This window comes from Rhizobium sp. BK602 (assembly GCF_014195095.1).
In the GTDB taxonomy this organism is placed as follows: Bacteria; Pseudomonadota; Alphaproteobacteria; order Rhizobiales; family Rhizobiaceae; genus Rhizobium.
On the sequence record NZ_JACIBC010000001.1, the window covers coordinates 111868 to 167950 of the forward strand.

General features: G+C 62.1%; 54 protein-coding genes (2 of these 54 running past the window's edge). 21 read left to right on the plus strand and 33 right to left on the minus strand.

Going from position 1 to position 56083, the window contains the following annotated elements; genetic code table 11:
- A protein-coding gene (locus tag FHX11_RS00540) for an ATP-dependent Clp protease proteolytic subunit (RefSeq protein ID WP_184353988.1) crosses the window boundary here: on the plus strand, nucleotides 1-273 show its final stretch. Its footprint begins 315 nt before the window's first position; the window shows 273 of its 588 coding nt (coding positions 316-588); its start codon lies beyond the left edge, outside the window; the stop codon is at nucleotides 271-273.
- Nucleotides 274-488: 215 nt separating this feature from the next.
- On the opposite strand, the gene FHX11_RS00545 is transcribed toward FHX11_RS00540, so the two are convergent.
- Genes FHX11_RS00545 through FHX11_RS00555 form a run of 3 tightly spaced genes read right to left on the minus strand, consistent with a single transcriptional unit; the run spans nucleotide 489 to nucleotide 2832 of the window.
- Nucleotides 489-872 carry a VOC family protein gene (locus FHX11_RS00545; RefSeq protein WP_184353990.1) on the minus strand — a complete coding sequence of 128 codons (384 nt, stop codon included), beginning with the start codon at nucleotides 870-872 and terminating at the stop codon, nucleotides 489-491.
- Nucleotides 838-2022: an MFS transporter gene (locus FHX11_RS00550; RefSeq protein WP_184353992.1), complete on the minus strand. Its 1185-nt coding sequence runs from the start codon at nucleotides 2020-2022 to the stop codon at nucleotides 838-840. Before FHX11_RS00550 ends, FHX11_RS00545 begins: the two co-directional genes overlap by 35 nt.
- 24 nt (nucleotides 2023-2046) lie before the next feature.
- On the minus strand, nucleotides 2047-2832 hold the full coding sequence (locus FHX11_RS00555) for a DeoR/GlpR family DNA-binding transcription regulator (protein WP_184353994.1): 786 nt from the start codon (nucleotides 2830-2832) through the stop codon (nucleotides 2047-2049).
- Nucleotides 2833-3059: 227 nt separating this feature from the next.
- Here FHX11_RS00555 and FHX11_RS00560 point away from each other — a divergent pair, with 227 nt between their 5' ends.
- Nucleotides 3060-4244, plus strand: a complete 1185-nt coding sequence (locus FHX11_RS00560) for a benzoate/H(+) symporter BenE family transporter (protein ID WP_184353995.1) — start codon at nucleotides 3060-3062, stop codon at nucleotides 4242-4244.
- A gap of 350 nt (nucleotides 4245-4594) precedes the next feature.
- The gene (gene leuA / locus FHX11_RS00565; RefSeq protein ID WP_184353997.1) at nucleotides 4595-6304 is read left to right on the plus strand and encodes a 2-isopropylmalate synthase; all 1710 of its coding nucleotides are present in this window, start codon (nucleotides 4595-4597) and stop codon (nucleotides 6302-6304) included.
- A gap of 64 nt (nucleotides 6305-6368) precedes the next feature.
- Here leuA and FHX11_RS00570 read toward each other — a convergent pair whose 3' ends face one another.
- Nucleotides 6369-8216 carry an ABC transporter ATP-binding protein gene (locus tag FHX11_RS00570; RefSeq protein WP_184353999.1) on the minus strand — a complete coding sequence of 616 codons (1848 nt, stop codon included), beginning with the start codon at nucleotides 8214-8216 and terminating at the stop codon, nucleotides 6369-6371.
- A gap of 364 nt (nucleotides 8217-8580) precedes the next feature.
- Between FHX11_RS00570 and FHX11_RS00575 the strand changes: the two genes are divergently transcribed.
- Nucleotides 8581-8985: a hypothetical protein gene (locus FHX11_RS00575; protein WP_184355735.1), complete on the plus strand. Its 405-nt coding sequence runs from the start codon at nucleotides 8581-8583 to the stop codon at nucleotides 8983-8985.
- A gap of 61 nt (nucleotides 8986-9046) precedes the next feature.
- Here FHX11_RS00575 and FHX11_RS00580 read toward each other — a convergent pair whose 3' ends face one another.
- The 5 genes from FHX11_RS00580 to FHX11_RS00600 form a co-directional block, all read right to left on the minus strand.
- A complete protein-coding gene (locus FHX11_RS00580; protein WP_184354001.1) occupies nucleotides 9047-9250 on the minus strand; it encodes a hypothetical protein in 204 nt (67 codons plus the stop codon).
- Nucleotides 9251-9451: 201 nt separating this feature from the next.
- Nucleotides 9452-10276 (minus strand): anti-sigma factor, encoded by an 825-nt coding sequence (locus tag FHX11_RS00585; RefSeq protein ID WP_184354003.1) that lies wholly within the window; start codon nucleotides 10274-10276, stop codon nucleotides 9452-9454.
- 20 nt (nucleotides 10277-10296) lie between these two features.
- The gene (locus tag FHX11_RS00590) at nucleotides 10297-10812 is read right to left on the minus strand and encodes an RNA polymerase sigma factor (RefSeq protein ID WP_184354005.1); all 516 of its coding nucleotides are present in this window, start codon (nucleotides 10810-10812) and stop codon (nucleotides 10297-10299) included.
- A 210-nt stretch (nucleotides 10813-11022) separates the two neighbouring features.
- The gene (locus tag FHX11_RS00595; protein ID WP_246780862.1) at nucleotides 11023-11571 is read right to left on the minus strand and encodes a tetratricopeptide repeat protein; all 549 of its coding nucleotides are present in this window, start codon (nucleotides 11569-11571) and stop codon (nucleotides 11023-11025) included.
- A 104-nt stretch (nucleotides 11572-11675) separates the two neighbouring features.
- Entirely contained in the window at nucleotides 11676-12614 is a 939-nt protein-coding gene (locus tag FHX11_RS00600; RefSeq protein ID WP_184354009.1) for a metallophosphoesterase, read from the minus strand.
- Nucleotides 12615-12664: 50 nt separating this feature from the next.
- Between FHX11_RS00600 and FHX11_RS00605 the strand changes: the two genes are divergently transcribed.
- A complete protein-coding gene (locus FHX11_RS00605) occupies nucleotides 12665-13156 on the plus strand; it encodes an NUDIX domain-containing protein (protein ID WP_184354011.1) in 492 nt (163 codons plus the stop codon).
- Here FHX11_RS00605 and FHX11_RS00610 read toward each other — a convergent pair whose 3' ends face one another.
- A complete protein-coding gene (locus tag FHX11_RS00610) occupies nucleotides 13157-14149 on the minus strand; it encodes a glutathione S-transferase family protein (RefSeq protein WP_184354013.1) in 993 nt (330 codons plus the stop codon).
- 351 nt (nucleotides 14150-14500) lie between these two features.
- On the opposite strand from FHX11_RS00610, the gene FHX11_RS00615 reads away from it, so the two are divergent.
- Together FHX11_RS00615 and FHX11_RS00620 are read left to right on the plus strand one after the other, a co-directional pair.
- Nucleotides 14501-15070: an N-acetyltransferase gene (locus FHX11_RS00615; RefSeq protein WP_184354015.1), complete on the plus strand. Its 570-nt coding sequence runs from the start codon at nucleotides 14501-14503 to the stop codon at nucleotides 15068-15070.
- Between the two features lie 139 nt (nucleotides 15071-15209).
- A complete protein-coding gene (locus FHX11_RS00620) occupies nucleotides 15210-17201 on the plus strand; it encodes a PhoX family phosphatase (RefSeq protein WP_184354017.1) in 1992 nt (663 codons plus the stop codon).
- A 35-nt stretch (nucleotides 17202-17236) separates the two neighbouring features.
- Here the strand turns inward: FHX11_RS00620 and FHX11_RS00625 are convergent, their stop codons facing one another.
- Genes FHX11_RS00625 through FHX11_RS00645 form a run of 5 tightly spaced genes read right to left on the minus strand, consistent with a single transcriptional unit; the run spans nucleotide 17237 to nucleotide 24524 of the window.
- Nucleotides 17237-17662: a GNAT family N-acetyltransferase gene (locus FHX11_RS00625; protein ID WP_184354019.1), complete on the minus strand. Its 426-nt coding sequence runs from the start codon at nucleotides 17660-17662 to the stop codon at nucleotides 17237-17239.
- A gap of 4 nt (nucleotides 17663-17666) precedes the next feature.
- Nucleotides 17667-19739, minus strand: coding sequence for a hypothetical protein (locus tag FHX11_RS00630; protein ID WP_184354021.1), 2073 nt, complete (start codon nucleotides 19737-19739; stop codon nucleotides 17667-17669).
- A 1-nt stretch (nucleotide 19740) separates the two neighbouring features.
- Nucleotides 19741-22566: a DUF4159 domain-containing protein gene (locus tag FHX11_RS00635; protein WP_184354024.1), complete on the minus strand. Its 2826-nt coding sequence runs from the start codon at nucleotides 22564-22566 to the stop codon at nucleotides 19741-19743.
- On the minus strand, nucleotides 22563-23483 hold the full coding sequence (locus FHX11_RS00640) for a DUF58 domain-containing protein (protein ID WP_184354026.1): 921 nt from the start codon (nucleotides 23481-23483) through the stop codon (nucleotides 22563-22565). Before FHX11_RS00640 ends, FHX11_RS00635 begins: the two co-directional genes overlap by 4 nt.
- 27 nt (nucleotides 23484-23510) lie before the next feature.
- Nucleotides 23511-24524: a MoxR family ATPase gene (locus FHX11_RS00645; protein ID WP_184354028.1), complete on the minus strand. Its 1014-nt coding sequence runs from the start codon at nucleotides 24522-24524 to the stop codon at nucleotides 23511-23513.
- A gap of 168 nt (nucleotides 24525-24692) precedes the next feature.
- Between FHX11_RS00645 and FHX11_RS00650 the strand changes: the two genes are divergently transcribed.
- Genes FHX11_RS00650 through FHX11_RS00660 form a run of 3 tightly spaced genes read left to right on the plus strand, consistent with a single transcriptional unit; the run spans nucleotide 24693 to nucleotide 27195 of the window.
- Nucleotides 24693-25316, plus strand: coding sequence for a DUF1285 domain-containing protein (locus FHX11_RS00650; RefSeq protein WP_184354031.1), 624 nt, complete (start codon nucleotides 24693-24695; stop codon nucleotides 25314-25316).
- On the plus strand, nucleotides 25313-25948 hold the full coding sequence (locus tag FHX11_RS00655) for a CoA pyrophosphatase (protein ID WP_184354033.1): 636 nt from the start codon (nucleotides 25313-25315) through the stop codon (nucleotides 25946-25948). The genes FHX11_RS00650 and FHX11_RS00655 overlap by 4 nt, the downstream gene beginning before the upstream one ends.
- Nucleotides 25945-27195, plus strand: coding sequence for a CCA tRNA nucleotidyltransferase (locus FHX11_RS00660; RefSeq protein WP_184354035.1), 1251 nt, complete (start codon nucleotides 25945-25947; stop codon nucleotides 27193-27195). Before FHX11_RS00655 ends, FHX11_RS00660 begins: the two co-directional genes overlap by 4 nt.
- 21 nt (nucleotides 27196-27216) lie before the next feature.
- On the opposite strand, the gene FHX11_RS00665 is transcribed toward FHX11_RS00660, so the two are convergent.
- From FHX11_RS00665 to hemF, 3 genes are all read right to left on the minus strand, one after another.
- The gene (locus FHX11_RS00665; RefSeq protein ID WP_184354037.1) at nucleotides 27217-27402 is read right to left on the minus strand and encodes a DUF1059 domain-containing protein; all 186 of its coding nucleotides are present in this window, start codon (nucleotides 27400-27402) and stop codon (nucleotides 27217-27219) included.
- A 133-nt stretch (nucleotides 27403-27535) separates the two neighbouring features.
- Entirely contained in the window at nucleotides 27536-27814 is a 279-nt protein-coding gene (locus FHX11_RS00670; protein WP_184354039.1) for a hypothetical protein, read from the minus strand.
- A gap of 85 nt (nucleotides 27815-27899) precedes the next feature.
- Nucleotides 27900-28811, minus strand: coding sequence for an oxygen-dependent coproporphyrinogen oxidase (gene hemF, locus FHX11_RS00675; protein ID WP_184354041.1), 912 nt, complete (start codon nucleotides 28809-28811; stop codon nucleotides 27900-27902).
- Between the two features lie 158 nt (nucleotides 28812-28969).
- Here hemF and FHX11_RS00680 point away from each other — a divergent pair, with 158 nt between their 5' ends.
- Nucleotides 28970-29230, plus strand: coding sequence for a hypothetical protein (locus tag FHX11_RS00680; protein ID WP_184354043.1), 261 nt, complete (start codon nucleotides 28970-28972; stop codon nucleotides 29228-29230).
- A gap of 44 nt (nucleotides 29231-29274) precedes the next feature.
- Here FHX11_RS00680 and FHX11_RS00685 read toward each other — a convergent pair whose 3' ends face one another.
- The 3 genes from FHX11_RS00685 to FHX11_RS00695 form a co-directional block, all read right to left on the minus strand.
- Nucleotides 29275-30918, minus strand: coding sequence for a Na/Pi cotransporter family protein (locus tag FHX11_RS00685; RefSeq protein ID WP_184354045.1), 1644 nt, complete (start codon nucleotides 30916-30918; stop codon nucleotides 29275-29277).
- A gap of 210 nt (nucleotides 30919-31128) precedes the next feature.
- On the minus strand, nucleotides 31129-32274 hold the full coding sequence (locus FHX11_RS00690; RefSeq protein ID WP_184354047.1) for a hypothetical protein: 1146 nt from the start codon (nucleotides 32272-32274) through the stop codon (nucleotides 31129-31131).
- A gap of 114 nt (nucleotides 32275-32388) precedes the next feature.
- Nucleotides 32389-32850, minus strand: coding sequence for a tRNA (cytidine(34)-2'-O)-methyltransferase (locus FHX11_RS00695; RefSeq protein WP_184354049.1), 462 nt, complete (start codon nucleotides 32848-32850; stop codon nucleotides 32389-32391).
- A gap of 395 nt (nucleotides 32851-33245) precedes the next feature.
- Between FHX11_RS00695 and FHX11_RS00700 the strand changes: the two genes are divergently transcribed.
- A complete protein-coding gene (locus tag FHX11_RS00700; protein ID WP_184354051.1) occupies nucleotides 33246-35099 on the plus strand; it encodes an ABC transporter ATP-binding protein in 1854 nt (617 codons plus the stop codon).
- A 42-nt stretch (nucleotides 35100-35141) separates the two neighbouring features.
- Here the strand turns inward: FHX11_RS00700 and FHX11_RS00705 are convergent, their stop codons facing one another.
- Together FHX11_RS00705 and FHX11_RS00710 are read right to left on the minus strand one after the other, a co-directional pair.
- The gene (locus FHX11_RS00705) at nucleotides 35142-35417 is read right to left on the minus strand and encodes a type II toxin-antitoxin system RelE/ParE family toxin (RefSeq protein WP_184354053.1); all 276 of its coding nucleotides are present in this window, start codon (nucleotides 35415-35417) and stop codon (nucleotides 35142-35144) included.
- Nucleotides 35417-35692 (minus strand): ribbon-helix-helix domain-containing protein, encoded by a 276-nt coding sequence (locus tag FHX11_RS00710; RefSeq protein ID WP_210292295.1) that lies wholly within the window; start codon nucleotides 35690-35692, stop codon nucleotides 35417-35419. Before FHX11_RS00710 ends, FHX11_RS00705 begins: the two co-directional genes overlap by 1 nt.
- Before the next feature lie 210 nt (nucleotides 35693-35902).
- Between FHX11_RS00710 and FHX11_RS00715 the strand changes: the two genes are divergently transcribed.
- Complete coding sequence (locus FHX11_RS00715) at nucleotides 35903-37765, plus strand: ABC transporter ATP-binding protein (RefSeq protein ID WP_184354057.1); 1863 nt, start codon at nucleotides 35903-35905, stop codon at nucleotides 37763-37765.
- A gap of 42 nt (nucleotides 37766-37807) precedes the next feature.
- Here FHX11_RS00715 and FHX11_RS00720 read toward each other — a convergent pair whose 3' ends face one another.
- Nucleotides 37808-38743 carry an endonuclease/exonuclease/phosphatase family protein gene (locus FHX11_RS00720; protein ID WP_184354059.1) on the minus strand — a complete coding sequence of 312 codons (936 nt, stop codon included), beginning with the start codon at nucleotides 38741-38743 and terminating at the stop codon, nucleotides 37808-37810.
- Between the two features lie 472 nt (nucleotides 38744-39215).
- Between FHX11_RS00720 and petA the strand changes: the two genes are divergently transcribed.
- From petA to FHX11_RS00740, 4 genes are all read left to right on the plus strand, one after another.
- Nucleotides 39216-39794: a ubiquinol-cytochrome c reductase iron-sulfur subunit gene (petA, locus tag FHX11_RS00725; RefSeq protein WP_184354061.1), complete on the plus strand. Its 579-nt coding sequence runs from the start codon at nucleotides 39216-39218 to the stop codon at nucleotides 39792-39794.
- Between the two features lie 14 nt (nucleotides 39795-39808).
- Nucleotides 39809-41083: a cytochrome b N-terminal domain-containing protein gene (locus FHX11_RS00730; RefSeq protein WP_184354063.1), complete on the plus strand. Its 1275-nt coding sequence runs from the start codon at nucleotides 39809-39811 to the stop codon at nucleotides 41081-41083.
- 22 nt (nucleotides 41084-41105) lie between these two features.
- A complete protein-coding gene (locus FHX11_RS00735) occupies nucleotides 41106-41972 on the plus strand; it encodes a cytochrome c1 (protein ID WP_184354065.1) in 867 nt (288 codons plus the stop codon).
- A 120-nt stretch (nucleotides 41973-42092) separates the two neighbouring features.
- The gene (locus FHX11_RS00740; protein WP_184354067.1) at nucleotides 42093-42635 is read left to right on the plus strand and encodes an adenine phosphoribosyltransferase; all 543 of its coding nucleotides are present in this window, start codon (nucleotides 42093-42095) and stop codon (nucleotides 42633-42635) included.
- Between the two features lie 154 nt (nucleotides 42636-42789).
- Here FHX11_RS00740 and FHX11_RS00745 read toward each other — a convergent pair whose 3' ends face one another.
- The 3 genes from FHX11_RS00745 to ychF all read right to left on the minus strand — a co-directional run bounded on the left by FHX11_RS00745 (nucleotide 42790) and on the right by ychF (nucleotide 45010).
- Complete coding sequence (locus FHX11_RS00745; protein WP_184354069.1) at nucleotides 42790-43257, minus strand: MaoC family dehydratase; 468 nt, start codon at nucleotides 43255-43257, stop codon at nucleotides 42790-42792.
- On the minus strand, nucleotides 43254-43718 hold the full coding sequence (locus FHX11_RS00750) for a MaoC family dehydratase (RefSeq protein ID WP_184355737.1): 465 nt from the start codon (nucleotides 43716-43718) through the stop codon (nucleotides 43254-43256). Before FHX11_RS00750 ends, FHX11_RS00745 begins: the two co-directional genes overlap by 4 nt.
- Before the next feature lie 188 nt (nucleotides 43719-43906).
- Nucleotides 43907-45010 (minus strand): redox-regulated ATPase YchF, encoded by a 1104-nt coding sequence (gene ychF / locus FHX11_RS00755; RefSeq protein ID WP_184354071.1) that lies wholly within the window; start codon nucleotides 45008-45010, stop codon nucleotides 43907-43909.
- Between the two features lie 257 nt (nucleotides 45011-45267).
- Between ychF and clpS the strand changes: the two genes are divergently transcribed.
- Nucleotides 45268-45579, plus strand: a complete 312-nt coding sequence (clpS, locus tag FHX11_RS00760; RefSeq protein WP_184354072.1) for an ATP-dependent Clp protease adapter ClpS — start codon at nucleotides 45268-45270, stop codon at nucleotides 45577-45579.
- Between the two features lie 15 nt (nucleotides 45580-45594).
- Here clpS and FHX11_RS00765 read toward each other — a convergent pair whose 3' ends face one another.
- The 5 genes from FHX11_RS00765 to FHX11_RS00785 form a co-directional block, all read right to left on the minus strand.
- Entirely contained in the window at nucleotides 45595-46074 is a 480-nt protein-coding gene (locus FHX11_RS00765; protein WP_184354074.1) for a GNAT family N-acetyltransferase, read from the minus strand.
- A gap of 1 nt (nucleotide 46075) precedes the next feature.
- Nucleotides 46076-46792: an aminoacyl-tRNA hydrolase gene (gene pth / locus FHX11_RS00770; protein ID WP_184354076.1), complete on the minus strand. Its 717-nt coding sequence runs from the start codon at nucleotides 46790-46792 to the stop codon at nucleotides 46076-46078.
- Between the two features lie 73 nt (nucleotides 46793-46865).
- Nucleotides 46866-47597, minus strand: a complete 732-nt coding sequence (locus tag FHX11_RS00775) for a transporter substrate-binding domain-containing protein (protein ID WP_184354078.1) — start codon at nucleotides 47595-47597, stop codon at nucleotides 46866-46868.
- Between the two features lie 14 nt (nucleotides 47598-47611).
- A complete protein-coding gene (locus FHX11_RS00780; RefSeq protein ID WP_184354080.1) occupies nucleotides 47612-49978 on the minus strand; it encodes an EAL domain-containing protein in 2367 nt (788 codons plus the stop codon).
- Between the two features lie 243 nt (nucleotides 49979-50221).
- Complete coding sequence (locus FHX11_RS00785; RefSeq protein ID WP_184354082.1) at nucleotides 50222-50830, minus strand: 50S ribosomal protein L25/general stress protein Ctc; 609 nt, start codon at nucleotides 50828-50830, stop codon at nucleotides 50222-50224.
- Nucleotides 50831-51132: 302 nt separating this feature from the next.
- Here FHX11_RS00785 and FHX11_RS00790 point away from each other — a divergent pair, with 302 nt between their 5' ends.
- The 3 genes from FHX11_RS00790 (at nucleotide 51133) to FHX11_RS00800 (ending at nucleotide 55412) form a co-directional block, all read left to right on the plus strand.
- Nucleotides 51133-52584: a hypothetical protein gene (locus FHX11_RS00790; protein ID WP_184354084.1), complete on the plus strand. Its 1452-nt coding sequence runs from the start codon at nucleotides 51133-51135 to the stop codon at nucleotides 52582-52584.
- A 103-nt stretch (nucleotides 52585-52687) separates the two neighbouring features.
- Complete coding sequence (locus tag FHX11_RS00795; protein WP_184354086.1) at nucleotides 52688-54148, plus strand: hypothetical protein; 1461 nt, start codon at nucleotides 52688-52690, stop codon at nucleotides 54146-54148.
- A 25-nt stretch (nucleotides 54149-54173) separates the two neighbouring features.
- A complete protein-coding gene (locus FHX11_RS00800; protein WP_184354088.1) occupies nucleotides 54174-55412 on the plus strand; it encodes an MFS transporter in 1239 nt (412 codons plus the stop codon).
- A gap of 27 nt (nucleotides 55413-55439) precedes the next feature.
- Here FHX11_RS00800 and FHX11_RS00805 read toward each other — a convergent pair whose 3' ends face one another.
- Nucleotides 55440-56083, minus strand: partial view of a ribose-phosphate pyrophosphokinase gene (locus tag FHX11_RS00805; RefSeq protein WP_184354090.1) — the 3' portion only. Its footprint extends 289 nt past the window's final position; the window shows 644 of its 933 coding nt (coding positions 290-933); its start codon lies beyond the right edge, outside the window; the stop codon is at nucleotides 55440-55442.

The following is a 56083-nucleotide window of genomic DNA, read 5'->3' on the forward strand; positions in this document are numbered from 1 at the left end:
GCTCCGAAGGAGCGCCGCATTTGCCTGCCCAACACCCGCTTCCTGCTGCACCAACCGTCCGGCGGCACGCGCGGCATGGCCTCCGACATCGAAATTCAGGCTCGCGAGATCATCAAGATGAACGAGCGCCTGAACAAGATCTTCTCGGAAGCCACCGGCCAGCCGGTCGAGCGCATCGCCAAGGATACGGACCGCGACTACTGGCTCTCCGCCGAGGAAGCCAAGGCCTACGGACTGGTCTCGCGGATCGTGACCTCGCAGGCGGATATCTGATCCGCTGGGTTTTGCCGTTGACATGAAAGCGCCCTCGCTTGCCGGACGGTAGGCGAGGGCGTTTTGCTGCAAGGCGAAGAGATTCAGCCCATTGCATCTTGAGGAAGGCGCTGGCGGCGGTTCCGCCGCCAGCTTTCGCCGCTCGGGAGGGTGCAACGTTTCCTGAAGCGGCGGATTTGGAAGAGGCTGACGTGCGGTCTCGTGCGCGCCTCCTCCTATGGAGTGATCTCGACCGGGGTTCCGTCCGGCATGGCGATGACGGCCTCGTAAAAGCCGTCGCCGGTCGTTCGCGGCCCGGATATCAGGCAGCCATCCGTTTGGCATCGTTCCGCAAGCCTGTCGACGGCGGCCCGGTCTCCCAGCGACACCGCGATATGATCCCAGCCGACGCGCTCGCCTTGCGCGTCGGCCGCAAGCCATGGCCCGGTCATCAGTTCGATCTGGTCGGCGCTTTCCGGCAGAGAGACGAAGCGGGATATGAAGCCGTGGCGGCGCCGGCTGTGATAGGGTTCGCCGACCGTCGCCCCGAAATATTTCATCCAGAATGCCGCTGCGGCATCGAGATCACGCGTCCATAGAGCGGTATGGGCGATGCGCATCTTCCTCCTCCCGATCCTGATTGCGGGTGACGATGCCGGCGCAAAGGGGCGCTGCGCAAAGCAGTATGGCGAGCGCCCAGAAGGAGCCGGGCAGGCCGATGTGATCGGCCACGAAGCCCATGCCTGCGGGACCGACGAGGACGCCGGCATAGCCGGTCATGGTGATCGCGGCGATGGCAAGCCCCGATGGCATGGCCGTCTGTGCTCCGCCCTTGCGGAACAGCACCGGCACGATATTGGACGCGCCGAGCCCGATGAACAGGAATCCGCTCATGGCGAGGATCGTGACCGGGCTCAGCAGGAGAATGGCGAAACCAGCGACCGCGATGATCCCGCCCCACAGCAATATCGCCCGGTCGCCGATTTTTGCGGTGATCGCATCGCCGCCCAGGCGGCCGACCGTCATGGCGATGGCAAACAGCATATAGCCGAGGCCGCCATGGCTTGCATCGAGCCGGCCCTCGGTCGTCAGGAGCAGGGCGCTCCAATCGAGAATGGCACCTTCGACAAGGAAGGTGATGGCGGCAAGGAATGCAAGCAGCAGGACGAAGCCGCGCGGAATGACGAAGAGCGGCGCGTCCTCCGACTGCGCGGTCTTCAGCAGCCGGGGCCAGGCGATGGCCATGGCGAGCACCATCAGCGCCGAGCAGAGCAATGTTGCAACGAGAGGGCCGGCCTGAATGGAGAGCAGCAGCGTCACCAGCAGCGAACCGACGAAGCCGCCGATGCTGAAAAGCGCATGGAAGCCGGACATCAGCGGTCGGTCCGCACCCTTCTCGACTTCGACGGCGTGGATATTCATCGCGACGTCGATCGAGCCTAGAGATGCGCCGAAGGCGGCGAGGGCGAGACCCAGCGTGAACGGTGTACTGGCTACCGTCAGAAACGGCAGTATGATTGCGAGCCCGAGCCCGGCGGCGATGATGATCGGCTTGCTGCCGTATCGCGCGCTCAACATGCCGGTGACGAGCATTGCGGCCACGGAGCCGAGGCCGAGGCAGAGCAGCAGCATGCCGAGCACGCCGTCATCGACCCCGAGCCGGTTCTTGGCGAAGGGCACCAGCGGAGCCCAGCAGGCGAGGCCGAAGCCCGCAACCAAGAAGGCAAGCCGTGTTGCGAGCCGGGTCTCCGGCCGATCGGTGGATTGCATGATGTTTCCCTGTCTTTCCAAAAATCAGGAGGATGAAGCGACGCCATCCGGCTTCAGAAGCGTGAAGCCGGCGGCTAGGGCTGCTTCCTCATCCTCGGCCGGCAGGTCGTTCTCGACGATCAGCCAATCGATATCCGCCGCGCCGCCGATGCGATGCGGCGCGCGTTCGTGAAATTTCTCGGATGTGATCATCGCGATGCGCAGCGCGCTGCGCTTGAGGAGCGTCCGCTTGAAGATCGCGTCCGCATGTTCGTACACGCTGATGCCGTTTCGCGCCGAGATCGCGCAGACGCCGACGAAGCAGCGATCGATGTTCATGGTTTCGATCGCCGCCACAGCACCGGCATCGACGCTGCCGCCCACCACGGGATCGACCGCTCCGCCGATCAGCACGAGCGGAATGTCGCCACGTTTCATGACGGCGCTGGCTATATCGATGGAATTCGTCGCGATCGTCACTTCGCTGTTCTTCGGCAGCAACTCCACCATCGCGAGATTCGTGCTGCCGCTATCGAAAAACAGGAATTCGCCCGGCTGGATCATTCCGACCGCTACCCGCGCCAGCACTCTTTTTCGATCGGATGCCTGCCCGATCCGGGCGGAGATGGGCTGAGACAGCGTCAAAAGCGGAAGCGCGCCGCCATAGACACGCCGGCATTTGCCCTCGGCGGCTAGCGCCCGCAGATCGCGGCGCACGGCATCCTCGGACACGTTGAACTCCGCCGCCAGCGCCGCGGCCACGATCTCGCGCCCCTCCGCAAGCCGTGATTCGATGACATCTCTTCGGGATAATGGAAGTGAACTGCTCATGATCATGCATTAACGTGTAATAACGAGAGAGTCAATTTGCATGTTATTGCATGATTTGTGAGGGGTAGAGCTACCTCAACCCTGCGGCTGGCACGGACTGCATAATTCCGGTCGCGGACTGATAGCTCTTGCTGCCTCTTGTTACTCATTCTCAAAACAAAGCTTGCACGTCCCAGGCTTGTAATGCTCCATGCGCGCTTCGCTTTCACGAGTCGCGTGCCTCTGCCATGTTCAAGGATTTTTCGGTTCAAAGCCTGTTCATGGGCTGTCTCACCGCCGTCGTCGGTTTCTGCAGTTCCTTTGCGGTCGTGCTGCATGGGCTGCAGGCTGTGGGGGCAACGGGTGGGGAGGCGGCGTCGGGTCTAATGGCGCTGTCGGTATCGATGGGGCTTTGCGCTGTCATCTTGAGCGCCGTGACGAGGCTGCCGGTCAGCATCGCATGGTCGACGCCGGGGGCTGCGCTGCTCGCCAGTGCCGGCGCGATCGAGGGCGGTTTTCCGGCGGCGGTCGGCGCTTTTCTCGTCTGTGCGGTGCTGATCGTCGTTGCCGGCCTGTTCCGGCCGCTCGGGCGGGCCGTTGCCGCCATTCCGGCGACGCTCGCCAATGCGATGCTTGCCGGCGTGCTGCTGGGGCTCTGTTTCGCGCCGGTCAAGGCGATCGCCTTCAATCCGCTGTTCGGCCTGCCGATCATGGTCGCCTGGATCGTGGTCGGGGCGTTCAAGCGGCTGTGGGCGGTGCCGGCGGCGCTCGGCGCCTTCGTGCTAGTGCTGGCCTTCGGCGTGAAGATCCCCGCGGGGGCTTTCGCGTCGCTGGCGCATTCGCTGGTGCCGAGCGTCGAGTTGGTCACGCCGGTCTTCACCGTCGCCGGACTGGTCTCCATCGCGCTGCCGCTGTTCATCGTCACCATGGCGTCGCAGAATATTCCCGGGATCGCAGTGCTGAAGGTTCATCACTACGATCCGAAGCCGGGTCCGCTCTTTGTCATGACCGGCCTGTTTTCGCTGCTTGCCGCGCCTTTCGGCGGCCATGCCGTCAATCTCGCCGCCGTCACCGCTGCCATGTGCGCCGGACAGGACGCGCATGCCGATCCCCGGCGGCGCTATTGGGCGGCGATCGTCGCGGGCGTTGTCTATATTATTCTCGGCCTGCTTGCCGGCGCGGTGACGGCCTTCGTCGCTCTCGCGCCGCCGGTCCTGATCGAGGCGGTTGCCGGACTGGCGCTGGTCGGCGCGCTCTCCAATTCGGCTCTGAATGCCTTTCAGAGGGCCGAATCGCGCGAGGCGGCGGCCGTCACCTTTCTGGTCACGGCCTCCGGCGTCTCGCTGGCGGGGATCTCCGGTGCCTTCTGGGGGCTGATTGCCGGCGGGCTGATGATGGCGCTGTCGCATGCGGTACAAAAGCTGAAGCGATAAGTGGCAATTGCCGAAGAGATGGGCAGGGGGTTGCTTCTTTTTCGCCGCGCGGCTATAAGCGCGGCCATGAAGACGACTGGCGCAAAGATTTCCGAACAGATTGCACGTGGGCGCGTTGCCCTGCGTGACAATACGCGCGCCCTCACTTCGCTTCTCCTCCTCGGCCTTACGCGCGGTTGCCGGGTCCTTTGAGGAGCGCCCGGCGGCCGAAAAGCCCGCTGGCCATCGCTCCTCGCGACTTACCCTAAAATCGACAGCATACCCTCCAAAGGGTCCGCATTTGTCATCGCCAAACCGTCTGTGATCGGTTAAGACGCGGGGCAAATGACGGGAAAGGAAGAGACGAGACCATGGACGCGAACAGCCATTCCCCCAAAGGCATGCCCGAAGCAGCGGTGAAGTACCGCGCCTATCCGCAAATCAACATTCCCGACCGTACCTGGCCTTCGAAGACCATCACCAAGGCGCCGATCTGGTGTTCCGTCGACCTGCGCGACGGCAACCAGGCGCTGGTCGACCCGATGGGTCATGACCGCAAGGCCCGCATGTTCCAGCTGCTGCTGGACATGGGCTTCAAGGAAATCGAGATCGGTTTCCCCTCGGCCTCGCAGACCGACTTCGATTTCGCCCGCTGGTGCATCGAGCAGGGCAATGTGCCCGACGACGTGTCGCTGCAGGTTCTCGTTCAATGCCGGCCCGAGCTGATCACCCGCACCTTCGAGGCTCTGGAAGGCGCCAAGAAGCCGATCGTGCACTTCTACAATTCCACCAGCGAATTGCAGCGCCGTGTCGTGTTCGCCAAGGATGTGAAGGGGATCAAGGAAATCGCCGTCGATGCGGCGAAGATGATCACCGATATGGCCGCCAAGGCCGGCGGCGGCTATCGTTTCGAATATTCGCCGGAAAGCTTCACCGGCACCGAGCTGGATGTGGCGCTGGAAATCTGCAATGCCGTCATCGAGGTGGTGAAGCCGACGCCGGACAACAAGCTGATCATCAATCTGCCGTCTACGGTCGAAATGGCGACGCCGAACGTCTATGCCGACCAGATCGAATGGATGTGCCGCAATCTCGACAACCGCGAGAACCTGCTGATCTCCCTGCATCCGCACAACGACCGCGGCACCGGCATCGCCGCCGCCGAGCTGGCCCTGATGGCCGGCGCCGACCGCGTCGAAGGCACGCTGTTCGGCAATGGCGAGCGTACCGGCAATGTCGACGTCGTCACCATGGCGCTCAACATGTTCACGCAGGGCATCGATCCGGAGCTGGATTGCTCCAACATCGAGCGCATGAAGGACGTCTTCGAATATTCCAACCAGATGGCGATCGGCGAGCGTCACCCCTATGTCGGCGAGCTGGTCTATACCGCCTTCTCCGGTTCGCATCAGGACGCGATCAACAAGGGCATGAAGGCGGCGAAGGTCGCCAATCATCCGGTCTGGGAAGTGCCCTATCTGCCGATCGATCCGCAGGATGTCGGCCGCACCTACGAGGCGATCATCCGCATCAACTCGCAGTCGGGCAAGGGTGGCATCGCCTATATCATGCAGCAGGATTACGGCATCAACCTGCCGCGCAATCTGCAGGTGGAGTATCGTGAGGAGATCCAGCGCATTACCGACGAGGAAGGCAAGGAGCTGCCTGCGAAGCGGATCTACGAGCACTTCATCGAGCGCTACGTGACGCAGCCGAATGCCCGCCTGCGCTTCGTCGACCATCACACTTTCGCCGATCCCGAGCATAAGGGCCAGCGCATCGTCGCCGCCGAGATCACCGACAATGGCGAGGTGAAGCGCATCGAAGGCCGCGGCAACGGACCGATCGACGGCTTCATCAATGCGCTGTCGATCTATCTCGGCATTCCGATGACGGTCGAGGACTATTCCGAGCACTCGCTGCAGCATGGCTCCAACGCCGCGGCGATCTCCTATGTCGAGACCTCCTATCCGGGCGGCAAGCTCTTCGGCGCCGGCATCAACACCAATATCGTCGCCGCATCGCTCGAGGCGATCGTCTCGGCGGCGAACCGCGTGCTCGATCTCCAGAAGAAGAGCTGAGTTCAGTCTCGATCGTTTGATGCATGGAAAATCCCTCGGCATCGTCGAGGGGTTTTCTTTTCGCCTATTTGGTCTCGGCGCTCTCGTCCTTGCCGATGAAGCCGCCGGATTGCCGTGACCAGAGAGCGGCATAGATACCATCGCGGGCGAGCAGCTCCGTATGCGTACCATCTTCGGCGATCCGCCCTTGGTCGAGCACCACGATGCGGTCCATACGGGCGATGGTCGACAGGCGGTGGGCGATGGCGATGACCGCCTTTCCCTCCATGACGCCATAGAGCGTCTCCTGGATGGCGGCTTCCACCTCCGAATCCAGCGCCGAGGTCGCCTCGTCGAGCACCAGGATCGGTGCGTCCTTGAGGATGGCGCGGGCAAGGGCGATGCGCTGCCGCTGTCCACCCGACAGGTGGACGCCGCGTTCGCCGACATGGGCATCGTAGCCGGTGCGGTCATCGCGATCCACGAGGGTCGCGATGAGGCCGGCGGCTTCCGCCTTGTTCGCTGCTTGGGCGATTGCGGGTTCCGGGAAACGGGGATCGCGATGGGCGATGTTGTCGCGGACGGAGCGATGCAGCAGGGCGGCATCCTGGCTCACCATACCGATCTGCTGGCGCAGGCTTTCCTGCGCCACGGCGCGGATATCCTGCCCGTCGATCTCGATAATACCCGCTTCCGGATCGAAGAAGCGCAGCAGCAGATGGACGAGCGTCGACTTGCCGTTGCCGGAGCGACCGACGAGACCGACCTTTTCGCCGGGCGCGATCCTTAGCGAAACGCCGTCGAGGCCGCCGTTTCCCTTGCCGTAGTGATGGCTTACGTCCCGGAAGGTGATCGCTCCCTTGCGGACCACAAGCGCAGGCGCGGCGGGCCTGTCGGCGATGGCGAGCGGTTGCGCGACGGTCAGCAGCGATTGCCGCAGGGCGCCGAGGTGGCCGAACAACGATGATACCGCATCGAGCATCCATTCGGCCATGCCGGCGATGCGGAAGCTCAAGGCGAGCGAGGCTGCAATCAACCCGAGCGGCGCGCTGCCGGCCTGCCACAGGAAGACGGCATAGCCGACCAGCCCGACGATCAGAAAGCTGCCGAGGAACAACATGCTCGAATTGACCATGACCTCGAGCTTCTGCACGCGCACGAATGTGGCGCGGGCGGCGGCGAAGCGCTCCCGTGCCTCGCGGTCTTCTTCCTCCGCATTGGCGAAGAGCTTGATGATATCGATATTGGCATAGGTATCGACCAGCATGCCCGTCAGCGCGGAGTAGGCGCCCTGATAATCCTCGGATGCCTTACGAAGTCGTGGAATGACGACGGCCATCAGCCCGAGATAGCAGCAGACCCAGATCAGCAACGGCCAGATGAGGCGCGGATCGATCGCGGCCATCAGCCAGAAGGAGCCCGCGACATAAATGGTGACAAAGGACAGGGTGTGCAGCACGGCATAGGCGGCACCCGTCGCCGAACTGCCGATATCGCGCACCTGCGCGGCGATCCGTCCGGAAAAATCCTGGCGGAACCAGCCGACGGATTGGCGGAGCACATGGCGGTGCGCCCGCCAGCGGACCAGGGTTTCGGCATTCGGGCGGAAGGCGATATCGTCCAGGCTTTCGCGGAGATAGCCGGCAAGCGGCCGTCCGATCAGGACGAGCGCGGCGGCGGTGAGCAATGCGACGCCGTGCGAGGCCCAGAGCCGATCCGGTCGCACTGTCGCCAGAATATCCACGAGATGGCTGGTATAGCCGATCAGCCAGACCTCGATCGCCGCGCCGATCACGGTCAAGCCAAGGCTCATGGCCATGACAAGGCGAAACGGGCGCAGATTGCTTTTGAGGTAGCGCCAGCTATCCGGCGGCAGGGTCGGGTCGTCATAATTCTGGAATGGATCGACGAGCTTTTCGAAGCGACGAAACATGGGTGCCCTCCAGGGGCGAGAATGGCAATTTGATGGATGGGCCGAACCAGCAGCCCGTCACGGCACTGCTTTTCAGCGGTGGTTTCCTGTGCCGTGGGTTCTCATCAAAGTGCTCTCCTCTGAAAGTCGCTTGGGTGGATCTATAGCGCATGACGCCTTCGATGTCAGCGGCAATCACCGGTTTAGCGCGAAGGCCATGCGCGCTGTGATGGCGCGATGTTGCCGGGGCGACACACTTGCCTGTCGGCGAGGTAAGGCGAAGGATTGTATCAAGATGATTTCCGGATTATTCCCGAATGCCATATATTTTTCTAAGGTTAAATTATATGATATTCTTCTGGTTCAGAATGCGGAGGAGGGGAAAATGCCGCGCATTGCCAAATTATACTTCAAGACGGCAATCATATTCCTGATCGTCGGAATCGGGATAGGCCTCAATATGGCGATCACCAGGGATCACAGTGTTATCGGTGCGCATGCGCACGCCAATCTTCTTGGCTGGGTGACCATGGCGATCTTCGGTGGCTATCATGCCCTGAACCCACGCAAGGCGGAAAGGCGCCTGGCGATGGTTCAATATGTCGTTTACACGGTGGGTGTGGCGGTCTTGGTGCCGGCCCTCTACCTCATGCTTCTCGGCAATATGGCCATGGAGCCGGTCGTCGCGGCCGCATCGATCGTCACCTTTATCGGCGTGCTGCTATTCGCGGTGATCATCTTTACCGGCGAGCAGGCGGCGACAACGATTTCGCCGGCACCGTTTCGTTAAACGCCGTTTCATCGAGCCACTGACGGGAACGGAAGCGGCGGACGCTTGTCCGCCCTTCGGCTCAGGATTGATTGCGGGAAAGCTCGTCGCGGAGTTTGGTCAAGCGTTCGAGTTCTTCCTCCTGCTCGGCGATGCGCTCCGATGCCCGCTCCTCGTCCGCGGCGCCGGAATAGGCGGTTGCCTGTTCGATCAATTCCCGCAGGTTTTCCCGGATGATGGCCATGCGTCTGTCAAGTTCCGGAATGGTAAGCAGAATCTCGGACATATTCGATCTCCACGGCGAACGCCCGCCAAGCGCTCTCAGCGGCTGCGATCGATGGAATATAGTATCCTCCGGTCGAGCCAAAGCCGCAAGCACAAGCTCGTTCGGCGACATGCGCAGGATCGAGGATCTAATAAAGGGCGAGACGTAAATCCGAAAGATCGCGATGCGGTTTAGAGCGTCGCAGCGTTTCCTCGAATTGCTCTAGATTTCCGTTGCGACCCTGTTGGCGATCTCGTCGAGCATCGCGTCGGAGGAGGGGCCGACGACCGCATAGGTCGTACCATTGCGATGCCAGGAGACGATGCTGATATCGTCCTTGATGATCTCGTCGAAATTGCCGTCGCCGGGCGCGCCGTCTCTTTTCGTGAAGCAGACGGCGATGACGTCGCCGTCGAGATTCTTGTAGATCAATTGCCCGGCAGGCCTGCCATCGGCGACGAACATGCGCGCGCCCTGGAAAACCAGCCCGTCGGCGGCAAGATCCGGCAGGTTGAACGTCACGCCCACCGTACTCGTCAGCCATTTGGTGATTTCGTCGACTTCGCTTGCCTGCACCTCGACCATATGGCGTGGTTGGCGCGAATAGATGCGGTGATAGGCAGCGATCTCGTCCAGCCAGGTGCGGCTCGGCGTCGTTGCCGCGGGGACGGGGGCGGGCGCGGGGGAGCTGGTCGGAAGGACGCCGAGAAGATAGCCCATGCCGCCGCCGACAACGAAGAGGATAAGGGCTGCGGCCAGCGCCTGGCGGCCGGTGGGAGCAAGCTTGAAGGCGGGCCTGGACAGGCGAGGAGCCGGCTCTCGCGCCTTGGGCGCCTGCGCACTCTTGATCGAGCGCACCAGCGCCAGCGGCACCGGTTCCTTCAGCACTTCGTCGAAGGCTTTGCGGCCGACATCGGAGCCATGCTTCAGCTCATCGAAAATCCGCCGTGCTTCCGGATCGGAAGCGATCAGGCGCTCCAGCTCTTCCTTCTCCTCGCGGCTCGTCTCGCCGTCCATGAAGGCGGACAGGCGGGCTTCGAGCGGCATTTTCTTCATATCCTGCAATGTCAGAACCTTCGCGGCGTGCGGCTGTGGCCCTGGGCGGCGAGGCGAAGACGGGCGCTGGAAAGCCGCGTCGTCACCGCCGACAGGGGGATGCCGAGAATATCGGCCGTTTGCTTGTAACTATGACCTTCGACGTCCACCAGCAGGAAGACGCTGGCCAGTCCCTCGGGCAGGGACGTGACCATGCGATGCGCTTCGCTCGCCTCGACCGGATTGGAATGAACGCCGGGTGCTGCCAGTTCTCCCTGTTCCAGCGCGGCTCCCTTCGCGGCAGACCGCAGACGGTGGCGGCGGGTCTCGTCGAACCATTGATGGCGGGCCATCGTGTAGAGCCAGCTCTCCAGCCGGCCGTCATTGCTCCAGAGATGAAACTTGGCAATGCCGCGCTGACAGATGCTTTGAACGAGGTCGTCCGCCTCGGTGAGGTCGCCGGTCAGCGTCACCGCGAAGCGCCGGAGCTTCGGGAGAAGGCCGACCAGATCGCGTCTGATATCAGTGGCTGCTACCGGCGTAGGCATTGTCTTTCCAGGCAGAGGTTCGGGTCTGTTGTGCTGCGGATATCTTCCGGCGGAAGACGGCTTTTCTCCGGGGAAAAGCGGTGAGAGCCGGAGGATTGTTCCATTATGGTATGAACCATTTTCGTGCCGTTTCGCAAGTCTTCAAAGAGGGCCGCATGCTTCCTTTCAACGCCTCACGCGAAGTTGAGACGGGCGCTTCCCGCACAGGTCTCAATAGGTGATCTGACCGTTCAGCGATTGCAGCAGCGAGCGATAGGCCCAACTGTTTTCGCCGCCGCGATCGCGGATTTCGACAAGCTGCACGCGCGCGCCCTGGACATCGCCCTGTTCGAGCAGCGCCTGGCCCATATAGGAGCGGGCTAGGATGTAATTCTCATCGCGCTGCAGGGCCTTGCGATAGTAGCTCATGCCGAGTTCCATGCGGCCGGCCTTGCGGTTGGAATAGCCGAGATAGTTCAGGATGCGGGGATCGTCCTGGTTCCTGGCAAGCTTCAGGACGGTGATGGCATTGTCATATTGGCCGGCATAGGCGAATTCGCGCGCCGCCTGGAAAAGCTGATCGTCGTTGAAGCCGCTCTTTTGCGGTTTCACGCACTTTTTCTTGTCCTTGTCCCAGACTTCGCCGTTCTTGCATTCGGTGGTCGTCTTGCTCTTCGGCGGCGGCGCGGTTTCATCGCTTTCGGAGCCGGCGGCGAAGACATGGAGATTGGCGCCGAGCAGGAAGCCGGCGGCAAGCGCGATCGTGACCGAATTCTTCATCCCGACACCCATGATATCCTCTCGAAATCACATGCTGCGATTGTAGCTCCGGATAGGCGAAAACGCTACCGAAACGATGGGATAGGGCGGATAAAAAGCCGGGATTACGAAGCCAGAATGTCGACGCCCGCGGCCTGTATTTCGTCGCCGCGCGCATTGAGGCTGAAGCGTTCCGCCTTGAGCTCCCACGCGCCGGGATGGCCGTCGATGGTGAAGAGATTGTAGGCGGCGGCCGGTTTCAGGCCGCCGGGACCCTGCGAGGCCGAGGCGATGCCGACGACCGGCACCGGGCCGGTCTGGCCCTTGAGCCAATGCAGCGTGTTGAGGTGAGTATGACCATGCAGCACCAGTTCGGCGCCGCCGGTCGAGATGACGGCGGCGAAGCGGCGGATGCCGATCATGCGCTTGTAGAAGCTGGTGGCGCCGCGAATCGGCGGGTGGTGGATCATGACGATACGGAAGAGGCCGGCCTCGCCGGCAGCGCGCAGCATGTTCACCGTTTCGCGTGCCTGCCGGGCGGAGAAAAAGCCGCTGGCGGCGAAAGGCGGCGTGGCGACCGCCGTGGAGCAGCCGATCAGCGCGACGCGATCGCGGATGCGCAGATAGGGGAAGATGTGCCGATCTTCCCGCCATTCGGGCGGCGCATGGTCGCCTTGAACATAGGGATACCAGGCTCGCATCGCCTTTTCATAGGCGCCCGGCACATAGGCATCGTGATTGCCGGGAACCACGGAGGTGAAGGCGGGATCGCCCACGGTTTTCAGCCATTCGGCCGCCGTCTGGATCTCGATGCCGCTCGCCAGGTTGACGAGATCGCCGGTGACCGCGAGATGGTCGGCCTGCTTTGCCTTGATATCGTCGAGAAGAAGATCGAGCGTATCGCCGAAAAGATGCTTGCGCCGGTTCCGGTGCCAGTTCACAAAACCGGTAATCCGCTTGGAAGCAAGTTCCCTGATGGAAAGGCGTGGCAAAGGACCCAGATGAACGTCGGAGATATGCGCGAGCTTGAACATGGGATGAGACATAACCCAGTCCATCGTCAAAACAAATACATCCGTTGCCGGTCGATGGATCGTGACGGCGGAGCGGCGGCATGAGCGGTCCCGAGCGCCTCGACGAACCGCGCCGGTGGTGGGAGAAACTGCTGGGCCGGATGCTGCACGCCTATTTCGCGCTGACCCGCAGCATGACCATGGGCGTGCGCGCGGCCTGCTTCGACGGAGAAGGTCGCATTTTCCTGGTCCGGCATTCCTATACGCCCGGCTGGCATATGCCCGGCGGCGGCGTCGAGCGCCATGAGACGGTGGAGCAGGCGCTGGCGAAGGAATTGCGGGAGGAGGGCAATCTGGTGATTTCGGGGCGGCCGCAGCTCTTCCATGTCTATTTCAACAACCGGACCAGCAAGCGCGATCACGTCGTTTTCTTCCGCGCGCAGGTGGAGCAGACCGCACCGCGCCGGCCGGATAGCGAGATCGTCGAAAGCGGCTTCTTCGCGCTCGATGCCCTGCCGCCGGGGACGACCAAGGCGACCTACCGGCGGCTGAAAGAGCTGGAGGGCGGCGAGCCGCCGGCGAGCTATTGGTGACTATTCCGCCGCCTTCGTCAACCGCTCCCGCCCGTGTGGACGCGTGAGGTCCAGCTCGGGGCCGACCGGGACGATGCCGGTGGGATTGATCGTCCGGTGGCTGCGGTAATAATGATCCTTGATATGCCTGAAGTTGGTCGTCTCGGCGACACCGGGGACCTGATAGAGATCCCGCAGATATCCCGAAAGGTTCGGATAGTCCTCGATGCGGCGGATGTTGCATTTGAAATGGCCGACATAGACGGCGTCGAAGCGGGCAAGCGTCGTGAATAGCCGCCAGTCGGCCTCGGTCAGGCGATCGCCTAGGAGGTAACGGCTCTTTTCCAGCCGCTGGTCGAGCCTGTCCAGGGTTTCGAACAGGCGCAGTACGCTCTGCTCATAGGCATCCTGCGCGGTGGCGAAGCCGGCCTTGTAGACGCCGTTGTTGACCGTGTCGTAGATGGTCTCGTTCAGCGCATCGATCTCTGCGCGAAGCTCCGAAAGGTAGAAATCATCCTTTGAGCCGGTCAGTCCGTCGAAGGCGCTGTTGAACATGCGGATGATCTCGGCGGATTCGTTGCTGACGATCGTACCGGTCTGCCTGTCCCAGAGGACTGGGACGGTGACGCGGCCGGAATAATGCGGATCGGCCTTGACGTAGATTTCCCATAGCGCCTTGGCGCCGAAGAGATGATCGACCGTGCCGCCGTCCTTGTCTTTGAATTCCCAGCCGTTTTCCAGCATCAGCGGATCGACGATGGAAACGGAGATCAGCTCTTCGAGCTTCTTCAGCTTGCGGAAGATCAGGGTACGGTGCGCCCAGGGGCAGGCGAGCGAGACATAGAGATGATAGCGTCCGGCCTCCGCCTTGAAGCCGCCTGTGCCGCTCGGCCCGGCTGCGCCGTCGGCCGTGATCCAGTTGCGGAATTGCGATGCGGCGCGCTTGAAATGGCCTTTGGTTTCCTTCGTGTCGTACCAGACATCCTGCCAGACGCCATCAACCAACATGCCCATTGTTCGATCCTTTCGGAATGCTGCGAATAACCCGGTTTCAAGATACGATATGATTCCGCAATTTCGAGGCGACAAACGCTGAACAGTGTGTCGCGGGTAAGATCTCGGGCTGCGTGGGGGCGATCTTAAGGGATGGGCTATGCCCGAATCCCGACATGATCATGCATCAAGACATGGGCGCTTGAATTTTGCATTGGACGCGCCGGATATTTCCTGCTATCGGGCTTGTCACACTTTGAGGACCACTTGTCATGAAAGCAATCAGAAGCCTGCGACGACGCCGATGATCCCGAACGCTCCACGAGCGCTTTCGAGAACCATCCCGTATGTCTATCTGGTTTCTGTGGTCTAATGTACAAGCACGATCTGGTCTACCTCACCGAGGATGCGTCGCACGACGCCGTTATCGAACTCATCAACGAAGAAGCATTTGGTCCCGGCCGGTTTACGCGCGCCGCGGCGCGGATTCGCGAGCAGGGCTCGCATGACCGTTCGTTGTCCTTCATCTGCGCCGATGACGGCGAGACGATCGCCTCCGTGCGGATGACGCCGGTGCTGGCCGGTTCGGTCAAGGGTCATCTGCTCGGCCCGCTTGCCGTGCGTCCCTCGCACAAGAACAAAGGCATCGGCCGTGAGCTGGTGCGGATCGCCATCGAGGCGGCCAGGCGCAAGGGGTCGGAAGCCGTCATCCTGGTGGGCGATCCGCCTTATTACTGTCCGCTTGGTTTCGAGAAGGTCGCCTATAACGCGCTGACCTTTCCGGGGCCGGTCGATCCCAACCGGGTGCTTGTCGTGCCGATTGCCGCCGACACGCATGAGCGGCTGCAAGGCACGATCGCGTGGCGGGACGATGCCGCATCGGCCGCTGCCGATGAAGAGGTTTACGACGATGATCTGCCGCCGGTGGCGATCGCAGTCTAGTTTCCGCAATTTCCACAGGCTTGGCCGAATGCCGCCCGCGTGTTCCCCACGCGGGCGTTTTTCATCTACCTGTCATATGGCGAACCTAGAGTTTTGCTCGTTCTGATGAAGAGCAATTGCGAAACTTGGGGGTAATGCAATGACCGGAAATCTCACGCAAAAGGATATATTCCCGACCAGTCAGCTCGAGGATGCCGACAGGGAAGGCCACAACTGTACCGACAATCCGACCATGGGGGAAATCATCGGACGCCGCTTTTCGCGGCGGGGTTTCCTGCAGGGCTCGCTTGCCGTTTCCGCCATCGCCGCAACGGTGGGGCCTGTTGCATTGCTGAGCGCGGAAAAGGCACGCGCTGCCGGCGGTTCGGCCTTCGTCTTCAAGGAAGTCGAAGCCGGGGTCGATGCCGATCATCATGTCGCCGAAGGCTACGACGCCAATGTGCTGCTGCGCTGGGGCGACGCGCTCTTTGCCGATTCACCGGCTTTCGATCCGAAGAACCAGACCGCCGAGGCGCAGCGCCGCCAGTTCGGCTACAACAACGACTATGTCGGCTATATTCCGCTGGAGGGCTCCTCCGAACACGGTCTGCTGGTGGTCAACCACGAATATACCAATCCGCACCTGATGTTTCCGGGCCTGGTGACGATTGCCGACGGCAAGATCAAGCAGGCGCCACTGAGCAAGGAACAGGTGGATATCGAAATGGCCGCGCATGGCGGCACCATCGTCGAAATCCGTAAGGTGGACGGCCGTTGGCAGGTCGTGCCCGACGGCAAGTATAATCGCCGCATCACCGCGACGACTGAGATGCGGTTGACCGGTCCGGCGGCCGGAAATGACCGGCTGAAGACCGCGGCCGACGCGACCGGCGCCAAGGTTTTCGGCACGCTGAACAATTGCGCCGGCGGCGTCACGCCCTGGGGCACCTACATCATGGCCGAGGAGAACTTCCATGGCTATTTCTCCGGCAAGCTGCCGGAAGGCCATAAGGAAGCCGCCAACTACAAGCGTTACGGCGTGCCGGAGGGCAGCTACGAATGGGCGAACTTCTACGATCGCTTCGATCTGTCGAAGGAGCCGCACGAGCCGAACCGCTATGGCTGGGTGGTCGAGGTGGACGTGCTCGATCCGCAGTCAGTGCCGAAGAAGCGCACGGCGCTCGGCCGGGTGAAGCATGAAGGTGCTGCCAATATCGTCTCCAAGGATGGCCGCGTGGTCCTCTATCTCGGTGACGACGAGCGCTTCGATTATGTCTACAAGTTCGTGACCGCCGGCGCCTATAATGCCGCCGACCGCGCCGCCAATCTCGAGTTGCTCGACAACGGCACGCTCTACGTCGCCAAGTTCGCCGAGGACGGCACGCTCGCCTGGCTGCCGCTGACCTTCGGCCAGGGGCCGCTGACAGCGGAAAACGGCTTTGCCAGCCAGGCCGACGTGCTGATCGAGACGCGCCGCGCGGCAGACCTGCTCGGCGCGACCAAGATGGACCGGCCGGAAGACATCGAACCCAATGCGGTCAACGGCAAGGTCTATGTGATGCTGACCAACAACAGCAAGCGCAAGGCCGATCAGGTCGATCCCGCCAATCCGCGCGCCGACAATGCCTTCGGTCACATCATCGAGATCAGCGAGGATGACGGTGTCTTCTCCGCGACCAAGGGCAAGTGGGAAGTGCTGCTGAAGTGCGGCGATCCTTCCGTTGCCAATGTCGGCGCCTCCTTCTCGACCGAGACGACGAAGAACGGCTGGTTCGGCATGCCGGACAACTGTTCGATCGACGCCGCCGGCCGTCTCTGGGTGGCGACCGACGGCAACAGCAACAAGGCGACCGGCCGCACCGACGGCCTCTGGGCTGTCGATACGGAAGGTGCCGCGCGGGCAACCTCGAAGCTGTTCTACCGGGTGCCGGTCGGCGCCGAACTATGCGGCCCGCTGTTCCTGCCCGACGACCGGACGGCCTTCGTCGCCGTGCAGCATCCGGGTGACGGCGGCGACGACTGGTCGGGTCATGGCCGTCCGTCCTACTACGAGGACTTGTCGACGCGCTGGCCGGACTTCAAGCCGGACATGCCGGTGCGTCCCGCCGTGGTGGCCATCACCAAGACCGGCGGCGGCAAGATCGCCGTCTAAGATATTGTAAGGAGTAGATTATCGCCCCGTCGGCATCAGCGGGGCGATAGTTTTTTCTGCAGGAAATAGCGGCTGCGGCCGGCGGGAAATTCCGGGAGTTCGCCGAAGATGGCGTAACCCTGCCGCTGATAGGCGCGCAAAGCCTGCGGGTTGAAAGTATCGATCCAGGCGCCGTGGCAGCCGCGCGCGATCGCCTCGGTTTCGGCCGCGTCCAGCAGCTTGCCGGCCATGCCCTGGCCGCGAAGCGTCTCCGGTACGAACAGCCACGCGGTGAACAGCCAGCCCCAGGCCGTATAGCCCGAGATGCCGCCGATGGCATTGCCGCCTTCATCGCGGATCAGCACGGCAAGCGCGCGCCGGGCCGAGGGGCCGACATCGGCCGCGTTGAAGGCGGTCAGGCCGTCGCTGATCGCCGCGAGATCGCTTTCGCAAGGGGTGTCCGTTACATCGAGCCGTGTCATGGGTTCACCGTCCCTCGCGCCACCACATGGCCGAGAAGGCGAAGAGGAGGGCGGCAAGACCGGCAAAGCCCGCAAAGAGCGGCAGGTTGTTGATACCCTTCAAGATGGTCTCGTCGGTCATGCGGATGGTCAGGCGCTGATTATCGGCTATACGCACGGCGCCGCGCACCGGCAGGATCGGCGGGACGGTGACGCCGCCATTCGAAGCGGCGACGCGCGTGACGAGCCCCTTGGTCTTCTCCGCGAGTGGCTTCAGCGTCTCCGTCGTCGAGATCATCGCCTTGAATTCGAGCGCGTCGACGGCACCGACATGCACCAGCGTCGAGAGAGTGCCGTTGCTGATCTGATAGAGCCCGATCTCATCCATGTGTTTCTCGGCCTGATAGAGGCCCGGCTGGGCTTGGTGCAATGCCAGGGTCTGCGTCTTGCCGGAGGGCGAGCGGATGGTGGCGGGGCCGGGATCGTCGCCGATGGTCTGACGGGTCACTTCCAGGGTGCGGCCGGCGGCGCGCGCGGTCAGCGCCTCTTCCTCCAGCGCCGGCTCCTTCAGCAGCCAATGGGCGATGCGGCGATAGAGCGATACGTGCGGTCCGCCGCCTTCGAAGCCGCGCGCCCACAGCCAGCCTTCGTCGGAGAGCAGCATGGCGACGCGGCCCTGGCCGACGCGGTTCAGCACCAGCAGCGGATTGTTGTCGGCGCCGACCATCACCGTCTGGCCCCGCGGTTTCTCGACATCGACGCTGCGGAACCAGCGGCCCCAATGCGGCGGCTCGGTCTCCGATCCGTCGAGGCCGCGCGTGACCGGATGCTTGCGGCCCTGATCCGACAGGCGCGGATAGAAGGGTTTCTCGATCATCTGCCCGGTCGGCTCGGCCGGCAGCACCGACGAAAGCGGCGTCAACGCGATCGAATTGCCGGCCGCGTGTTCGGGCCCGGCGGCCACCAGCAGGGCGCCGCCATTTTCGACATATTGGGCCATGTAATCATAATAGATCGTCGGCAGGACGTTCGGACGGTCCTGATAGCGATCGAAAATGATCAGGTCGAAGGAGTTGATCTTGTCGACGAAGAGTTCGCGTGTCGGGAAAGCGATCAGCGACAACTCATTGATCGGCGTGCCGTCCTGCTTGTCTGGCGGCCGCAGGATGGTGAAGTGCACGAGGTCGACGGAGGCGTCCGATTTCAGCAGGTTGCGCCAGGCGCGCTCACCGGCATGCGGCTCGCCGGAGACCAGCAGCACGCGCATGTTCTGGCGGATCCCTTCGATCAGCTGGACGGTGCGGTTGTTGACGGGGGTGACCTCGCCGGGCACTTCGGCAACGGCGAATTCGAGCACGTTGTTGCCGGCGCGCGGCACCTTGAAGCTGAAGGGCGTGTCCTGGCCGGGTGTGGCCTGCAGCGTGGCGATCTCGTCGCCATTCATCTTGACGGTGACGGCCGCTGTGCCGCCGGGGCTCTTGCCGTCATCCACGACGCGCAGCACGAGCTGTTGCTCGTCATTGACGATGCCGAAGCGCGGCGCGCGCGCCACCTCGATACGCCGGTCGAACTCGTCCGGCTTGCCGGTGATCAGCCCGTGGATCGGCGCGTCGAAGCCGAGCGCCTGGTTGACGCCGGGAATATCGTGGATCTGGCCGTCGGTCAGGAAGATCGCACCGCCGACGCGGGCGGGCGGGACATCGGCGATCGCCGAGGAGAGGGCGGCAAAAAGCCGTGTCGAGGGAGACTCGGATTCGGCCGGTTCGCGCACCTCGACGATACGCGGCTCGATGCGGGGGAACTGCGCCAGACGATCCTTCAACTCCTCCAGGGCCTCGTCGGTCATCTTGATGCGCTCGGGCGTCTGCTGGCTCAGGCTGCGATCGACGATGACGGGAACGATGGTCGACAGCTGGTCGCGGTCCTCCTGCATCAGCACGGGATTGGCGAGCGCTGCCAGGAGGGCGAAGGCTGCGGCCATGCGTATCCAGCCGCCGCGCATGCGCCGGAAGATCGCCAGCGCCGCAATGGCAAGCGTCAGCACTGCAAGTGCGGCGAGAACGGGCCAGGGCAGGAAGGGGGCGAAACCGATATTCATCCTATTGCCCCAACCGTTCCAGAATGTCCGAGATATGCACCTGGTCGGATTTATAGTTGCCGGTCAGCATATACATCATGATGTTGACGCCGCTGCGGTAGGCATATTCGCGCTGTGCCTCGTCGGGCGGCACGGTCGGCAGCAGCGGTGCGCCGTTTTCGTCGATCGCCCAGGCACCGGCAAAATCATTGCCGGTGATCATGATCGGCGTCACGCCATCGGCGGAGGCAACGGCATTGCCGTCGCCGCGCGTGTCCTGACGCGCCTCGATCCAGAGCGGACTGTCGGCATAGCGGCCGGGAAAGCTCGATAGCAGATAGAAGGATTTCGTCAGCACATGGCCCTTCGGTACAGGTTCCAGCGCCGGTATATCGAGATTGGCGAGGATCGCCTGCAGGCGCTGGCCGTTGGGGCTTGGCGTGGTGTTGTCGCCCATCGTGTCGATGGCGTCGCGCGTGTCGAACAGCACAGTGCCGCCGTTGCGCATATAGGCGTCGATGCGGTTGATCGCATCGTTCGACGGCATGGGCGCGGTGGCGGAAATCGGCCAGTAGATGATGGGATAGAAGGCGAGATCATCTTTGGCGGGATCGAGCCCGACGGGCGCGCCCGGCTCCAGCGTCGTGCGATAGGTGAGGAAGTCGGAAAGACCCGCGAGACCGCGCTCGGAAAGACGATCGACCTCGGATTCACCGGTCACGACATAGGCGAGATGCGTCTTGTCGAGCCGCGAATAGATGGTGTCGTCACCCGGCTTGGAATCGTCCGCCCAGGAGTTTGCCGGATGCAGGAAGGCGGCAACGGCGATCGCCAGCAGCAGCACCGCCGCGCCGCTGGCCGCCGTCTTCGCCGATCTGCGCAGGCGCGGGAAGGCGCCGTTCATGACCAGCACGATCAGGCTGTCGGCCAACAGGACCAGGAAGGCGAGGGTGAAGAGGATCGGCTTGGCCGACCAGGCCTCGCCGCCGATGAGGCCCTCGCGGGTGACCGAAAGGTCCGCTCCGGAGGCGCTCAACGGCTTCAGCTCGGTGCCATCGGGCAATATGTTGAGCGCCACGAAACCTTCCTCGGCACCGTAGAGGCCGGGGGGATTGTCAAAATTGGCGGTGATCGCGCCCTTGCTGCCCGTATCGAGCGGGCGGGCATTGCCAGTTTCGCTGGTCAGCGCGCCCTTGGCGGTCAGGAGCCGGAACGGCGGCAGCGCCTCGCGGGTCTTCGGCGCATTCTCCCCGGAGGTCACCCCGCCGGAGCGTGAGAGCTGCACGATACGGCGCAGCATCTCGACGAAATCGCCTGAGATCGGCAGGTCGGACCATTGCGGCTCGGCACTGACATGGAACAGCACGACACGGCCGGCCTGCATCTGCTTTTCCGTCACCAGCGGCGTACCATCCGCAAGGCTTGCCCAGGTGCGTTCCGCCAGATCCGGCGTCGGTTCGGCAAGCACCTGGCGTTTGACGAGCACGTTGGTCGGCTTCGGCATGCCGGCGAAGGGGCCGAAGGCGGGGAAATCGGCGAGCGGCTGCGGCTCGGCCCAGGAGAGCGCGCCGCCGAAGGTGCGTTCCCCCTGACGCAGGGTCACCGGCACAAGCGGGTCGTCGGTCGGCGCGGCGGCGAGGCGCGGCCCGGCGAAGCGGATCAGCGTGCCGCCGTTCTGAAGCCATTGCTGCAGCGGCGCATAGCTTTCCTGCGGCAGGCGGCCGACATCGGCCATGATGATGACGGAGGGATTGCCGGCCAGCAGCTCGGGGATCGATTTGGCGAGATCGGCGCTGTTCGGCTGGATCAGGTCGGCATAGGGCTGCAGGGCGCGCTGGATGTAATAAAGCGGCGACAGGATCGGTTGGAATTCGTCGGCCGCCTGCCCGGACAAGAGCGCCACGCGGCGGCGCTTGAAGCCGTCATCGAGCAGGTGCACGCTGCCGGCGCTGGCTTGCCGGTCGATGCTGATACGGGCGAAATCGTTGCGCATCTCGAAGGGTGCCGCGATCGAGCCGGTCGCCACCGTCTGGCCGCCGGCGAAGTTCAGGGAGCCCGCCGCGATCGGCCGTCCCTGATTGTCCTGCGCGGTCAGCCCCAGCCGCATCGGGGTGGTGCCGTTCAGTCGCGTTGCCGTAACCGTCATGTCATTGGCGGCGTTGGTGGCGCCGGTGATTGCGACCACATTGTCGCCGTCGCCTTCGATCAGACGCAAATCGTTGGGCCGCAGGGCGGCGAGCTGGCTGACGACATCATCCTTGTCGCTGCTTGCGACACCGTCGGACAGGAAGGCGACGGTGCCGGGCTCGGTGCCGCTGAGGGCGGCCTTGACGGTCTGGACGGCACGCGCGCGGTCGGGGACCAGCGGCCTCGGATTGATCGCATGCAGCCTGTCGCGGGCGGCGGTCGCCGCACCCGGCGTCGCATCGTTGCTCTGCTCGGCGGTAAAGGCGATCGAGACCGGGAGGCCCTTGGCATCGGCATCGTCGATCAGCGCGTCGGCGGTTTGTACGCGGCGCTCCCAGTCGGAGGCGCTGGCCCAGCTATTGTCGATGATGAGCACCAGCGGGCCGCCGCTCGACAGCGTGTTGCTGCGCGGATTGACCATTGGATTGGCGATGGCGAGGATGACGAGGGTGGCGAGCGCCATCCTCAGCAGTGTCAGCCACCAGGGGCTGCGCGCCGGCGTTTCCTCGCGCTTCAGGATCGCGGCGAGGATGCGCAGCGGCGGAAAGACCTCCGCCTTCGGCTGCGGCGGCGTCAGGCGCAACAGCCACCAGATCGCCGGCAGCAGGATCAGGGCGCCGAGGATGGCGGGCGAGGCGAAAGCGAAGGAGAGGCCGCTCATGGCTGCCCTCCCGAGGCCACCCTTGCGGGCATGCCGGAGAGATACATGTGCACCGCCACCAGCGCTTCCGACGCCAGGCGGTCGGTGCGGTGGCTGACGAAGGTCCAGCCGAGATGCCGCAGCGATTGGCCGAGATTGTCGCGGCGGGCGAGATAGGCGCGCTGATAATCGTCGCGCAGGTTTTCGGCACGGCCGGCCATCAGTTTCGAGCCGGTCTCAGGGTCGGTGAATTCGGTTCGGCCATTATAGGGGAAGATTTCCTCGGCCGGATCGGCGATCTCGACCACATGGCCGCGCAATCCGCGCCGGGCAAGCGGCCCGATCCTGCCCATGACGCTGTCGGCGTTGTCGAGGAAATCGCCGATCAGGACGATATCGCTCCAGCCGCGGATCATCGAGGTCTGCGGCAAGCCGCCTTCCAGCGGCGTATGCATCAGCGCCGCCGCGAGCCGCTCGGCGGCATTGCGGGTGGACACCGGTTCCATGATGCCGGGGCAGCCGATGCGCTCGCCGGAGCGCGCGAGGATTTCGGCCAGCGCCAGCATCAATACCAGCGCGCGGCTCTCCTTGGACACATGGCCATAGGTCGATTTGTACATCATCGACGGCGACATGTCGGCCCAGAGCCAGATCGTGTGGGCGGCTTCCCATTCATGGTCGCGGATATAGGTGTGGTCGTCGCGGGCCGAGCGGCGCCAGTCGATGCGCGACAGGCTTTCGCCTTCGGTATAGGGACGGAACTGCCAGAAATTCTCGCCGATGCCGCGCTTGCGCCGGCCGTGCCAGCCGGCAATGACGGTATTGGCGATGCGCTTGGCCTCGACAAGGCAATCCGGCACGAGAGCGGCACGGCTGCGAGCGCGGGAGAGGGCATCATTGCCTGAAGTCGGGCTGACGATCTGTCCGATGGATGCCACGCGCTTATACTCTCCTCGAAATCCGCGTTACGTTGCCGATTGCTTGATCAGTCCTGCGATCACGTCCCGTACCGACATGCCTTCGGCGCGGGCGGAAAAGGTCAGCGCCATGCGGTGCTGCAGCACCGGCTCGGCCAGTGCGTGCACATCGTCGAGCGACGGCGCAAGCCGGCCTTCATAGAGCGCGCGGGCGCGGGCGCAGAGCATCATCGCCTGGCCGGCGCGCGGACCGGGACCCCAGGCCACATGCTTGTCGGTCGAGGCATTGCCCTGGCCGGGACGGGCGGAGCGCACCAGCGACAGGATGGCATCGACGACGCCGTCGCTGACGGGCATCTGGCGGATCAGCCTCTGGATTTCCATCAGGCGCTCGGCATCGATGACGGCCTGCGGCGTCGCTTCGCTGAGGCCGGTGGTTTCGAGCAGGATTCGGCGCTCGTCGGCAAGCTCCGGATAGTCGACGTCGACCTGCAGCAGGAAACGGTCGAGCTGGGCTTCCGGCAGCGGATAGGTGCCTTCCTGCTCCAGCGGATTCTGGGTCGCCAGGACATGGAACGGCGCCGGCAGGTCGTAGCGCTGGCCGGCGATGGTGACGTGATATTCCTGCATCGACTGCAGCAGCGCCGATTGCGTGCGCGGCGAGGCGCGGTTGATTTCGTCGGCCATCAGAAGCTGCGCGAAGACCGGGCCTTTGACGAAGCGGAAGGAGCGGCGGCCGCTTTCATCCTGGTCCATGACTTCGGAGCCGAGAATATCCGAAGGCATCAGGTCCGGCGTGAACTGGACGCGGCTGGAGCCGAGGCCGAGGACGGCGCCGAGCGTGGTGACGAGCTTGGTCTTGGCGAGGCCCGGGACGCCCACGAGCAGCGCATGGCCGCCGGCCAGCACCGCCAGCAGCGTATTTTCCACAACGCTTTCCTGGCCGAAAATGACCTTCGAAACCTCTTGGCGAATGGCGGCGATATCGCTCAACGCCTGCTCGGCGGATGCGATGATGGCCTGGTCGTCGAGGCTCGTTTCAGTCGATTTGATCATGCCCATTTGCGTCTCCAATGGCCGAAAAACAGTACGCGCGAATCGCAGACCTTACACATTTGCCCCATACCCAGTACAACTTATCGCCATGAAGACGGCTGACAAGCACGTTTCGAATGACTATCTCGTGAGAAACGGCTCTATTCAGGACTAAGAGCAAACCGGGACGGAAGAATGGCAAGCGAAGAGATCAGGACGACCGGCGACGCGGCAAGCCTGGCTGCGCTGATTTCCCGCGCCGCCGGCGACAGCGGCGGCGGCAAGAAGGGCCTGCCGCCCGTGGAACGCTGGAATCCTCCGTTCTGCGGCGATATCGACATGGAAATCAGGGCCGACGGCACATGGTTCTACCTGGGAACACCGATCGGGCGCGCGCCGCTGGTGCGGCTGTTCTCCACCGTCCTGCGTAAGGATGACGACGAAAAGACCTATCTCGTCACGCCTGTGGAAAAGGTCGGCATCCGGGTCGTCGACGCGCCTTTCGTCGCCGTCGAGATGAGCGTGACGGAACGGGACGGCAAAAGGGTGCTGACGTTCCGCACCAATGTCGGCGATGTCGTGGAGGCCGGTAAGGAGCATCCGATCCGCTTCGTCATCCGCGGCGACAATGACGAGCTGAAACCCTATCTGCATGTCCGCGGCCGGCTGGAAGCGCTGGTGACGCGCGCCGTGATGTACGATCTCGTCGAGCTTGGCGAGCCGGTGACGATCGCCGGACACGAGATGTTCTGCGTGCGCTCCGGCGGCACGATCTTCCCGGTCATGCCGGTCGCCGAACTGGATGCCCTGACGCGATGAGCGAATTCCCCCTTTATTCCGCCGATGAATTTCGGCGCCGCGCGCTCAATCAGAGCGGCAGCCCGGTCGAGCTCGCCTGGCGCGACCATGGCGATCATGTCCTCAATCCGGAAACCATCCTGCAGGTGGAAGGCCAGTCGCTGCGCGATGCGGCGGTACTGGTGCCGGTGGTGGACGATGGCGACGACGCCAAGGTCATCTTCACGCTGCGTACCTCGACCTTGCGCAAGCATTCCGGTCAGATCGCCTTTCCCGGCGGCACCATCGATCCGGAAGACGCTTCGCCGGAAATGGCGGCCATGCGCGAGGCGGGCGAAGAGATCGGGCTGGCAAATATCTTCATCGAGCCGGTGGCGCGCTTGCCGCATTACCTCGCGGCGACCGGTTTCCGCATCACGCCGATCCTTGCGGTGGTCAAGCCGGGTTTCGAGCTGGCGCTTAACCCGACCGAGGTGGAGGACGCCTTCGAAGTGCCGCTCTCCTTCCTGATGAACCCGGAGCATCACGTCACCGACAGCATGGTATGGCAGGGAATCCAGCGGCGTTTCTACCGTGTTCCCTACGGATCGCGCATGATCTGGGGCATTACCGCCGGCATCGTCCGCACAGTATATGAAAGGCTCTATTCATGACCTCCGTTGCCGGTGAAAGCTGGTTCAAGGACGAGGCCCTGCGGCGCGTTCTCTCCCTCCTGAATGCGGATGGCGGCGAGGGTCGTGTCGTCGGCGGTGCGGTGCGCAACAGCCTGATGGGATTGCCTGTCGCCGATATCGATATCGCCACGACGCTGCTGCCGCAGGCGGTCGTCGAAAGGGCTGCCGCCGCCGGGATCAAGGCGGTGCCGACGGGGATCGCGCATGGAACGGTGACTCTGGTGGTCGAGGGAAAACCCTTCGAGATCACGACATTGCGGCGCGACGTCGAGACGGATGGCCGCCATGCGCAGGTCGCCTTCAGCGATGACTGGCAGGCCGATGCCGAGCGGCGCGATCTCACGGTCAACGCGCTTTACGCCAGGGACGATGGCGAGGTGGTGGATATGGTCGGCGGGCTTGCCGATCTGGAGGTTCGCAATATCCGCTTCATCGGTGATGCGGCGACGCGGATTGCCGAGGATTACCTGCGTATTCTGCGGTTCTTCCGTTTCTTTGCCCATTACGGCAGCGGCCGGCCGGATGCCGGCGGGCTGCGCGCCTGCGCGGCCGCGCGCTCGAAGATCGCGACGCTTTCGGCCGAGCGCGTCTGGTCGGAGATGAAGAAACTGCTTTCGGCCAAGGATCCCGGCCGGGCGCTACTCTGGATGCGGCAGGTCGGAATTCTGACCGAGGTGCTGCCGGAAACGGAAAAATGGGGCATCGACGCCATTCCGGCGCTGATCTCAACGGAACAGGCGCTCGGCTGGGCGCCCGATCCGATGCTGCGGCTTGCGGCCATCGTGCCGCCGGATGCCGCAAGGCTGGCAAAACTCGCCGAGCGCCTGCGACTGTCGAAGGTGGAGGCGGCCTATCTGCAAGCCTGGGCGAATGCGCCCGGGATCAAGGACGATATGTCCGATGCGCCCTTCGACCGGCTGCTGTATCGCTATGACAGTCCGGGCGTTATCGCCCGGTTGAAGCTGGCGCTTGCCGTCGCACGCGGCAAGGCGGAGGGCGATTTCGAGGAGATGGCGCGCGCCGCCCGGATCGGCAAGCTGTTGGAGCGGGCGGTCCACTGGAAGAAGCCGGTGTTTCCGATCACCGGCGCGGATGCGCTGGCTGCCGGCGTTGCCGCAGGTCCCAAGGTAGGCGAAATCCTTGGCAAGCTCGAGCAACAATGGCTCGACGGCAATTTCAGCATGGACCGGGCAGCGCTGCTTGCCCGGCTCAAGGAGCTGATTTAGCCCGGCTGCGATGAAGGCGGGTCAGGCGGCGTTCGCTTCGTCGCGAATGCGAGCCTTGATGTTGTCGACCATGTTTTCACGGATGACCGTCTCGCCATGCGCGGTACGCATATGCTCGACGGCGCGACGAACCACCTCGGCGTCGTCGTTTGCACGGGTGTGCCAGTCGCAGCCAGGCACAAGCGTTCCACATTCGAACAGTCGCATATCTGCCTCCTGATATTTGGACGTCCCATCCATGCCGGATGCCATGAACGGCATGTGGATCAAAACGCAAAAGATGCGCAATGGTTTCGCGTGCCCGGCAAGGCTTTTGCCCTGCCGAACCGCTTTCTGCCGCTCAGTCCGGCATGGCCCAGGCCCTGAAGCAATCCGAAGTTTGATTTGTCGGGAGCGGTGTCTGCCTTGTCGGCCGTTCCGTGGTCATCCGGGCGACATCGCCCGGCGACATGCCGGAGAGTTTCATCCTGACCTGCTGGACGAAGCAGGAGAGGGGCAGATCCGAGCCGCTTTTCAGCCGCAGGTCCTCGGCCAGCCGGACGATAAAATCCGGTGTATCGACCGTCCGCGACAGCGGCCGGTCATTGGTGGTTTCGACCGCTTGATTCTGTACTGCCATTACAACCTCCTCCGATTGAAACGAGCATTACCTAACCCTGGTATTTCCTCCGTCTTTTCATGCTACTACCATTATCGACGCCATTCTACGGCCAACGCACGACCGGGGGCAGGGACGACAGAATGGACTCGACATTGCCGCCGGTCTTGAGCCCGAAGATCGTACCCCGATCATACAGCAAATTGAATTCCACGTAGCGTCCTCGGCGGATCAATTGTTCGTCACGATCCTCTTCGGTCCATGTCTCGTTGAAGTTCGAGCGCACGATCCGGGGATAAACCATGGAAAATGCCCGTCCGACATCGCGGGTGAAGGCGAAATCGGCGTCCCAGCCGCCGGCTTCCTCGTCGGAATGCAGCCAGTCGAAGAAGATACCGCCGATGCCGCGCGGCTCGTTGCGGTGCTTCAGGTAGAAATAGTCGTCGCACCAGGCCTTGTAGCGCGGGTAGTCCGCGACCTTGTGGCGCTCGCAGACGATCTGCATGGCGCGGTGGAAGAGGACGCTGTCCGTATCCTCCTGGGTGCGTCGGCGATTGAGCACCGGCGTCAGGTCGCAGCCGCCGCCGAACCATTGGCTCGTCGTCACCACCATGCGGGTGTTCATGTGTACGGTCGGCACGTTCGGATTGACCGGGTGGGCGATCAGCGACAGACCGGAAGCCCAGAAGCGGGGATCTTCGTCGGCACCGGGAATTTGACTGCGGAAATCGGGCGAGAATTCGCCATGGACGGTGGAGGTGTGGATGCCGACCTTCTCGAAGACGCGGCCTTCCATCATCGACATGCGGCCGCCGCCGCCTTCGCCCTTTTCCCGCAGCCAGTCCTTGGCGACGAAGCGGCCCGGTTCCTGATCGGAGAGGGGGCCGGCAAGTTCATTTTCCAGCTGTTCGAACTCGGCGCAGAGCACATCGCGCAGGCTTTCGAACCAGCCGCGCGCCGCTTCCTTCTTGTCTTCGATGTCCTCGGGCAGTCCCTTGGGAAGGTTCGGTCGTTCCATATGCGCTCTCCGACAGGACGGGCGATCAGAGGCCCGCGATTCGATTCTTGTTTTGAATATCAGCAACATCATGGCGGAACCAGCACGCAGCCGCGGCTGGAGAATCGACTCGCAAATTGTTCAATGCAGTACTATCTTCCGTCCAAAGGCGAGGTTTCATGATGAAAATACCAGGACCGCCGCCCCTCGATGGGTTGAGACGTAGAATTTCCCGGCACCGGGAGGAAAATCCCGCCGGCAGAAAGAGTGAGTTCGTTCGCGAAACCTTTTGCCTCAGCCGTCCGGAAGCGCGCGCCAAGGCGCGCGAATGGTTCGATGCCTTTCCGAAGGCGGCCTATTGGACGGAAGTCGAAAGCTGGCGACTGGTCGAGGGCGACCGCATCGAATTCACCATGCGGCGCCTGCCATCGGCGGATTGAGCGCGGAACAGGAATTGCACTCCATTGCCGCCGGTGCGACGCAGCTATTGCGTATTGCGCAGCCGGCTTTCGATCAGCAATCCGCTTTCATCCAGGATCGGATGCGCGACGGACACGATGTGCGCGTTGATACGCTTCAGGTCGCGCAGCATGTCGAGATGCAGCGAGCTGGTCTGCAGGCTGTCGACGCGGCCGTCGCGCAGGCGCTCGAGGTGTCGCTCGGAGGACTGCTTTTCCAGCCGGCGGACATCGACCTTCACTTCCATGAGCTGGCGGGCGAGATTAAAGTCGCGGGTGACGAAGATGGTCTGGGCGATGCGCAGATTGTCGACCGTCAGCTTGAAGAGGCTTTCCAGCTCCCGATAGCCGTCGTCCGAGAAGGTCAGGCCCTTGCCGATCTTCTTTGCCACCTGCTCGGCCAGGCCCTTTTCGATGATGTCGCCGATATGCTCGAGGTTGATGGCATAGTCGATGATGACGATCGACCGACGGCCATTCTCGTCATCCAGTCCTTCGCGCCCGAGTTTCGACAGATAGATCTTCACTTCCTGCTGGATACGATCGACACGCTTTTCCAGAACCGCGATTTCCTTCAGCGGTGCCAGGTCATTGTTGTTGAAGGCATTTTCCGTGCGGATCAGCATGCGCTCGATGAGGTCGCCGACGCCCAGAACCTCGCGCGTCGCGCTGGCTAGCGCCACGACCGGCGTGCTCAGCGCATTGTGATCGAGGTATTTCGGCCCGTCGTCGGTCTGCGGATCGTTGGGAACGATCCGACGCATCATCTTCGACAGGGTGGTGGAGAAGGGCCAGGCGCAGATGGCGAGGGCGATGTTGAACAGCAGGTGCACGTCGACCGGCAGTTTGGCCGGCGAAAAATGCAGAGCCTGCATCCATGCACCGATATAGCTCGCGAAGGGCAGGACGAGCAGGCAGCCGATGGTGCGGACGATCAGGTTGCCGAGCGTGACCCGCCGGGCCGTGGCCGGGCCGGACAGCGTGGCCATGACGGGCGGAATGGCGCCGCCGAGATTGGCGCCTAGAACGAGGGCAACGGTCAGGGCGGGGGACAGGATGCCGGTCGAGGCGAGCGAGAGGATCAGCACCACCATGGCGAGGCTCGACGACGAGACGAAGGCAAGCACCGCCGAAAAGATCAGCGCCACCGGCAAAGCGCCGTCGAGCAGGCCGATGAAGGCGCCGAGCGCCGGCGATTGCCGCATCGGCGCGGTGGCAAGGCTCAGAAGCTGCAGCGAGAGCAGCATCAGGCCAATGCCGATCAATGCGGTGCCGGCCCCCTGCTTGGTGGTGGACGAGCGGCGATAGAGTACGATGCCGATCAGGATGATCAGCGGCGACAGCCATTCGATGCCGGTCGCGACGATCCAGGCCGTGACTGCGGTACCGACATTGGCCCCGAGCAGCACGATTTGCGCCATGCTCGGCAGGACGAGATCGCGCTCGACGAAGGAGGCGATCATCAGCGCGGTCGCGGTCGAGCTTTGCAGGGCGACGGTCGCCACGAAGCCGGAGACGAAGGAGCGGAGACTGCCGCGCGTGCCGCTGGCAAGGCCGGTCCGCAGCCGGGCGCCGAAGGCGCGCGATACACCATCCTTGACCTGCGCAAGGCCAAACAGCAACAAAGCCACGGCCCCGAACAGATTGATCATGACGACGGTGGATTCCATTTCGTCTTTTTATGTCTTTCTCATGCCGTCATGTTGTCGATGATGATCGGAAGCTCAGCGGAAGCCACTGAAAAGGCATGGGTTTCAGCGTCTGTTCCGCGTAGGGAATCGCGGCTCTTTTGGTTGCCGGCTAAGAATTATACGCTTTCAGCGCTCGCAGTCCAACACCATCAGCGACATATCTGGTCAATATTTGCGCAGTGCCCGGTTTCAGGGCTGCTCTGGCGGCTGTACGGCCGCAGAGGGGGTGCCGTCTCTAGGGGAAGGCTTGGGCAAGCTATTGTCGGAGAAGGCTTTCTTGACCTTTTCGATGGTTGCCGGCCGTCGCGCTGGCGTTCCGGCAGGCGAGGGACCGGCGGCTTCGGCGGGAGGAGTGTCTGTCCTTGTTGCGACATGCAGCGTGGGTGCTGTTCGAGCCTCCTCGCCGACCGGCGCCGTCGTAAGGATTTCCCGCAGCGTGGCGGTGACGGGCAGGTGGCCGGTCAGCTCGGTATTGGTATGATGCCAGGCATGCGCGACCCGCCGATCGGGTGAGAGATACGACCGGGAGTTCAATTCGCCGAACCAGTCCCATTCGCCGATGATGTCGACGACGTCGGTAAAGATCGGCGGCATGGCGATGCGGGTGCCGATCGTGACGATCTTCATCCTTTCCGCCAGCGTCGCGGCTCGCTGCGCGTCGTGCCCGCAGAGGTCGTGAAGTGCGGCTGCCAGGACCAGATTGCCCTTGGAGTGGCCGGCAAGCAGGCGAAAGGAGAGGCGGGGATCGGCAAGAAGGGCGCGTACCGTGCGCGTGTCGAGGCTCGTGCGGGACGCGGTTGCGTCGGCAGCGCCGACTTTCGGCCGCCCGGCAAAATCATCCAGCATTTCAAGGATGGGGCGCAACCCCTTGAGATGGCCGAAGAAGAAATGCCCGCCGAGGCTCTCCGTGATGATATCGGCAAGGCCGTAACCGGAAACGACGACGGCGACCGGAGCGGCGATAGCGTCCGCGACATTGCGGGCGAAGGCTGCCGCGCCGAGGGCCGAGCCGCCGATGCCGGCGACCGCAAGGGCGGTTACATCCCGGCCGCCACGCAGGATGAATTCCTCCGGCGTCTCGCACAGAACCACCGCCCCACCGCCGCTCGGCGGCACGATCATGATGGACCCCTCGGCGGAAAGGGAATCGCTGATATAGATGGCTTCCTCCGGCGTGATGACCTTGACGTCGTAGAACAGGGCATCAAGCGCCGTATTACGCTGGCGCAACGCTTCGAGCGCGAGATTGCGCGCGGGCGAATGCTGCAGCCGTTCGGGAAGGCTGAGGCTGCGTGCGAACTGAGTCACGGTGAGGGTGAATGCCGTCTGGAACATGGGTCACCTCGCCAGGGTTGCCGTAAGTTAGAGCATTCCGATGGAAAGCTTCTCACACTTTATCCAGCGTGCCAACGGCAATTCACCGAGACGGCGCTCGGGCGGGGCGCGACATTAGGTCCATTGCGTCTGCCGCAGGGCTTCGCCCGATATCATCGCGGCGGACATGGCCAGATTGATGGAGCGCTGGCCCTCGACCATCGGGATGAGAATACGGCTGTCGGCCGTCTCGTGCACATGGTCGGGCACGCCGGCGCTCTCGCGGCCGAAGAGCAGGATGTCATTATTCTGGAAGGCGAAATCGGTGTAGTGGCCGGCCGCCTTCGTGGAGGCAAGCACCAGCCGGCGCCCGCTTGTCGCCCGCCAGGCTTCGAAATGCTCCCAATTGACGTGGCGGGTCAGAGCAACGGCGGCGAGATAATCCATGCCGGCGCGTTTGAGATTGCGGTCGGAAATGTCGAACCCGGCCGGCTCGATAATATCGACGCCAAGGCCGAGGCAGGCGGCGAGCCGGAGAATGGTACCGGTATTGCCGGGGATATCCGGCTGATAGAGGGCGATGCGCAGCGAAGTCATGATCTGCCACTAGCGAAATTGCCTCGATTTGTCTTCGGCTATTCGCCGAGTGCCCCGGTTTTTGTGATGACGCCCATCAGCAAAATTGAAGGATTTAGCCCATTTTTGCGGCATATTTTGCTTTCCAAACGACAAAAGGCGCGCTAAAAGGCAAGCGCTCTACAACTTGCGAAAGAAGGAGGCTCAGATGGATATCTTGTTTGTAATGATGCGCCTCCGGGCCGTGAATCCACGGATTTGAAGAGCGCTACAAGGCGCGTATTCGCAAGTACCCCCCTTCTTTAAGTCATCGCGCGGCCGGCATGGCCTCGTTGTTTTATCACCCAGCCACCATATGAGTCCGCGATCCTTGGGCGCAGTGGATGGTCGAAGGGTCGAGTCTCTGGAGCATTTCAATGTTTAGCTGGTTCGAACGCCGACTAAATCCATTTCCGAGCCATGAGCCGGACGTTCCGCCACGGGGTCTTTTTGCCTTTTGCTGGCATTACACCAAGCCGGCCGCGCCCTGGCTGATCGCCATGAGCATCCTGACGATGCTGATCGCGATCGGCGAAGTGGCGCTGTTCCAGTTCCTCGGCGATATCGTCGACTGGCTGACGAAGGCCGACAAGGCGACCTTTCTGCAGACAGAATGGCACAAGCTGTTCTGGATGGGGGCCATGGTGCTGGTCGGCCTGCCGCTGGCGGCCGTGCTCGACAGTTTCATCATGCATCAGGTGCTGCTCGGCAACTATCCGATGATCGCGCGCTGGCAGATGCACCGCTTCCTGCTGCGCCACAGCATGACCTTCTTCGCCAACGAGTTCGCCGGCCGCGTCGCCACCAAGGTGATGCAGACCTCGCTCGCCGTGCGCGAAACAGTGATGAAGATCCTCGACGTCTTCGTCTATGTCGTGACCTATTTCCTGTCGATGATCCTGGTGATCGCGGCCGCCGACTGGCGGCTGATGCTGCCGATCCTGCTGTGGCTCGCCATCTATATCGGCATCGTCTCCTACTTCGTGCCGGTGCTGCGCAAGATCGCCGCGCAGCAGGCGGACGCGCGCTCGACCATGACCGGCCGCGTGGTCGACAGCTACACCAATATCGCCACCGTGAAGCTGTTTTCGCATGCCGGCCGTGAGGAGACCTATGCCAAGGCAGGCATGCAGGACTTCCTCGACACCGTGCACAAGCAGATGCGCAAGGTGACGATGTTCCACGCCTCGGTCTACATCAACAATTGCGCGGCGCTGTTCATCGTCTCGGCGATGTCGATCTGGTTCTGGCTCAACGGCTCGATCTCGGTTGGCGCCATCGCCATCGCCATCGGCCTTGCCATGCGTGTCAACGGCATGTCGCAATGGATTATGTGGGAAGTCTCGGCTCTGTTCGAGAATATCGGCACGGTCTATGACGGCATGGACATGATGACGAAGCCGCATGACATCGTGGATACGCCGGCGGCGGCGGCAATCGCTGTCAAGCAGGGCGCGATCCGGTTCGATCATGTTCGCTTCCATTATGGCAAGGCCAAGGGCGTCATCGACAACCTGACCTTCGATATCCGTGCCGGCGAAAAGGTCGGCCTTGTCGGCCGCTCCGGCGCCGGCAAGACGACGCTGATGAACCTGCTGCTTCGGTTCTACGATCTCGAAAGCGGGCGGATCACCATCGACGGCCAGGATATTTCCACGGTGACGCAGGACAGCCTGCGTTCGCTGGTCGGCGTGGTGACGCAGGATACTTCGCTGCTGCATCGCTCGATCCGCGACAACATCGCCTATGGCCGTCCGGAGGCAAGCGACGAAGAGGTGATCCAGGCCGCCAAGCGCGCCAATGCCTGGGACTTCATCGAGGGGCTTGTCGACATGCAGGGCCGCAGGGGGCTCGATGCCCAGGTCGGCGAGCGCGGCGTCAAGCTCTCGGGTGGCCAGCGCCAGCGCATCGCGATCGCCCGCGTCTTCCTGAAGGACGCGCCGATCCTGGTGCTGGACGAGGCGACCTCGGCGCTCGATTCCGAAGTGGAAGCGGCGATCCAGGAGAACCTGTTCGCGCTGATGCAGGGCAAGACGGTGATCGCGATTGCCCACCGCCTGTCGACGCTGACCGAGATGGACCGCCTGATCGTCCTCGACAAGGGCCACATCATCGAGGAAGGCACCCATCAGGCGCTGATCCACGACGGCGGCATCTATGCCGATCTCTGGAACCGCCAGTCCGGTGGCTTCCTGGCCGATCATGACGAGGCCGAGGCGGCGGCGGAGTAATGGATTGGACGATTGGGGCGCTGCGGCGCCCCAATCTCTATTCTACCGATCTTCCCGTCCATGCCATATGCGCAGGATGAAAACAGTCGAGCCCGCAACTTCGTAGCGCATTTCATAAGCGCCCACGATGATGCGCCTTACGTCACGAGGCTCGAACTCCTCGAGCCTTTCGCCGACGCGCGGATATTGAAGCAGCTGCAGCGGAGCAGCGGAAAGTGTTTGCACGGTTCTTATCGCTGCCGCTTTATTGACCGATGTCAGGAAGTCGTGGACACGGATCAGATCGGACTGCGCTTTTGCGGTCCACTTGATTTCCATCAGCGGTGTCGCGCCTCGTCTTCCGGTTCGCCCAGTCCGCGCACCCAATTCTCGATGACTTGATGGTCAACGACATTCCCGGCATCGACGTCGGATAACGCCTCAAGCGTCAGCCTGTAGCGTTCTTCCTGCAACTCCACCCAATTGTTTAGCGCCTGCTTCACGATCCATCCACGCGAGCGCTCGAGCCGGGCCGCCATCTGGTCGATTTTTTCCGCCAACGACAAGGGAACATGCGCGGTAAGAACCTTCGTGTCAGCCGTCTTGTTGCTCATTTCCATCGCATCCTGTTTCTCGTCGCATGCTAATGGGTGTGATGAGTTTTGCATAGATATCTATCGCTTCTAATCTTTTTGATTAGGATCGATTGTATTTTTGCGATGTCCGGAAATACGAGTGCAAGCAGTGAAACCTAACGAAAATATAACCTTTTCCGCGAGCCGTCGTTACTTTGCGCAGCTTTGGAAATTCCCTATATCGCTCAGATGCTGATCCGTTCCGTCTTCCGACTGTTCGAAACCTGGATTGATCCCTATTACCGCAGCGGCGATCTCCGTCCGCCGCGGTCGCTCGGGGCTTTCATCTGGTATTATGTCGGGCAGGCGAAGGGGCCGTTTCTGGCGATGGCGGCGCTCGGCGGTGCCGTGGCGATGCTGGAGGCGGCGCTGTTCTGGTTCGTCGGCCATCTCGTCGATATCCTCGACAAGGTTAGTCCAGGCGAGGGCTGGAGCGGATTGCTTGCGGGCCATGGCGGCGCGTTGCTTGGCATGGTCTTCGTGGTGCTGGTGGTGCGGTTTCTGGTGGTCAGTCTGGGCGCGCTGGTCGAGGAGCAGGTGGTCGTGCCGGGTTTCCTCAATCTCGTGCGCTGGCAGGCCTATCTTCATGTCTCCCGCCAGTCGGTGAGTTTCTTCCATAATGATTTTTCCGGCCGCATCGTCACCAAGGTCTGGTCGGCGGGGCAGGCGACGGGCGATCTCGTGGTGTCGCTGCTGCAGGTGGTCTGGTTCATCATCATCTATGCGGCTTCGACCATCGCGCTGGTCGGTGGGCTCGATTGGCGGCTTGCGCTGGTGATCGCGGTCTGGATCGGCGTCTTCTCGCTGCTCGCCCGCTATTTCGTGCCACGAATCCGCCGTCACGCCCGCAATGCCGCCGAAGCGTCGTCGATGCTGAATGGCCGCATGGTCGATGCCTATGCCAATATCCAGACCCTGAAACTCTTTGGGCGCGAAGAACAGAACGACGCCTATATCCGCAACGGCTTCGATCGTTTCCAGGCCGCGGTCATGCCGTTCACGCGGCTTCTGACCGGCGTTCGTTCGTCGTTGGCGCTGCTGTCGGGCGTGATGATCACAACGATCGCGGCCCTTGCCATCCATTTGTGGTTCGCCGGCCAGATTTCGACCGGCGGCGTCGCCTTCACGCTCAGCATGGTGCTGCGGCTCAACATGCTCTTCGGGCGCATGATGGCGCAGTTCAATGCCATCATGCGCAATCTGGGCACGATCCAGAACTCCGCTGAAATGGTCTCCGAGCCGATCGGCCTCGTGGATCGTCCCGGCGCCAAGGACCTGCGCATTGTCCGGCCGGACATCCGCTTCGAGCATGTGAATTTCCACTATGGCCGCGGCAGCGGCGTCATCGATGATTTCTCGCTGACGATCCATGCCGGCGAAAAGGTCGGCATCGTCGGCCGGTCCGGGGCCGGCAAGACGACATTGGTCAATCTGCTCTTGCGTTTCTACGATCTGGAGGGCGGCCGCATCCTGATCGACGGGCAGGATATCGCTGCGGTCCGGCAGGAGTCCCTGCGGGCGGGGATTGGCATGGTGACGCAGGATACGGCGCTGCTCAACCGGTCGATCCGCGACAATATCCTCTTCGGCCGCGCCGATGCGAGCGAAGCGCAATTGCTGCAGGCGACGCGCCGGGCGGAGGCGGACGCCTTCATCTCAAGCCTGGAAGACCAGAAGGGACGCAAGGCCTATGCCGCCCATGTCGGCGAGCGCGGCGTCAAGCTTTCCGGCGGCCAGCGCCAGCGCGTCGCGATCGCCCGAGTCATGCTGAAGGACGCGCCAATCCTGGTGCTCGACGAGGCTACTTCGGCGCTGGATTCGGAGGTCGAAGCGGCGCTGCAGTCCAATCTCGAAACCCTGATGGAGGGCAAGACTGTGCTTGCCATCGCGCATCGCCTGTCGACCATCGCCAAGCTCGACCGGCTGATCGTCGTCGACAAGGGCAGGATCATCGAGGACGGCACACATGACGAGCTGCTGGCCCGGGGCGGCCTCTATTCCGAACTCTGGGCCCGCCAGTCCGGCGGCTTCATCGCGGCCGACGCGGAATGATCAGATTGCACCGCTCGGCTAAGCCCGAGCGAAATCAAGATCCTATTTTGAAATGCTGAACTCGGTCATCAGGCCGAAATGGTTCGATCCCATGGCATCCGGTATCTGCCGGACGGAGGTGAGCCGGAGCGGGGCGCGCGCGAAAACATGATCGATGGCGATGCCATAGGCGCCGGCTTCGACCGGCCATGTGGCAGGTTCGGGGAATGTGTGCCTCAGTTCGGTATCGTCGAGAAACTGCCGCATGTCGGGCGCGATGACCGCGGCGTTGAAGTCGCCGGCAAGGATCAACGGTTCTTGCACATCTTTCAGGATCGAACCGAGGATATTCAGTTCGATGGCGTGGAATTCGTCGAAATAGGGCTTGCTGAGATGGGCGGAGGCAAAGGCCACCGGCTGGCCGTCCATGTCGATGGTCGCCAGGATGAAACGATTGCTCCAGAGACTGCCGAGACTGCGTATCTCCTGCGTCCGGAAGGGCCGCTTCGACAGCAGCAGGGAGTCGCAGCCGTCGGTCATGATGCCGCAGCCGATGCGGTAGGGATAGGTATTGCCGATACGCTGCAGCTCCGTCTTTATCGGTTCGGCCTCGAAAATCTCCACGACATCGGCTTTCGAGCTGATGATGAAGTCGGCGATGCGGGCGCCGTTTTCGAAATTGCTGTTCTCGATGTTGAAGGAAAGCAGCCTGACGCTCTTGTCCGCATTGGCGACCGCGGGCGCGTCGGCGGCATATTCCCGCAGCATCAGCACCGAATGAACCGTGAGCCCGATGCCGAAAACAAGCAGGAGAGCGGCATACCAATGCCGGCGGAAGAGGAGTGCCAGCAGGGCAAGCGCGATGGCGAGAAGACCGAAGTGCGTCTGGAGGCTTTCGAAGAAGGCGAGCAGCCAGAGATCCATGACATAGCGCGCCGCCAGCGTGCCTAGCAGAAGCGTGATGAGCACGCACAAGACGCAATAGATCGTCTGCCTCATAAATCGTATCCTTAGGCCTTGCTAAAATGCGGCTCGGCGCAAGGGGAGAGCGCCGGAGGTGGTGGGCAATATCATCATGGGACCTGCATGGGCCGGCGGCGAGGAAAGCCGCCCGCCGCATAGATCCGAACTGGGCGTATCATGGATTTTGTTGCAATGCAGCATTGAATTCATTGTCTATTTTGCTTTGCAATGTGAAATTTTATTATAAGAATCTTACGGTTTTTCATGCTCTTACGTCGATTTTCCTGACGAGGCGGATTTTAACCTCGACGGATGCGGCCAAATAGCGCGCTTTTCCCGCGACATTGTGCCTCCACCCCTTGCCAAGACTGGACATAATTTGCGATCAAGCTTAGAACGCGGCGGGATACGGAGGAATCTATGGCGGAATTGTGGTCGCGTTGATTCGCCGTTGGTGAGGGGACCGCAGCGCCTAGCTGCGGATTTTGCGGAAGAGGATGGTCCGGCATTGAGCGAGCATACTACGACAGGTGAAACCACGGGCGAGCCAACTCGCCGAGATTTCCTTTATCTGACGACGGGCATGGCTGGCGCAGTGGGCGCCGTTGCCGTCGCATGGCCGTTCATCGACCAGATGCGGCCGGATGCCTCGACACTCGCTCTCGCTTCCATCGAAGTCGACGTGACCAGCCTGGAGCCCGGCATGTCGATGACGGTGAAATGGCGCGGCAAGCCGGTTTTCATCCGCAACCGCACCCAGAAGGAAATCGATGACGCCAAGGGCGCGCAGGTTGCCGAGCTGAAGGACCCGGTCGCCCGCAACGCCAACCTGCCGCCGGATGCACAGGCAACCGACGTCGCGCGCTCTGCCGGCGACGGCAAGGAGAACTGGATCGTCATGATCGGCACCTGCACGCATCTGGGCTGCGTGCCGCTCGGTCAGGCGGGGGAATATGGCGGGTGGTTCTGTCCCTGCCACGGTTCGGTCTATGACACCGCCGGTCGCATCCGCAAGGGGCCGGCGCCGATGAACCTTCTCATTCCGCAATATGCGTTTTCATCAGAAAAGAAAATCAAGATCGGTTGAGGGGGAGCTGAATCATGAGTGGTCATTCGTCTTACGAGCCGTCCACGGGGCTCGAAAAATGGATCGACGCGCGGCTGCCTCTGCCGCGCATGGTCTATGACAGTTTCATCGCCTATCCGGTCCCGCGCAACCTGAACTATGCCTATACGTTCGGCGCCATGCTGGCTGTCATGCTGCTTCTGCAGATCCTGACCGGCGTCGTTCTCGCCATGCATTACGCAGCGGATACGACTATCGCCTTCAACTCGGTCGAAAAGATCGTCCGTGACGTCAATCACGGCTGGCTGCTGCGTTACATGCATGCCAACGGCGCGTCCTTCTTCTTCGTGGCGGTCTATCTCCACATCGCCCGCGGTCTCTACTACGGCTCCTACAAGGCGCCACGCGAAATCCTCTGGATCCTGGGCGTGGTGATCTATCTCCTGATGATGGCGACTGCTTTCATGGGCTATGTTCTGCCCTGGGGCCAGATGTCCTTCTGGGGCGCCACCGTCATCACCGGCTTCTTCTCGGCCTTCCCATGGGTGGGCGACTGGATTCAGACCTTCCTGCTTGGCGGTTTCGCCGTCGACGATCCGACGCTCAACCGTTTCTTCTCGCTGCATTACCTGCTGCCCTTCATGATCGCGGGTGTCGTCATCCTGCACATCTGGGCGCTGCATGTGACCGGTCAGACGAACCCGACCGGCGTCGAAGTCAAGCTGAAGACCGATACCGTGCCCTTTACGCCCTATGCGACGCTGAAGGATGCGCTTGGCGTCTCCATCTTCCTGCTGGTCTTCGCCTATTTCGTCTTCTATCTGCCGAACTTCCTCGGCCATGCTGACAATTACATTCCGGCCAATCCGCTGAAGACGCCGGCCCACATCGTTCCGGAATGGTACTTCCTGCCCTTCTATGCGATGCTGCGCTCGATCACCTTCAACATCGGCCCGATCGACTCCAAGCTCGGCGGCGTCCTGACCATGTTCGGCGCGATCATCGTGCTGTTCTTCCTGCCCTGGCTCGATACCTCCAAGATCCGCTCGGCGGTCTATCGTCCCTGGTACAAGCTGTTCTTCTGGCTGTTCGTTGCCGATGCCGTTCTGCTCGGCTGGCTCGGATCGCAGCCGGCGGAAGGCAATTTCGTGCTGATTTCGCAGTTCGCGACGCTGTTCTACTTCCTGTTCTTCCTCGTGGCCATGCCGGTGCTTGGCATTGTCGAGACACCAAAGCGCATTCCGAATTCGATAACGGAGGCGGTTCTTGAAAAGCAGGGCGGCAAGAATGCTGCTCCGGTCGAAGCGTAACCGGCGGTAGGGGAAGAGAACAATGAAAAAGCTTGTTGCCGGCCTTCTGTCCCTGGCGCTCATCGGCGGCCTTACCACGGCTGTCGCCATCGCCGCGGAGACCAAGCATGCCGCCGAGTCCGAGACGCCGCATTATCCGCTCAAGGAGCCGCGGGAAGAACACTGGACCTTCTCGGGTCCCTTCGGCTACTACGACAAGGCCCAGCTCCAGCGCGGCCTCAAGGTCTATACGGAAGTCTGTTCCGCCTGCCATTCCATGAAGCTGGTCGCCTTCCGCACGCTGGAGGATCTCGGCTACTCGGAAGCGCAGATCAAGACCTTTGCGGCGAATTACGAAGTGCAGGACGGTCCGAACAGTCAGGGTGAGATGTTCACCCGCAAGGCCCTGCCGTCGGATCATTTCCCGTCGCCGTTCCCGAACGACGAAGCGGCGGCCGCCTCGAACAATGGGGCCGTGCCGCCGGACATGTCGCTGCTTGCCAAGGCGCGCGAAGTCGAGCGTGGCTTCCCGCAGTTCATCTTCGACATCTTCACCCAGTATCAGGAAGGCGGGCCGGACTATATCCACTCGCTGCTGACGGGCTATGAAGAGCCGCCCGCTGGCTTCCAGGTGCCGCAGGGTTCGCATTACAACCCGTATTTCGATGCGGCCGCGACTTTTGCCATGCCGAAGCCGCTTTCCGACGGCCAGGTGACCTATGACGACGGCACGCCGCAGACGGTCGATCAGTATTCGCGCGATGTTTCCGCCTTCCTGATGTGGGCTTCGGAGCCGCATCTGGAGGATCGTAAGCACCTCGGCTTCATGGTCATCGTGTTCCTGCTGATCTTCTCGACGCTGATCTATCTCACCAAGCGGTCGGTTTACGCCAAGGCCGGCGCGCACTGAGCGATTTCGTCATGCAATCGACGGGAGGCGGCTCTTCGGGGCCGCCTTTTTTGTTGGTATCGCGCACGGGTCTTGATAGGGTGCGGCCGGCCCTGTCATAGCCTGAGAGTACATATTTTCATGAACACCATCGCTTCGGAGCTTGCCGCCAGCATCCGCTCCATTCCGGATTATCCCAAGCCCGGCATTATCTTTCGCGACATTACCACGCTGCTCGGCGACGCCAGAGCATTCCGCCGCGCCGTGGATGCCCTTGTGCATCCCTATGTCGGCACCAAGATCGACAAGATCGCCGGCATGGAAGCGCGTGGTTTCATCCTGGGCGGCGCGGTGGCGCATCAGCTGTCGGCGGGCTTCGTGCCGATCCGCAAGAAGGGCAAGCTGCCGCATGATATCGTGCGCATCGCCTATAGCCTGGAATATGGCGTCGATGAGATGGAAATGCATCGCGATGCCGTCAATCCCGGCGAGAAGGTGATCCTGGTGGACGACCTCATCGCCACGGGCGGCACCGCCGTCGGCGCGACGCAGCTGCTGCGTCAGATCGGCGCCGAAGTCGTGGCCGCCTGCTTCGTCATCGACTTGCCCGATCTCGGCGGGCGCAAGAAGCTCGAGGCGCTGGATGTGCCGGTTCACACCCTGGTGGAATTCAGCGGGCATTGAACGCTTCTCTCAGAGGGAAGACGCTGCGCGATGATCTCAACTGTTGAGTTCGCGGAGGGTGCCTACCTCCCTCTGTCCCTTTCGGGACGGAGGGGGTATCAGAGGCGCGGCAACGAGGAGCTTCATTTGCCTCGTTCTTCTCCTCCCAAAGACGTCACTCAAATTCCAGCACGGAACTCTCGAACCGCAACACCGGCACGCCATGCTGGTTGAACCCGTCGCAGGCGATGGTGTTGAGCGTCCAGCCGGGACGTGAGGCCAGCGGGCGGCTCGCAAGCAGGGTGACGCCGTAGGTCACCGTATCGCCGGCAAAGACAGGGCGCAGCCATTGCAGGTTCCGGAAGCCGGGCGAGGGGCCGAGATTGGGCGGCTTGATGCCTTCGCCCGCGAGGCGGGCGGTTTCGTCCTTCCAATAATCGACGAAGGTGCGCATCCAGACCGCGCAGGTGTGCCAGCCCGAGGCGCAGAGACCGCCGAACAGCGTGTCCTTGGCGGCTTCCGCATCCACGTGGAAGATCTGGGGATCGAAGCGCGAGGCGAAGCGGACGATGTCTTCCGGGGTAAACAGCCGGCTGCCGATCTCGGTGCGCTCGCCCGTGGGGTAGAGGTCGATCATCTTCATGCCGGCGTCTCCACGGCCAGGCGCATGCGGATCATGGTGGCATTCTCGCCGAGGCAGACGAGTTCGCCACGCTGGTTTTCCACCTCATGGCGGAACTTGACGATGCCCATGCCGGGGCGGGAGCGCATGGGGCGGGATTCGAGCACGATCGAGCGCCCGGAAAGCGTGTCGCCGGCGAGAACCGGCTTCTTCCATTCCATGAAATCGATGCCGGGCGCGCCTTCGGAGGCGGTGTCGAGCAGATAGGCGTCGCACATCATGCGCATGAACATGGCGGAGGTGTGCCAGCCGGATGCCGCCAGTCCGCCAAGAATGCTGGCGCGGCCTGCAGCCTCATCGATATGCATCGGCTGCGGGTCGAATTCCCTAGCGAATTCAAAGATCTCCTTGGCCGTCACATGCTTGGGGCCAAGCGAAAACGTCTGTCCGGGCTGGAAATCCTCATAGGCCAGTTTTGCCATGTCCGTCATCGTCCTCCTCATCCATGTTCGGCAATCGCATGGCTGCAGGGCATGGTGCAAGCGATTTCATCGCTGCGATGGACAAACGTGCGGCTGAGATATCCTGCCGCATCGCAGCCGCCGATTGCGGCCGGCATGCGCAGGGGGAGATGCCGGCGCTCGGGGAGAGCCGGCAGGGTCTTTATCCATCAGGTGTTGAAGCGGAAGTGGATGACGTCGCCGTCCTGGACGACATATTCCTTGCCTTCGTCGCGCGCCTTGCCGGCTTCCTTGGCGCCGGTTTCGCCGTTGTAGGCGATGTAGTCGTCATAGGCGATGGTGTTGGCGCGAATGAAGCCGCGTTCGAAGTCGGAATGGATGACGCCGGCCGCCTGCGGCGCCTTGGTGCCCTTTTCGATCGTCCAGGCGCGGGTTTCCTTCGGGCCGACGGTGAAATAGGTGATGAGGTGCAGCAGCTTGTAGCCGGCGCGGATCAGCCGGTCGAGGCCGGCCTCGTCGAGACCGAGTGCGGACAGGAATTCGGTGGCTTCCTCTTCGGGCAGCTGCGCCACTTCCGCCTCGATGGCGGCGGAGATGATCACCACTTCGGAATTCTGCTCCTTCGCCATGGCGGCAACGGCCGCCGTGTGTTCGTTGCCGGCAACGGCATCGGCTTCCGCGACGTTGCAGACATAGAGCACGGGATGCGAGGTCAGGAGGTTCAGGCTCTTGAGGATGCGGGTTTCCTCCGCATCCAGCTTCGACAGCAGCGTGCGGACAGGCTTGCCCTCGTTCAGGAGCTTCAGCGACGCTTCCATCAGCGGCAGCATCGCCAGGGATTCCTTGTCCTTGCCGGTGGCGCGCTTGCGCGTCTGTTCCGTGCGGCGCTCGAGGCTCTCGAGATCGGCGAGCATCAGCTCGGTCTCGATGGTCTCGGTATCGGCGACGGGATTGATGCGGCCTTCGACATGGGTGATGTCGCTGTCTTCGAAGCAGCGCAGCACATGCACGATGGCATCGACTTCGCGGATGTTGGCGAGGAACTGATTGCCGAGGCCTTCGCCCTTCGAAGCGCCGCGCACGAGGCCGGCGATGTCGACGAAGGAGATGCGCGTCGGGATCAGCTCCTTCGACTTGGCGACATCGGCCAGCTTGCGCATGCGCGGATCGGGAACCGCGACTTCACCCGTGTTCGGCTCGATCGTGCAGAAGGGATAATTCGCCGCCTGCGCCGCCGCCGTCTTGGTCAGCGCGTTGAACAGAGTGGACTTGCCGACATTCGGCAGTCCGACGATACCGCATTTGAAACCCATGGCACCTTGTCCATATCTTGAAAATCTTTGCTGTGCCTATGGGGGAAGGGCCGTTGCGGGTCAAGCCTTGCGCGGGAAAAGCGGCGTTTTTCTGCGGCAGACCATGCTTGCGGGCCGTCGGCAATCTCTCCCGCTCACGGCTGCTTGATGCCGACGGCTGGTGCGGCGGGTCGTTTTCCTTGAATGGCCGATTGCGGTGCAGTATAAATCTGTTATCAGCGACAAAGCCTTTTCCTCTGTCATCAACGGTGGTTCCGATGAGTGACAATGACGTTGTCCTAAAACCGAAGACCAAGACAAAGCCGAAGGTCGAGCGGCCGAAGCTCTACAAGATCATTCTCGTCAATGACGATTATACGCCGCGCGAATTCGTCATCATGGTGTTGAAGGCCGTCTTCCGCATGAGCGAGGAGGCGGGCTATCGCGTGATGATGACCGCGCACAAGCTCGGCACCTGCGTTGTGATGGTCTGCGCGCGCGATATCGCCGAGACCAAGGCGCAGGAAGCGGTCGATCTGGCAAAGAGCGCCGGATTCCCGCTGATGTTCACCACCGAGCCGGAAGAATAGCGGTCTTCGGGAGCGTCAGGACACGGTTGGGCGGCGGATCTGGAAGCCGGTCTTGTCCTGCGAGAAGCCGCAATTGGCATAGAAGCGCAGGGTTGCCGGGTTTTTCGAGCCGGTCAGCAGCATCACCTTGTAGCAGTTCTTGTCCCACGCGGTCTCTATCGCCTTGCGGATCAGCACGCGGGCGTGGCCCCGCTGGCGATGCTCGGCATGGGTCACGACATTCTCGATCAGTGCATAGGACGCAGCGCCGCGCGTCAGGTTGGGGATGACGGCCAGGGTGACGGAAGAGACGGCAATGGTGCCGATAAACGCCGCGAAGATCGTCATCCCCGGATGTGCCAGCATTTCGGCAAAGCGGTCCTCGGCCAGCGCCGGCTCCAGCTCGGGATCGCCGGGATTGAGATGCCGATAGAGCGCGAGAAGGGTAGGGAGATCGCCGGCCGCAGCCGGGCGGATCACCATAGCCGTGTCGCCGCGGTTTACGGCTTCCGCCATCTCAATCGTCCTTCTTGCCGAACATTCTCTTCAGCATCTCAGCCATCGGACCGGTCTCGGGCATGCGCGGCTGGTTATGGCTGCGGGCCTGGTGGATATGCGATTTGGCCACCGGCTTCTTTTCCTGCTTCGGCGCCTCTTCCTCCGCCTTGCCGCCGAGGGCAAGGGCGATCTTGTTCATGAGCTGGGAATCCTCGCCGCGCGCCAGCATGTCGGCATTGTCGGCGAGCGCGTCGAACAGCGGTTCCAGCCAGTCGCGGTCGACCTTGGCGAAGTCGCCGAGCACGTGATTATGCACCAGCTCCTTGGCGCCGGGATGGCCGATGCCGAGCCGCAGCCGCCGGTAGTCGCGGCCGCAATGGGCGTCGATCGACTTGATGCCGTTGTGGCCGCCATGGCCGCCGCCGGTCTTCAGCCGCGCCTTGCCGGCCGGCAGATCCAGTTCGTCATAGATCACGACGAGATCGGAGGGTTCCAGCTTGTAGAAGCGCATGGCTTCGCCGACGGATTCTCCAGAGAGGTTCATGAAGGTCTGCGGCTTGATCAGCAGGACCTTCTGGCCGCCGAGGTCGCCTTCGGCGATCTCCGCCTTGAATTTCTTCGACCACGGCGAAAAGCTGTGGCGGCGATGGATCGCGTCCACTGCCATGAAGCCGATATTGTGGCGGTTGCCCTGATATTTGGCGCCGGGATTGCCGAGGCCTGCAATGAGAAGCATGCGCTTCACCCTTTGGAAAATGCCGATGCCCTTCACCACAGGGATTTGACGGCAAAGTCAAGGCGCTATGCCGTCAGTCGCCGAGGTGCAGGCCGTACTTGAGGAATATCTGCTTCTGCGTGCCGTCGGCGATCAGCTCGTCGAGTGCTGCCTGCATCCGCTTGCGCAAATCCTCGGGAAAATCCTTCTGGCAGGCGATCCCCATCGGCTGCTCGGAGAGGATGGTGACTTTTTCGACCGCATTGCCCTCCTTCTTCAGCTTGTCGAAGTATATTTCGGAGATCGGCATCAGGTCGATGCGGTCGCTCATCAGTTTCTTCAGCGTCGCCTTGAAGTCGCTGCCGACATCGATGCGCGGGAAATTGGCCCGCCGCAACGTGGCCTCGGTGTAATCCTCGCGCCATGTGCCGACGATATAGGCTCGCGCTTCGTCGAGCGTATCGGCGGTGACGGGAGAGCCGGCATGCTTGATGAGGATATTGCGGTCGATCAGCAGGGGCTCGACCCATTTGAACAGCTTGTCGCGCTCTTCATTGTGGGCGGTGACGAAGACGCAGGTCATCGGCGCCGTCTGCGCCTGGGCATAGGCGCGAGCCCAGGGCATGATCTCGATCGAGTAATCGACGCCGATATCGGCCATGATCTTCCGCACCTGCTCGACGGTCGCGCCGACCGGAGTCTTGCCGTCGCGATAGTTGAAGGGAGGATATTCCTCCGTGGTGAAGATGACGGTTTGCGCCTGCGCCGCGGCGGCGAGGCCAAGGAGGGAAAGACTGAAAAGAACCGGGAGCAACAGTTTCCGCATATGGTCGTCTCCCGTTATGATGCTTGCGCGACTGAGGGGCGGCTGTCCGGCAATGATCCCGCGAGCGTCTTCATCAGACTGTCGGGATGCTGCGGCCGATAGAAGAGATAGCCCTGGCCGTAGTCGAGGCCCATGGTGCGCAGCGTGGCGCATTCCTCCTCGGTCTCGATGCCCTCGGCGATGACGGTGCAGTTCATCTTGTGCGAGAGCGTGGTGATGCTTTCGACCAGCATGCGGCTCTTGGCGCTGACATCCGAGGCGGTGTCGTTGATGGCGCGGATGAAGGATTGATCGATCTTGATGATATCGACCGGGAAGCGGTTGATATAGCTCAGCGACGAATAGCCCGTGCCGAAATCGTCAAGGGCGATGCGGCAGCCGTAGCGGCGTATCTCGTTGATCACCATGCGCGTTTCCGGATTGTCATCCATCAGCACGGCCTCGGTGATCTCCACCACGATGCGTTTCGGCGAGAGATCATGGCGCGAAAGCAGGGCGGCGATGCGCACCGGCAGTTCCGGCTCGAATTGGAGCGGAGAGAAGTTGATGGCGAGATAGCTGTCCTGCATGCCGTCGATGCGCGAGAGGCGCGCGAAATCGGCAATCGCCTTTTCCATGATGTGATTGCCGATGCGCACGATCGAGCCCGTCTCTTCGGCCACCTCGATGATCCGGCCCGGCGGCAGGATGCCCTTCTGCGGATGGTTCAGGCGCATCAGCGCCTCGAAGCCAGCCACCGAGCGATCGTCGATATTGACGATCGGCTGGAGATAGGCTTCGAACCAATCCTCGCTCAGACCGCTTTCGATATGGCTTTCCAGCTCGGCGCGGCGGCGGGAGGCGTCCAGCATGCTGTTGTCGAAAATCTGCGCGCCATTCTTGCCGTCATGCTTCTTGGCATACATGGCGATATCGGATTTCAGCAGCAGTTCGGCGGCATTGGCGGCCTGGCGTGGATAGATGGCGATGCCGATGCTGGCGCTGAGACGCGCATCGCCGCCGAATGGCGCTTCGAAGACTTCGGCAATACGGGCCGCCATGTCGACAGCCCTGGCTTCCGCATCCTCGGCAAGCAGCAGGATGGCGAATTCGTCGCCGCCAAGGCGGGCGGCGATGTCGCCGGGCGCCAGCCGTGCCTGCATGCGTGCGACGAGTTCGCGCAGGGCCGCGTCACCGGCGGCATGGCCCATGTTGTCGTTGATCCATTTGAAACGGTCGAGATCGATGAAGAGGCAGGCAAGCTCGCGCTTGCGCATATCCGCCTCGTTGATCTTGGCATCGAGCGCCGTTTCAAAACCCTGCCGGTTCAGCAGGCCGGTCAGATGATCGGTGATCGCCTGACGCAGGTTGCGGTCTTCCGATTGCTTGAGATCGGTCACGTCGGTCATGACCGAGAGCGAAAGGCCGTCCTGAATCGCGGCGGTCTCGAGGATCAGCACGTCCATCACCCGGCCATCCCGGCACTGGAACTTCACGGTGACTTCGAAGCGGTCGGTGCCGTCGGAATGGCTAGGCTTGCGTTCGACATATTCCGCGCGGGAATCCGGCATGACCAGACTTACGAATTTGCGTCCGAGCACCTTGGCGCGGGCATAGCCCGTGGCGGCCAGCCAGTAATCGCTGACGGCGGCGATGCAATCGTCCTTGTCGAGCGAGAACAGCATGGCGGGTGTCAGATTGTAGGTATCGGTGGCGCGGCGATGGGCGAGCTTGAGTTCGGTCTCCTCACGCTCCAGCTTGCTCTGCATTTCGTTGAAGCTGTTGGCGAGCCGGCCCATCTCGTCATTGGACTGCCAGTCGACATGGTGGCGCGACCCCAATCGCCGCGTCGCCTCGATGGCGTGAGTCAGCCGCATCAACGGCTGGATGACGAAGATGCGGTTGCCGATCAGGGCGGCACCGAACACGGCCAGGACGGCAAAGATGAAGATCGAGATGAAGACGATCTCTTCGCTTTTCAAACCGGCGAACAGGCCGAGCGTCGGATAATAGACGGTGATCGTGCCGAGATTTTTAGCGCCGTCGATGCCATTGTAGATGATCGGACGGGCGACGGCTTCGAGCTGGCCCTTGTAGGATTTCGGAATGGTCGATTGGGTGACGTCGAGCTGACCGGAGACATCGCGGACATTGACCTTGACGATGGCGCCCTCGGCGACCGTCGTCGCGCTGATCTGCGCGACGCTGTCTTCGTCCAGATCCCACAGCGGCTTGGCCAGCGCCTGAGCATTGGCGACCAGAAGGACGGCGATATGGTCCTTGATCTCTTTTTCGGCTCGCTCCGACGACAAAAACAGGAACAGCACGAAAAGCGGTGCGACGAAGATCAGTAGCGCACCGCAGACGATCGCGAAAAACCTGTTTTCGACGGAATGGCTCATAGGCTCCGTTTGCTCCCCGGTCGCAGATCGGCCGATCTTGGGGTTGCCGTTCTCTACAACTCTTTCGCGTAAAATTTCACGAATGTGTTAAATGTTGCTGAAACCGCGGGGTTAACGGATTTAAATCAAGTATTCATTCCGCAAATTGCAATATTACTACTACTTTTATTAGAAAATTCACATGAAAAAACCCGCCGTCCCCTGGGGGAGGCGGGTTCGCATGCGTCGCGACGAAGCGGCCGATCAGGCGCTGGCTTCTTCGCTGCCTTCTTCTGCAAGGCCGGCGGCCGGAGCAACGATCGTTGCGATCGTGAAGTCGCGGTCGGCGATGACCGGGGTCACGTTCTTCGGCAGGGTCACATGCGAGATGTGAATGCTGTCGCCAGCCTTCAGACCGGACAGATCAACGGTGAAGAATTCCGGGATCGCATCGGCCGGGCAATGAACTTCGACTTCGTGGCGAACGACGTTCAGCACGCCGCCAGCCTTGAGGCCCGGGGACTTCTCGTGGTTTTCGAAGTGAACCGGGATTTCGACGGTCACCTGGGTGTTGCCGGAGACGCGCAGGAAGTCGACGTGGAGCGTGAAGTCACGGACCGGATCGAGCTGGTAGTCCTTCGGCAGAACCTTGATCTTCTTGCCGCCGACGTCGATCGTCGCGATCGTGGTGAGGAAACCACCGGCATGAATGCGCTTCGTCACCTCATTGGTGTTGAGAGCGATGGAAACGGGGGCCTGCTTGTCACCATAGATGACAGCGGGGATGAGACCATTGCGGCGAAGTTCACGGGCGGACCCCTTACCAACCCGTTCGCGCGCCTCGGCCTTGAGCTCGTAGCTTTCGTGGCTCATAGCTATTCCTTTCGAGGTTATTTGGAGAGTTCATCCGGTCGCCGGCATGCGGGAGCCGATTGAACTGGAGGAGGGCGAGCCCATCCTCATCCGCGTTGCCTCCAAGGGTGTCTACGCGGACGCGTGGCCTATAATACAAAGAGGCCGCCGGCGCAAGCATCTCTGGAGTAAGCCCATCTGTGACGACATTGCAACTCCCGATAAAGAGCGGTCGACGCTATTTCTATCAGTGCCTTGACATGTGCCGCCCGTCTCTTCAACAGTCGATTTCAATCGATCAGGGTCAAAGGAGAGGTCGGGTCATGCGCTCCCGGGCTATCGCCGCCGCCGCGGTTTTTTCCATCTGTCTTGCCGGAGCTTCCCACGCCGCAGACGTCAGCGAGCAGGGCGCCAAGGAGCTGCGCAATATCCTGACGCATTCCCTCTCTCGCGATCTCGCCCGCAGCGGTTTCGTCACCGTCCAGCCATCCGGCGATCAATACGAGATCACCTATGATCTCGCGAAGTTTTTCGAGAAGATCAATTCGAGCGCCTTTTCGGTGACGGGCTTCAAGCCGCTGTCGCTGTTTGCACAGCCCGTCGAGCAGGGCCGGTGGCATCTCAAGGGTGACAACAGCTTCGATGTTTCCGTCCGCTCGCCGACGTCGGATTCCAGCTATTCGGTTGTCTCCAGCTCGTTCGAGGGCATTTTCGATCCTGCGATCGAAGCGATGCGATCGATGGATACAAAGGGCAGCGGCATCAAGTTTTCCACTGTCGGCAGCGGCCCGAAAAGCGGACACAAGGCGGATTTCTCCATCGACAGCATGTCCTCTTCCGGTACGGTCACCGATGGGGGCGGGGCCGGCAAGGTGAACCTGCAATCGCAGGGAACCTTGCAGCGCTTCAGCGAAACCGTCACCGCTCCCGATGCGCCGGCTTTCAATCTCAGCGCCGACAGCGTCGATGTCAAACTGGTTGCGACGAGCCTGCCCGTGAAGGAGTTGCGCGCGCTCGCGCATTTTTTCATCCAGCACATCAAAGCGAAGCAGCTATCCGAAAGCGGCAGCGCCAAGTTTGCGGAACTGGTGCGTAACGCCTTGCCCGGTTTCGGTTCGCTCACCGAGACGGTGACGCTGAACAACATGCTGGTGGCGACGGATAAGGGAAAGGTCGGCGTCAAGACGCTGAATTATGGCTTCAAGATGGATGGCCTGACAAAGGCTTCCAACATCAACTTCGGCCTGCGGGCGGAGCATTTCACGCCTGACGAGGGGCTCATCCCGCCGACCTATGCCGCTTTCGTGCCGGAGACGGTCGATGTGCAGCTCGGCGTTCCCGACGTGAATTTCCAGGGTCTCGTCGATGTGGCCTTGAAGGCGGTTGCGACCGGCGAACGGCCTGTCTCCGGCGACACCTTGAAGCGTACCGTGTTTCCGAGTGGTCGCGCGGTGCTCCAGTTTCCGAAGATCAGTGCGACGTCCGGCATCTACGATGTTGAGGTCTCGGGCGAGATGAAGGGGTCTTTGCAGGCTCATTCGGATTATTCCCTGAAGGCGACGATCCTGGCTCGCGACTTCGACAAGACGGTCGCTGCCGTTCAGGATGCGGCCAAGACGGACCCGGAGCTGAGCAAGGTTTCCTTCGGCCTGCTGGCCGTCAAAGGTTTTGCCAAGACAGATCCGGATGGCCGTTTGCGCTGGGATGTCGCTGTCGATGAGAATCGCACCGTCACGGTCAATGGACAGGTGCTGAAAGGGCCGAAAGGCCCATAGGGATCGTATGCGCCGCGATTGCGGCATCATCGATCCAATCGGGAACCCGCTTCAGGGTTCTTCTGTTTCAATTTGTTTTTCCTAGCATATTTGGGGGTATTTCATGCGTTTCAAAGCAGTTGCCGCGGCGGCGGTTTTCGCCGCGGGTCTGGCTGGCGCGTCGCAGGCGGCCGAGATCAGCGAGCAGGGCGCCAGGGACCTGCTCGGTAACCTGACCTTTTTCCTGCCCGACGATATGGTCAAGAGCGGCTTCATCGCCGTGAAGCCGGCAAGCGGACATTATGAAGTCACTTATGATCTCCAGAAGCTTTTCGACAAGCTGAACGTCTCCGATTTTTCCATCAGCGGCCTGAAGCCGTTAACGGCGCTGGCAACGCCACAGGATAGCGGCTTGTGGAATATCGAGGGCAGCAATGCGATCGATGTGACGGGGCGCGGCAAGACGGCCGGCGGTCCGGATGTGGAATTCCGCTACGCCCTTGCCTCGTCCAGCATGAAGGGAGTCTTCGACCCGGCGCTCCATTATGTCCGCTCGATGGATCTGAAGGGCAGCGGCATCAGCTTTACCACCAAGACCACCGACAAAGACAATGGCGTGCAGACGAACGATGCCACGGCCGACAGTCTCAGCTACACGCTGTCCTCCGCCGACAGCGGCGAACCGGGCAAGCTCGATCTCAAGCTGGAAGGAAGCCTGCAGGCCCTCAACAACAAAATCTCGTCCGACGACATGACGCTCGGCGAGGTCAAGATCGGTGCCATCGACGTCAATGCCAGCGCCACCAAGCTGCCGTTGAAGGCGCTGAATGAAATACTGAGCTTCGTTTCCGCCCATAAGGAAACGAAGACCCTCTCCGATAGCGAACGTGCCGAGATCAAGGCATTGCTGCTGAAGGCGATGCCGATTGCCGGTTCGTTCGAGGAGGCGGTTTCCCTCAAGGATCTCTCCATTTCGACGCTGTTCGGCGATGGCGGCCTGCAGAAGATGGACTATTCCTTCAAGGTGGCCGGGCCGACCGATGCCATGAATGCCGATTTCGGCTTGAGCGCCGAGAAGCTGACGCTGGCCTCCGGCCTTGTTCCGGCGGACTATGTCGCCTTCATTCCGGATAGCGCGGAAATGAAAGTGCAGCTGCCGGGGCTGAATTTTTCGGCGCTGATGGATGTGTTCCAGCAGACGGATCTCGGTAATCCCGTTTCCGAACAGGCTATGGGCGACAAGCTGCAGCAGGCCATGTTCCCTGACGGGATGATCACGATCAACTTCCCGAAGATCAGCGCCGTCTCGGGTCTCTACGATGTGGAAGCATCGGGCAGCATGCGCGGCGAACTGGGCGAGAGCGACCGCGTCGAGATGAACATGACGGTGCTTGCCCGCGATCTCGACAAGACGATCGCAGCCGTTCAGGAGGCCGCCAAGACCAAGGAGGATCTGGGCCAGCTTTCCTTGGGTCTGCTGATGGCCAAGGGCTTTGCCAAGACCGACACCGATGGCCGCTCGCGCTGGGATGTCAGCATTGCCGACGACAAGACCGTGACCGTCAACGGCCAGGTCATCAAATAGGCTCCTCGAAACCCAGAATGTGCAGATGTTTGTCCTAAGGCCGCTGGCCCAGCGTTCGATTTCCCTTCTCTGGGCCGGCCAGGTGCTGGCGGCGACCGGATCCGAATTCTACATGGTTGCCGTCGTCTGGATCGCGGCGGATTTCATCGGCAGCGATGCGGGCTATGTTTCCGCCCTTCAGTCGGGTGCGCTGCTGTTCGGCAGCCTCTTCGGCGGTATCCTGACCGATCGCTGGCGGCACAGCACCACGATGATCGCTTCCGATCTGTTGCGGGCGCTACTGCTGCTGGTCCTTTCGATCGCCGGATTGTTGCAGGTCATGAGCCTGCCGTTGCTGGTGACGCTCGCCGGCTGCATCGCGCTGTTGACGGCGGCCTTCGATCCGTCATTGCAGGCGACCTTGCCGACGATTGCCACCGATCCGGATGTCCGGCACGCCACAAATGGGTTGTTCGATGCGACGCGGCGCATGGCGCGCATTCTGGGGCCGAGCATGATTGCGCTCGTCAACGGCTTCCTGCCGAAATCGCAGTTTTTCTCGGTGGCGGCCGCAACCCTGCTGCTGTCTGCCCTGGGGGTGTGGCTCGCTGTCGCCAGATTGCCATCCGCGCCGCGGCGGCGCGAATTTTCCGGCACGGCCGCGGTGGTTGACGGCGTTCTCGGCGGCTGGCGAATGGCGCGGGGCCATGCCGCCATACTCTACGGCCTCTTCACCAACCTGATGGGAAATATCGCCTGGGCCATGGGCATCCTGCTCGGGATGATCCTGCACCTGCGCGAAACCAGCGCCGACCCGCTGACCGATTACAGCCTGATGATGCTGGCCTATGGCGTCGGCAACGTGACGACCAATCTCATCCTCAGCAACATGAAGCCGCGCCGGCCGGTGGTCTGGATCGTCGTGGCGAAGCTGATTTTCGGCACCGGCGTCTTCCTGTTGCCGCTGATGCATGATCGCCTGTGGCTGATGGCGGTCGCCTGCTTCGCCTCGATCAACGGCCCGTTCGAAAATCTTGCCATGCTGCATCTGATGCAGACGCGCAGCGAACCGCATCGTCTGGCGCAGGTCTATCGTCTGCTGATGTGCGCGATCTTTCTCGGCCTTTTCCTGGCCTACTTCGCGTCGCCGAGCCTGTTTGCCTGGTTTGGCATCGCCCCGTCGATCATGGGTGCCGGAGCGGCGGTGTTTGTTTCAGGATTGATCGGGATCGGTCTGCTCGCTTGGCGCCGCCACCATCCTCGACCCGCCGCAAAAGCGGGGTGAGGGCGGGCCGGCTGTGGAAAGCAAGTTTCAGTCGAACAGGCTTGAGACCGATTCTTCCTGGCTGGTGCGGTTGATCGCTTCGCCGATGAGGTTTGCCGTCGTGATGACGCGGATATTCGGCGCCGATTGCACGGCGGTCGTCGGCTGGATGGAATCGGTGATGACGAGTTCCTTCAGCTTCGAATTGGTGACGCGGGTCACCGCGCCACCCGACAGGACGCCGTGGGTGATATAGGCGGTGACGCTTGCCGCGCCCTTTGCGAGCAGGGCGTCGGCGGCATTGCAGAGCGTGCCGCCGGAATCGACGATGTCGTCGATCAGCAGGCAGTCTTTTCCTTCGACGTCGCCGATGATGTTCATCACTTCGGATTCACCGGGGCGATCACGGCGCTTGTCCACGATCGCCAGCAGACAGTCGAGACGTTTGGCGAGCGCACGGGCGCGCACGACGCCGCCGACGTCGGGCGAAACCACCATGACGTTGCCGATATCGTAGTTGGCCTTGATGTCGCGAGTCAGGATCGGAATCGCGTAGAGATTGTCTGTGGGAATATCGAAGAAGCCCTGGATCTGGCCTGCATGCAGGTCGAGCGTCAGAACGCGGTCGGCGCCGGCCTCGGTGATCAGATTGGCCACCAGCTTGGCCGAGATCGGGGTGCGTCCGGAGGCGC

Coding starts and splice junctions, on each gene's coding strand:
- FHX11_RS00595 (WP_246780862.1), bottom strand. CDS start 11,571: ATGAAGAATTCGGTCACGATCGCGCTTGCCGCCGGCTTCCTGCTCGGC.
- FHX11_RS00790 (WP_184354084.1), top strand. CDS start 51,133: ATGCGCTCCCGGGCTATCGCCGCCGCCGCGGTTTTTTCCATCTGTCTT.
- leuA (WP_184353997.1), top strand. CDS start 4,595: ATGGACGCGAACAGCCATTCCCCCAAAGGCATGCCCGAAGCAGCGGTG.
- FHX11_RS00720 (WP_184354059.1), bottom strand. CDS start 38,743: ATGAGGCAGACGATCTATTGCGTCTTGTGCGTGCTCATCACGCTTCTG.
- FHX11_RS00665 (WP_184354037.1), bottom strand. CDS start 27,402: ATGCGACTGTTCGAATGTGGAACGCTTGTGCCTGGCTGCGACTGGCAC.
- FHX11_RS00670 (WP_184354039.1), bottom strand. CDS start 27,814: ATGGCAGTACAGAATCAAGCGGTCGAAACCACCAATGACCGGCCGCTG.
- FHX11_RS00710 (WP_210292295.1), bottom strand. CDS start 35,692: ATGAGCAACAAGACGGCTGACACGAAGGTTCTTACCGCGCATGTTCCC.
- ychF (WP_184354071.1), bottom strand. CDS start 45,010: ATGGGTTTCAAATGCGGTATCGTCGGACTGCCGAATGTCGGCAAGTCC.
- FHX11_RS00705 (WP_184354053.1), bottom strand. CDS start 35,417: ATGGAAATCAAGTGGACCGCAAAAGCGCAGTCCGATCTGATCCGTGTC.
- FHX11_RS00765 (WP_184354074.1), bottom strand. CDS start 46,074: ATGGCGGAAGCCGTAAACCGCGGCGACACGGCTATGGTGATCCGCCCG.
- FHX11_RS00775 (WP_184354078.1), bottom strand. CDS start 47,597: ATGCGGAAACTGTTGCTCCCGGTTCTTTTCAGTCTTTCCCTCCTTGGC.
- FHX11_RS00785 (WP_184354082.1), bottom strand. CDS start 50,830: ATGAGCCACGAAAGCTACGAGCTCAAGGCCGAGGCGCGCGAACGGGTT.
- FHX11_RS00635 (WP_184354024.1), bottom strand. CDS start 22,566: ATGAGCGGCCTCTCCTTCGCTTTCGCCTCGCCCGCCATCCTCGGCGCC.
- FHX11_RS00735 (WP_184354065.1), top strand. CDS start 41,106: ATGAAAAAGCTTGTTGCCGGCCTTCTGTCCCTGGCGCTCATCGGCGGC.
- FHX11_RS00680 (WP_184354043.1), top strand. CDS start 28,970: ATGATGAAAATACCAGGACCGCCGCCCCTCGATGGGTTGAGACGTAGA.
- FHX11_RS00800 (WP_184354088.1), top strand. CDS start 54,174: ATGTTTGTCCTAAGGCCGCTGGCCCAGCGTTCGATTTCCCTTCTCTGG.
- FHX11_RS00655 (WP_184354033.1), top strand. CDS start 25,313: ATGAGCGAATTCCCCCTTTATTCCGCCGATGAATTTCGGCGCCGCGCG.
- FHX11_RS00625 (WP_184354019.1), bottom strand. CDS start 17,662: ATGACACGGCTCGATGTAACGGACACCCCTTGCGAAAGCGATCTCGCG.
- FHX11_RS00650 (WP_184354031.1), top strand. CDS start 24,693: ATGGCAAGCGAAGAGATCAGGACGACCGGCGACGCGGCAAGCCTGGCT.
- FHX11_RS00685 (WP_184354045.1), bottom strand. CDS start 30,918: ATGGAATCCACCGTCGTCATGATCAATCTGTTCGGGGCCGTGGCTTTG.
- FHX11_RS00610 (WP_184354013.1), bottom strand. CDS start 14,149: ATGGGCATGTTGGTTGATGGCGTCTGGCAGGATGTCTGGTACGACACG.
- FHX11_RS00555 (WP_184353994.1), bottom strand. CDS start 2,832: ATGAGCAGTTCACTTCCATTATCCCGAAGAGATGTCATCGAATCACGG.
- FHX11_RS00590 (WP_184354005.1), bottom strand. CDS start 10,812: ATGCCTACGCCGGTAGCAGCCACTGATATCAGACGCGATCTGGTCGGC.
- FHX11_RS00795 (WP_184354086.1), top strand. CDS start 52,688: ATGCGTTTCAAAGCAGTTGCCGCGGCGGCGGTTTTCGCCGCGGGTCTG.
- FHX11_RS00580 (WP_184354001.1), bottom strand. CDS start 9,250: ATGTCCGAGATTCTGCTTACCATTCCGGAACTTGACAGACGCATGGCC.
- hemF (WP_184354041.1), bottom strand. CDS start 28,811: ATGGAACGACCGAACCTTCCCAAGGGACTGCCCGAGGACATCGAAGAC.
- FHX11_RS00695 (WP_184354049.1), bottom strand. CDS start 32,850: ATGACTTCGCTGCGCATCGCCCTCTATCAGCCGGATATCCCCGGCAAT.
- FHX11_RS00630 (WP_184354021.1), bottom strand. CDS start 19,739: ATGAATATCGGTTTCGCCCCCTTCCTGCCCTGGCCCGTTCTCGCCGCA.
- FHX11_RS00645 (WP_184354028.1), bottom strand. CDS start 24,524: ATGGGCATGATCAAATCGACTGAAACGAGCCTCGACGACCAGGCCATC.
- FHX11_RS00750 (WP_184355737.1), bottom strand. CDS start 43,718: ATGGCAAAACTGGCCTATGAGGATTTCCAGCCCGGACAGACGTTTTCG.
- pth (WP_184354076.1), bottom strand. CDS start 46,792: ATGCTTCTCATTGCAGGCCTCGGCAATCCCGGCGCCAAATATCAGGGC.
- FHX11_RS00730 (WP_184354063.1), top strand. CDS start 39,809: ATGAGTGGTCATTCGTCTTACGAGCCGTCCACGGGGCTCGAAAAATGG.
- FHX11_RS00585 (WP_184354003.1), bottom strand. CDS start 10,276: ATGCCGCTCGAAGCCCGCCTGTCCGCCTTCATGGACGGCGAGACGAGC.
- FHX11_RS00575 (WP_184355735.1), top strand. CDS start 8,581: ATGCCGCGCATTGCCAAATTATACTTCAAGACGGCAATCATATTCCTG.
- FHX11_RS00660 (WP_184354035.1), top strand. CDS start 25,945: ATGACCTCCGTTGCCGGTGAAAGCTGGTTCAAGGACGAGGCCCTGCGG.
- FHX11_RS00700 (WP_184354051.1), top strand. CDS start 33,246: ATGTTTAGCTGGTTCGAACGCCGACTAAATCCATTTCCGAGCCATGAG.
- FHX11_RS00745 (WP_184354069.1), bottom strand. CDS start 43,257: ATGAAGATGATCGACCTCTACCCCACGGGCGAGCGCACCGAGATCGGC.
- FHX11_RS00615 (WP_184354015.1), top strand. CDS start 14,501: ATGTACAAGCACGATCTGGTCTACCTCACCGAGGATGCGTCGCACGAC.
- FHX11_RS00690 (WP_184354047.1), bottom strand. CDS start 32,274: ATGTTCCAGACGGCATTCACCCTCACCGTGACTCAGTTCGCACGCAGC.
- clpS (WP_184354072.1), top strand. CDS start 45,268: ATGAGTGACAATGACGTTGTCCTAAAACCGAAGACCAAGACAAAGCCG.
- FHX11_RS00715 (WP_184354057.1), top strand. CDS start 35,903: ATGCTGATCCGTTCCGTCTTCCGACTGTTCGAAACCTGGATTGATCCC.
- FHX11_RS00570 (WP_184353999.1), bottom strand. CDS start 8,216: ATGTTTCGTCGCTTCGAAAAGCTCGTCGATCCATTCCAGAATTATGAC.
- FHX11_RS00620 (WP_184354017.1), top strand. CDS start 15,210: ATGACCGGAAATCTCACGCAAAAGGATATATTCCCGACCAGTCAGCTC.
- FHX11_RS00780 (WP_184354080.1), bottom strand. CDS start 49,978: ATGAGCCATTCCGTCGAAAACAGGTTTTTCGCGATCGTCTGCGGTGCG.
- FHX11_RS00550 (WP_184353992.1), bottom strand. CDS start 2,022: ATGCAATCCACCGATCGGCCGGAGACCCGGCTCGCAACACGGCTTGCC.
- FHX11_RS00560 (WP_184353995.1), top strand. CDS start 3,060: ATGTTCAAGGATTTTTCGGTTCAAAGCCTGTTCATGGGCTGTCTCACC.
- FHX11_RS00605 (WP_184354011.1), top strand. CDS start 12,665: ATGAGCGGTCCCGAGCGCCTCGACGAACCGCGCCGGTGGTGGGAGAAA.
- FHX11_RS00545 (WP_184353990.1), bottom strand. CDS start 872: ATGCGCATCGCCCATACCGCTCTATGGACGCGTGATCTCGATGCCGCA.
- FHX11_RS00740 (WP_184354067.1), top strand. CDS start 42,093: ATGAACACCATCGCTTCGGAGCTTGCCGCCAGCATCCGCTCCATTCCG.